At 45.3% G+C, this 57,671-nt stretch carries 50 protein-coding genes (1 of these 50 running past the window's edge); 17 read left to right on the top strand and 33 right to left on the bottom strand.

The genetic code is table 11. The features are described from left to right. Window positions 1–227: 227 nt before the first annotated feature. Entirely contained in the window at window positions 228–491 is a 264-nt protein-coding gene (locus C9I89_RS10815) for an Lpp/OprI family alanine-zipper lipoprotein (RefSeq protein ID WP_107283382.1), read from the top strand. Between the two features lie 86 nt (window positions 492–577). Here the strand turns inward: C9I89_RS10815 and C9I89_RS10810 are convergent, their stop codons facing one another. The 3 genes from C9I89_RS10810 to C9I89_RS10800 all read right to left on the bottom strand — a co-directional run bounded on the left by C9I89_RS10810 (window position 578) and on the right by C9I89_RS10800 (window position 2,750). Next, on the bottom strand, window positions 578–1,486 hold the full coding sequence (locus tag C9I89_RS10810; protein ID WP_107283357.1) for a L,D-transpeptidase family protein: 909 nt from the start codon (window positions 1,484–1,486) through the stop codon (window positions 578–580). Between the two features lie 296 nt (window positions 1,487–1,782). After that, window positions 1,783–2,253 (bottom strand): hypothetical protein, encoded by a 471-nt coding sequence (locus C9I89_RS10805; RefSeq protein WP_107283356.1) that lies wholly within the window; start codon window positions 2,251–2,253, stop codon window positions 1,783–1,785. Between the two features lie 80 nt (window positions 2,254–2,333). After that, the gene (locus C9I89_RS10800; protein WP_107283355.1) at window positions 2,334–2,750 is read right to left on the bottom strand and encodes a hypothetical protein; all 417 of its coding nucleotides are present in this window, start codon (window positions 2,748–2,750) and stop codon (window positions 2,334–2,336) included. A 526-nt stretch (window positions 2,751–3,276) separates the two neighbouring features. On the opposite strand from C9I89_RS10800, the gene msrP reads away from it, so the two are divergent. From msrP to C9I89_RS10780, 4 genes are all read left to right on the top strand, one after another. Further along, entirely contained in the window at window positions 3,277–4,296 is a 1,020-nt protein-coding gene (gene msrP, locus C9I89_RS10795; RefSeq protein WP_107283354.1) for a protein-methionine-sulfoxide reductase catalytic subunit MsrP, read from the top strand. Continuing rightward, on the top strand, window positions 4,296–4,925 hold the full coding sequence (msrQ, locus tag C9I89_RS10790) for a protein-methionine-sulfoxide reductase heme-binding subunit MsrQ (protein WP_107283353.1): 630 nt from the start codon (window positions 4,296–4,298) through the stop codon (window positions 4,923–4,925). Before msrP ends, msrQ begins: the two co-directional genes overlap by 1 nt. A 275-nt stretch (window positions 4,926–5,200) precedes the next feature. After that, on the top strand, window positions 5,201–5,824 hold the full coding sequence (locus C9I89_RS10785; protein WP_107283352.1) for a hypothetical protein: 624 nt from the start codon (window positions 5,201–5,203) through the stop codon (window positions 5,822–5,824). Window positions 5,825–5,902: 78 nt separating this feature from the next. Continuing rightward, window positions 5,903–7,234, top strand: coding sequence for an MATE family efflux transporter (locus C9I89_RS10780; protein ID WP_107283351.1), 1,332 nt, complete (start codon window positions 5,903–5,905; stop codon window positions 7,232–7,234). 124 nt (window positions 7,235–7,358) lie between these two features. Here the strand turns inward: C9I89_RS10780 and C9I89_RS10775 are convergent, their stop codons facing one another. Then, on the bottom strand, window positions 7,359–7,661 hold the full coding sequence (locus tag C9I89_RS10775) for a hypothetical protein (protein WP_107283350.1): 303 nt from the start codon (window positions 7,659–7,661) through the stop codon (window positions 7,359–7,361). Window positions 7,662–7,895: 234 nt separating this feature from the next. On the opposite strand from C9I89_RS10775, the gene ltaE reads away from it, so the two are divergent. Next, complete coding sequence (gene ltaE / locus C9I89_RS10770; RefSeq protein WP_107283349.1) at window positions 7,896–8,903, top strand: low-specificity L-threonine aldolase; 1,008 nt, start codon at window positions 7,896–7,898, stop codon at window positions 8,901–8,903. A gap of 53 nt (window positions 8,904–8,956) precedes the next feature. Here ltaE and C9I89_RS10765 read toward each other — a convergent pair whose 3' ends face one another. The 8 genes from C9I89_RS10765 to C9I89_RS10730 all read right to left on the bottom strand — a co-directional run bounded on the left by C9I89_RS10765 (window position 8,957) and on the right by C9I89_RS10730 (window position 17,827). Beyond that, window positions 8,957–9,616, bottom strand: a complete 660-nt coding sequence (locus C9I89_RS10765) for a hypothetical protein (RefSeq protein ID WP_107283348.1) — start codon at window positions 9,614–9,616, stop codon at window positions 8,957–8,959. 117 nt (window positions 9,617–9,733) lie between these two features. Continuing rightward, window positions 9,734–11,167, bottom strand: a complete 1,434-nt coding sequence (gene nhaD, locus C9I89_RS10760; protein ID WP_107283347.1) for a sodium:proton antiporter NhaD — start codon at window positions 11,165–11,167, stop codon at window positions 9,734–9,736. A 234-nt stretch (window positions 11,168–11,401) separates the two neighbouring features. Next, the gene (sgrR, locus tag C9I89_RS10755; protein ID WP_107283346.1) at window positions 11,402–13,102 is read right to left on the bottom strand and encodes an HTH-type transcriptional regulator SgrR; all 1,701 of its coding nucleotides are present in this window, start codon (window positions 13,100–13,102) and stop codon (window positions 11,402–11,404) included. Between the two features lie 387 nt (window positions 13,103–13,489). Beyond that, a complete protein-coding gene (locus C9I89_RS10750) occupies window positions 13,490–14,191 on the bottom strand; it encodes a hypothetical protein (protein WP_107283345.1) in 702 nt (233 codons plus the stop codon). A gap of 194 nt (window positions 14,192–14,385) precedes the next feature. Further along, entirely contained in the window at window positions 14,386–15,018 is a 633-nt protein-coding gene (locus C9I89_RS10745; protein WP_107283344.1) for an FtsX-like permease family protein, read from the bottom strand. Then, window positions 15,006–15,728, bottom strand: coding sequence for an ABC transporter ATP-binding protein (locus C9I89_RS10740; RefSeq protein ID WP_107283343.1), 723 nt, complete (start codon window positions 15,726–15,728; stop codon window positions 15,006–15,008). Before C9I89_RS10740 ends, C9I89_RS10745 begins: the two co-directional genes overlap by 13 nt. Before the next feature lie 273 nt (window positions 15,729–16,001). Continuing rightward, window positions 16,002–16,796 carry a LytR/AlgR family response regulator transcription factor gene (locus tag C9I89_RS10735; protein WP_107283342.1) on the bottom strand — a complete coding sequence of 265 codons (795 nt, stop codon included), beginning with the start codon at window positions 16,794–16,796 and terminating at the stop codon, window positions 16,002–16,004. A gap of 2 nt (window positions 16,797–16,798) precedes the next feature. Then, a complete protein-coding gene (locus C9I89_RS10730) occupies window positions 16,799–17,827 on the bottom strand; it encodes a sensor histidine kinase (protein WP_107283341.1) in 1,029 nt (342 codons plus the stop codon). Window positions 17,828–18,264: 437 nt separating this feature from the next. On the opposite strand from C9I89_RS10730, the gene C9I89_RS10720 reads away from it, so the two are divergent. Further along, window positions 18,265–18,786 carry a hypothetical protein gene (locus C9I89_RS10720; RefSeq protein WP_211315240.1) on the top strand — a complete coding sequence of 174 codons (522 nt, stop codon included), beginning with the start codon at window positions 18,265–18,267 and terminating at the stop codon, window positions 18,784–18,786. 98 nt (window positions 18,787–18,884) lie between these two features. Here the strand turns inward: C9I89_RS10720 and C9I89_RS10715 are convergent, their stop codons facing one another. Further along, window positions 18,885–20,066 carry an amino acid aminotransferase gene (locus C9I89_RS10715; protein ID WP_107283340.1) on the bottom strand — a complete coding sequence of 394 codons (1,182 nt, stop codon included), beginning with the start codon at window positions 20,064–20,066 and terminating at the stop codon, window positions 18,885–18,887. 246 nt (window positions 20,067–20,312) lie between these two features. Between C9I89_RS10715 and C9I89_RS10710 the strand changes: the two genes are divergently transcribed. Further along, window positions 20,313–20,624, top strand: a complete 312-nt coding sequence (locus C9I89_RS10710; protein ID WP_107283339.1) for a DUF3081 family protein — start codon at window positions 20,313–20,315, stop codon at window positions 20,622–20,624. Window positions 20,625–20,845: 221 nt separating this feature from the next. Here the strand turns inward: C9I89_RS10710 and C9I89_RS10705 are convergent, their stop codons facing one another. The 9 genes from C9I89_RS10705 to C9I89_RS10665 all read right to left on the bottom strand — a co-directional run bounded on the left by C9I89_RS10705 (window position 20,846) and on the right by C9I89_RS10665 (window position 30,886). After that, window positions 20,846–21,634, bottom strand: a complete 789-nt coding sequence (locus tag C9I89_RS10705) for a LytR/AlgR family response regulator transcription factor (protein WP_107283338.1) — start codon at window positions 21,632–21,634, stop codon at window positions 20,846–20,848. Between the two features lie 57 nt (window positions 21,635–21,691). Further along, window positions 21,692–22,747, bottom strand: coding sequence for a sensor histidine kinase (locus C9I89_RS10700; RefSeq protein WP_107283337.1), 1,056 nt, complete (start codon window positions 22,745–22,747; stop codon window positions 21,692–21,694). After that, entirely contained in the window at window positions 22,748–23,905 is a 1,158-nt protein-coding gene (locus C9I89_RS10695) for a hypothetical protein (protein WP_146155065.1), read from the bottom strand. A 30-nt stretch (window positions 23,906–23,935) separates the two neighbouring features. Beyond that, window positions 23,936–24,736: an outer membrane lipoprotein-sorting protein gene (locus C9I89_RS10690; protein ID WP_107283335.1), complete on the bottom strand. Its 801-nt coding sequence runs from the start codon at window positions 24,734–24,736 to the stop codon at window positions 23,936–23,938. Further along, window positions 24,729–25,946 carry an ABC transporter permease gene (locus tag C9I89_RS10685; RefSeq protein ID WP_107283334.1) on the bottom strand — a complete coding sequence of 406 codons (1,218 nt, stop codon included), beginning with the start codon at window positions 25,944–25,946 and terminating at the stop codon, window positions 24,729–24,731. Before C9I89_RS10685 ends, C9I89_RS10690 begins: the two co-directional genes overlap by 8 nt. Beyond that, window positions 25,934–26,629 (bottom strand): ABC transporter ATP-binding protein, encoded by a 696-nt coding sequence (locus tag C9I89_RS10680; protein ID WP_107283333.1) that lies wholly within the window; start codon window positions 26,627–26,629, stop codon window positions 25,934–25,936. Before C9I89_RS10680 ends, C9I89_RS10685 begins: the two co-directional genes overlap by 13 nt. Before the next feature lie 74 nt (window positions 26,630–26,703). Next, window positions 26,704–27,378: a tetratricopeptide repeat protein gene (locus C9I89_RS10675; protein WP_107283332.1), complete on the bottom strand. Its 675-nt coding sequence runs from the start codon at window positions 27,376–27,378 to the stop codon at window positions 26,704–26,706. 242 nt (window positions 27,379–27,620) lie between these two features. Then, on the bottom strand, window positions 27,621–28,124 hold the full coding sequence (locus tag C9I89_RS10670) for an asparaginase domain-containing protein (protein ID WP_107283331.1): 504 nt from the start codon (window positions 28,122–28,124) through the stop codon (window positions 27,621–27,623). A 53-nt stretch (window positions 28,125–28,177) separates the two neighbouring features. After that, a complete protein-coding gene (locus tag C9I89_RS10665; protein ID WP_107283330.1) occupies window positions 28,178–30,886 on the bottom strand; it encodes a cation-translocating P-type ATPase in 2,709 nt (902 codons plus the stop codon). A gap of 335 nt (window positions 30,887–31,221) precedes the next feature. Between C9I89_RS10665 and C9I89_RS22520 the strand changes: the two genes are divergently transcribed. Further along, complete coding sequence (locus tag C9I89_RS22520; protein ID WP_170107683.1) at window positions 31,222–31,389, top strand: hypothetical protein; 168 nt, start codon at window positions 31,222–31,224, stop codon at window positions 31,387–31,389. A gap of 73 nt (window positions 31,390–31,462) precedes the next feature. Here C9I89_RS22520 and C9I89_RS10660 read toward each other — a convergent pair whose 3' ends face one another. The 8 genes from C9I89_RS10660 to ygeW all read right to left on the bottom strand — a co-directional run bounded on the left by C9I89_RS10660 (window position 31,463) and on the right by ygeW (window position 45,554). Further along, a complete protein-coding gene (locus C9I89_RS10660) occupies window positions 31,463–33,178 on the bottom strand; it encodes an NAD-dependent malic enzyme (protein WP_107283329.1) in 1,716 nt (571 codons plus the stop codon). A 314-nt stretch (window positions 33,179–33,492) separates the two neighbouring features. Continuing rightward, window positions 33,493–37,137 carry a pyruvate:ferredoxin (flavodoxin) oxidoreductase gene (nifJ, locus tag C9I89_RS10655; RefSeq protein WP_107283328.1) on the bottom strand — a complete coding sequence of 1,215 codons (3,645 nt, stop codon included), beginning with the start codon at window positions 37,135–37,137 and terminating at the stop codon, window positions 33,493–33,495. Window positions 37,138–37,146: 9 nt separating this feature from the next. Further along, window positions 37,147–38,778, bottom strand: coding sequence for an NAD(P)-binding protein (locus C9I89_RS10650; protein ID WP_107283327.1), 1,632 nt, complete (start codon window positions 38,776–38,778; stop codon window positions 37,147–37,149). A gap of 280 nt (window positions 38,779–39,058) precedes the next feature. Then, a complete protein-coding gene (locus C9I89_RS10645; protein WP_107283326.1) occupies window positions 39,059–39,961 on the bottom strand; it encodes a carbamate kinase in 903 nt (300 codons plus the stop codon). Between the two features lie 38 nt (window positions 39,962–39,999). After that, the gene (gene hydA, locus C9I89_RS10640) at window positions 40,000–41,445 is read right to left on the bottom strand and encodes a dihydropyrimidinase (RefSeq protein ID WP_245905469.1); all 1,446 of its coding nucleotides are present in this window, start codon (window positions 41,443–41,445) and stop codon (window positions 40,000–40,002) included. Window positions 41,446–41,710: 265 nt separating this feature from the next. Continuing rightward, window positions 41,711–42,931 carry a YgeY family selenium metabolism-linked hydrolase gene (locus C9I89_RS10635; protein WP_107283325.1) on the bottom strand — a complete coding sequence of 407 codons (1,221 nt, stop codon included), beginning with the start codon at window positions 42,929–42,931 and terminating at the stop codon, window positions 41,711–41,713. Between the two features lie 127 nt (window positions 42,932–43,058). Then, window positions 43,059–44,264 carry a diaminopropionate ammonia-lyase gene (gene dpaL, locus C9I89_RS10630; protein WP_107283324.1) on the bottom strand — a complete coding sequence of 402 codons (1,206 nt, stop codon included), beginning with the start codon at window positions 44,262–44,264 and terminating at the stop codon, window positions 43,059–43,061. A gap of 102 nt (window positions 44,265–44,366) precedes the next feature. Further along, entirely contained in the window at window positions 44,367–45,554 is a 1,188-nt protein-coding gene (ygeW, locus tag C9I89_RS10625) for a knotted carbamoyltransferase YgeW (RefSeq protein ID WP_107283323.1), read from the bottom strand. 456 nt (window positions 45,555–46,010) lie between these two features. On the opposite strand from ygeW, the gene C9I89_RS10620 reads away from it, so the two are divergent. Beyond that, window positions 46,011–47,765 carry a sigma 54-interacting transcriptional regulator gene (locus tag C9I89_RS10620; RefSeq protein WP_107283322.1) on the top strand — a complete coding sequence of 585 codons (1,755 nt, stop codon included), beginning with the start codon at window positions 46,011–46,013 and terminating at the stop codon, window positions 47,763–47,765. 77 nt (window positions 47,766–47,842) lie between these two features. Here the strand turns inward: C9I89_RS10620 and C9I89_RS10615 are convergent, their stop codons facing one another. Both C9I89_RS10615 and C9I89_RS10610 read right to left on the bottom strand, forming a co-directional pair. After that, the gene (locus C9I89_RS10615) at window positions 47,843–48,799 is read right to left on the bottom strand and encodes a DUF4382 domain-containing protein (protein WP_107283321.1); all 957 of its coding nucleotides are present in this window, start codon (window positions 48,797–48,799) and stop codon (window positions 47,843–47,845) included. A 236-nt stretch (window positions 48,800–49,035) separates the two neighbouring features. Continuing rightward, the gene (locus C9I89_RS10610; RefSeq protein ID WP_107283320.1) at window positions 49,036–49,392 is read right to left on the bottom strand and encodes a DsrE/DsrF/TusD sulfur relay family protein; all 357 of its coding nucleotides are present in this window, start codon (window positions 49,390–49,392) and stop codon (window positions 49,036–49,038) included. A gap of 128 nt (window positions 49,393–49,520) precedes the next feature. Here C9I89_RS10610 and C9I89_RS10605 point away from each other — a divergent pair, with 128 nt between their 5' ends. The 7 genes from C9I89_RS10605 to C9I89_RS10575 all read left to right on the top strand — a co-directional run bounded on the left by C9I89_RS10605 (window position 49,521) and on the right by C9I89_RS10575 (window position 56,949). Next, the gene (locus C9I89_RS10605; protein ID WP_107283319.1) at window positions 49,521–50,312 is read left to right on the top strand and encodes a TOBE domain-containing protein; all 792 of its coding nucleotides are present in this window, start codon (window positions 49,521–49,523) and stop codon (window positions 50,310–50,312) included. Window positions 50,313–50,658: 346 nt separating this feature from the next. Beyond that, window positions 50,659–51,078, top strand: coding sequence for a D-ribose pyranase (gene rbsD / locus C9I89_RS10600; RefSeq protein ID WP_107283318.1), 420 nt, complete (start codon window positions 50,659–50,661; stop codon window positions 51,076–51,078). Window positions 51,079–51,114: 36 nt separating this feature from the next. After that, on the top strand, window positions 51,115–52,620 hold the full coding sequence (rbsA, locus tag C9I89_RS10595) for a ribose ABC transporter ATP-binding protein RbsA (RefSeq protein ID WP_107283317.1): 1,506 nt from the start codon (window positions 51,115–51,117) through the stop codon (window positions 52,618–52,620). Continuing rightward, a complete protein-coding gene (gene rbsC, locus C9I89_RS10590) occupies window positions 52,617–53,618 on the top strand; it encodes a ribose ABC transporter permease (RefSeq protein WP_107283316.1) in 1,002 nt (333 codons plus the stop codon). The genes rbsA and rbsC overlap by 4 nt, the downstream gene beginning before the upstream one ends. Window positions 53,619–53,703: 85 nt before the next feature. After that, entirely contained in the window at window positions 53,704–54,582 is an 879-nt protein-coding gene (gene rbsB / locus C9I89_RS10585) for a ribose ABC transporter substrate-binding protein RbsB (RefSeq protein ID WP_107283315.1), read from the top strand. A gap of 369 nt (window positions 54,583–54,951) precedes the next feature. Beyond that, a complete protein-coding gene (gene rbsK / locus C9I89_RS10580) occupies window positions 54,952–55,872 on the top strand; it encodes a ribokinase (protein WP_107283314.1) in 921 nt (306 codons plus the stop codon). Between the two features lie 72 nt (window positions 55,873–55,944). After that, a complete protein-coding gene (locus C9I89_RS10575) occupies window positions 55,945–56,949 on the top strand; it encodes a substrate-binding domain-containing protein (RefSeq protein WP_107283313.1) in 1,005 nt (334 codons plus the stop codon). Window positions 56,950–57,125: 176 nt separating this feature from the next. Here the strand turns inward: C9I89_RS10575 and C9I89_RS10570 are convergent, their stop codons facing one another. Continuing rightward, window positions 57,126–57,671 carry the final stretch of a DEAD/DEAH box helicase gene (locus C9I89_RS10570; RefSeq protein ID WP_107283312.1) on the bottom strand. Its footprint extends 1,344 nt past the window's final position, so the window shows 546 of its 1,890 coding nt (coding positions 1,345–1,890); its start codon lies off the right edge, out of view; it ends in the stop codon at window positions 57,126–57,128.

Below are 57,671 nucleotides of genomic sequence, written 5' to 3'. Positions count from 1 at the left end.
GTGATTACGCCCGAGAGCATGCTTCATGGGGATACCCGTGACCATTCCCGCCCCCTTAAATGCCTGTCATATACGCTTTCCAACAAGTTTTCTCGACTTTGAGAGAAATTTTTTTGCAAATTCAGGGCATTTAATGAGCAGTTTTAGCAAGTTATGCCATAATGAATTTGCCGACCGATACTTTTAACACTCGGTTTGTAGTGGCAAATAAAGGAGAAGAAAGAAAAATGAAACGTTCCCTATCTATCCTTGCAGGTCTGATCCTGAGTGCGAGCTTAATTGGTTGTTCAAGCTCAGATGAAGTCGACCAAATGCAACAGCTGACTAATAAAGTAGACATGCTTTCTGATCAAGTCAGTGCTCTACAAAGTCAACAAGATCAAATGGCAGGCGCAGTAAATGATTCGCGAGCAGCTTCAGACGCGGCCTACCAAGAAGCAATGCGTGCGAATCAGCGTATCGATAACATCGCTAGTTCGTACAGTAAGTAGAGCTGTTATTTACTAATTGTAAGTGGCGTACATACGCCACTTATTCTTTTTTTGAATTTTGCTCCCAGCCTAGTCTCTTTCCCCTATTATTTTGTTATTTCTACGGGAATACCCATCTGCAGGTTAAGTGCTGCACTCAATCTGGATGCCGCAACACGGTCATTTTCCACTGCCGATTTTAACAACGAATTCGCTTTTACCTTTTTAGGCTGTCCGACTTGTTCCTCTGTTTTCGATAAAGGCTGATGCACTTCGACATATAGCGTCCCATCCGGCTCTATCGTCTGCTTTAATGGCTGGTTTATGACCTGAACTGGTGTTGCTTCTGGCACTTGGGGAAATAGCCATTCGATATCCCACGGATTCATCCGAATGCAGCCGGAACTGACGCGCATGCCGATGCCAAAATCTTTATTGGTACCGTGTATTAAATATTGCCCATTACCGTGCCCAAGCCGCATTGCATAATCACCCAACGGGTTTTCAGGCCCCGCAGGAACGACGGCTGGTAATTCGATATCTCTTTTTTCTCGGTACTCTTTTCGAATATTCGCGGTAGGAGTCCAGGTGGGGTTTTCTATTTTCTGACTGATCCGCGTCACCATTGGCGGTGTCTCACGTCCGATACGTCCGATACCGATCGGAAACACATGAACGATTGAATCGTCATCGACTGGAAAATAATATAGTCTCAGCTCTGCCAGGTTAATAATGATCCCCTGTCGTTTCACATCAGGTAAAATCAACTGAGTAGGCACCGCTAACAAAGTTCCTATCGCGGGCAAGAACGGGTCAACCCCTTTATTGGCTTCTATCAACGCTAAAAAGCCCACATCGTACCTATTCGCGATATCAGCCAGGCTGTCGCCCTTACTAACCTGATAATACTCCATCGTGCCGATGATATTACTGTTGTCAGCAGGCAACGGGTATTCAATTGCATTTACTGCCGTTGAAACCAAACAAGTTAACGAGAAAAGTAATGAGCGATACACGGAAACGCCTCCAATAGTATTCTGATAATTATGGCAAAGTTTTGTTTTAACTGTCGTAGTTGACAAAAAATTCTTAACTTTAAGACGTTTATACCTAACCATATCTGTAAAGAGACCAACTAACTCATGCAACTTTCATTATCAGCATTATAGGTATTCTACTCTAATTCGGTTTTTTCGCGAAAAAAGATCACAAAGGCGGAGCCTTTCCTGACACACTGCTATGTGATGTTCTGGATAGCTTTGGCTGTCGCTCTGGTTTTCTCGCCGTGCCGTATACAGAAGGAGGGGGCCTGTTAGTTAAAACAGATATTGACGGCATTAAACCGCGAGTATGGATCCTGATATTCATCCGTATCTTGCTGATAAAAATCGGCTGGCATACGTTCTGACAAACCCGCTTTTTTCAAAGTCAGGTGTTCTTCGCGGGTAATGATGACGTAATGCAAATGCTTATCTAACATGCATTGTATCTGGTCTATACTGGCCTCATCATCTCGTACCAGCGTTTTTAGCATCCCTGTAATGACGGATAATGGCAGCATCATCTCTCTAACCAGCCGCTTGCGATTACTCACTTTACTGGCAGCAAGTGATCGGGTGCCATGATCGAAAATCGCTTCCCAATCGGCTTTCCCCTGATTTGTTACCAGATCATACTGATAGCAATAATAAGCTTCAAGAAAATAACGCAAGTAATGAAAGCGTTCGGCGTACACTTCCAGATAGATATGCTGCAGTTCCAGGTTGGCATGAAATTGATTCATAACTGATATTGTCCAGTAATATCTTCAGACACAATAACGCGGTATATACCGCGTTACGTTACCAGTGATACGAATTAGCATTACAGGTTGAAACGCACACCAAATGCGCCTTCTACTTCAAAGCCTGAGTCCTTTTCAAGATACCATGTTGTTCCCGCTTCAGCATAAAGGTGGAATGTGCGATATGGGATCTCTAATCCCAGACCAATGCGTGGTCCCCACTGCTGTTCACTATCATCAACCCACTGTATGCCAGCGAAAGAATACAACGATGAATTTTCCATACGTCCTGATAACTGGCCCAGGTTCCACATAGCATCTGCAGAAACGCTGAATGTGTCTAAACCGACAGCAAACTTGAAATCATCCTGGTACTTAACGGTAATACCTGACGTTGGCGATCCCAGAAAAATACCGGTGCTAAGCGGCGTCGTCATCGCCGATGTGTATGAAGGTAGCAACAACAGCGAAGAAACTAATACTACTTTTTTAAACATTCCTAATCCCTAAACGGTCCTGACCAGCATATCTCTGGCGCTTTAATTTACTCATGGGGCTTATACCCAAACGACCTCAAGAGGCGAGATTCAGAGCGTCCTCTGGGAACTCAATTCGAACGAAATATGTGTAGAAATGGCAATCCCTTTCAAACACATTTTGTGAAGAAGTGATTTTCCAGAGGAGCTCCCAAGGGCGAGTTTCATTGCCTTTTATTCTGCGTTACCCATTCTCTAAATAGAACCACTATTTGCTCAAATGGCTGCCTTGACTAAAAGGCAATGAATTCTCGCTGAACTCTGCATCTTGAGGTCATTTGGGTATATATCCTTTCTTCGACAGGAAAAGTACCTGCTTTATTTTTGAATTCATAGAAAAAAATGTTGCTGTTTGAAATTATTTTGTAGCTTTACAGGTCTTATCAGAAAGTGAAGTTCAATTACACTGCCCTTGTAGCTTGTCATTAATCGGCATTTAACAACGCGATAACATAGCGAAACAGCACGGAACAGGTAGAGGTAAATTATGCTCATTAGAAAACCTAGCCGCTGGACATTAAATGAAAACGAAGCGACCCCGGAGTCTGTCTACCAGCACCGTCGGGATATATTGAAAAAGTTAGGTATTGCCTTAGTGGGAATGCCTATTGCCACTAGCGCCCAGGCAGGCGTTTTTGATCTGTTTTCCGGTAACAAAATGACTGACAGCATTACAGATTTACGTCGCTCTTTAACCGCACCAGAGTCATCAAGATACCACCCGGATTTATCCTTGACCCCTGAGAGTAAAATTCTTCAATACAATAACTTTTATGAATTTGGTACTGATAAATCGGATCCCGCGGTTCGGGCTGCAAATTTTAAAACGGATCCCTGGTCAGTAAAAATAGATGGTTTAGTCAACAAGCCAATCATTCTAGGTTACGACGATATCTTTAAGAAATTCCCTCTTGAAGAGCGTATCTATCGCTTACGCTGTGTTGAAGCCTGGTCAATGAACATTCCGTGGATTGGTTTTTCACTGGCCGATTTGATCAAACACGCAGATCCTCAAAGCAATGCCAAATATGTCGCGTTTGAAACCCTGTATGATCCTAAGCAGATGCCAGGGCAAGCATCGACTCGTATTGGCGGAGGAATCGATTATCCTTATGTAGAAGGCCTGCGTTTAGATGAAGCGATGCACCCGCTAGCGTTAATCTCTGTCGGCTTATACGGACGAACTCTCGCGCCTCAGAATGGCGCCCCACTTCGTTTGGTTGTGCCATGGAAATACGGATTTAAAAGTATCAAATCTATTGTACGCATCACGTTGACAGATAAAGAGCCGCCAACAACCTGGAATCGCCTGGCACCACAGGAATACGGCTTCTATGCCAACGTTAACCCTAAGGTCGATCACCCTCGCTGGAGTCAGGCCAGTGAGCGTTTTATTGGTGAAGGCAATCTGTTCAGCAGTCGCCGCCAGCCCAGTTTAAGCTTCAACGGCTATGAGAAAGATGTTGCCCATTTATATAAAGGCATGGATCTAAGGAAACAATTCTGATGAAAATAACACCGCGACAGATATTCTGGCTAAAAGTGTTCATTCATACGGTGTCACTGGGTTTCCTGCTGCTATTGTTCGGACAAACCTTAACAGGGAATTTAGGCGCAGATCCCATTGAAGGGATCAGCCACTTCACCGGCAAGGCGGCATTGAACACTTTGCTGTTAACTTTATTGATCTCCCCTGTCGCACGATATTTCAAACAAGGATCATTGGTCAAAATACGCCGGTTGGTGGGGATTTACAGTTTCTTCTGGGCTGTTTTGCATCTGGCAGGCTATCTGATTTTAGATCTGGGCTTAAATTGGCAATTACTCGGTAGCGAAATCATCTCTCGCCCTTACCTCACGTTAGGCGCAATCAGCTGGATTATTCTCGGTGCGTTAGCGGCAACATCCTCCCAAGGGATGCAACGACGCTTGGGACGCCAATGGCAAAAGCTTCATAATTGGGTCTATCTGGCATTGATCTTATCACCGATTCATTATTACTGGTCGGTGAAATCCGGCGTCATTGAACCGGGATTATATTTGATCGTAGCGACCGTATTGCTCGCTTGCCGCTGGAAAACATTTAAACACTGGCTTCCAACGACGCCTTCTCACCTAGAGTCTCATCGCCATTAAACCAATTGATAGATATCATTCTTTACTAGGTCTCAATCTGGCAGATCAGTCAGATTGGACCTTGTTTTTTACCTCGCTCACGCTTCTAGATACTAATTGCTCGAATCACCTGTAATTCATTGAATTGATGCAAGACAATCGTTTTTTTTCTGTTACGATACCGAATTATCCACGATAATATTCGGGTTATACTGATCTGGACAACATGATCGATATAACTATCTGTTTAATAAGCTCTTTGAGTTATGTCGTTGCTTTTTTGGGGTTAGCTATTCTTGGTCTGTGATCTACTTGCTGTCAGCATTCAACAATTTCAGGATGACTGCTTACAATTGTGCGAGCAACATTATCCAACAGTGCATAACCGCGGTATGCGCGAAAACCATCTGGGTAAAGCACTTTGCCGCCGGATAGTTGCGACCTTCCAGCAGGCAGGGCTCAATGTTGATTTGCAACAGACCGGCGATGACAATGACTTGCCACAACCGATATTCAGCATCAGCTCCGACGACTTTACAATTTGGATCATTGCTCATCATCTGTTAAGTGCCAACCTTGCCCGTCGAGAAGCACTTGTTGAGACAATCGACACCGTAATGAAAAAATACCAACCAAATAAAAGCAATCACTTATTACTTGTCGCTGACCATTGGTTCGACCGTAGTAAAGCCAGTAAAGAAATTCCCGCATGGTGGCTGGGACAAGTACCTGAGAACCTCGATGACTACCGTCTTGATGGCATTCGTTTACTCGACACAACACGTACACTACCTGACAGCATTTCTGAACGTTACTCTTTCGTTGAAGGGCAATTACAGCTTCATCACCCACTCAAACGCAGTGGGGATAAAAAAGTTGTGCACAAATACATTGTACTGACGGCATACTACCCGATATAAGTGGCAAGCCGCGCGAGATTACAACCTCGCCGCCGATCTTATTTTTCACACCTCAAACCTGATTTAAGATGATTCACTATGCCAGCATCCAGCTCTTCCCAATTTTTATCATTACGTGATGATTCTATCTTCCGCCTGTTCTGGCGTTATACCTTGCCAACTATCGCCGCAATGTTAGTCACCGGGGTATATGTCGCGATTGATGGTATGTTCGTTGGCCATGTCATTGGCGAAAAAGGACTAGCCGGTATCATCCTTGGCTACCCTATCGGTTCAATTTTATACGCCATTGGTGCCATGTTAGGCATGGGCGCTTCGGCGTTAGTCTCTATCAAACTAGGCGAACAGAAAACCGATCAGGCTAGACAAATAGTCGGAAATGCACTGACATTATGCCTGATCGCCTCCGTGTTTTTTTGCAGTGCCGGTATCTTATTCGGCCACGATATCTTGCTATGGATTGGCGCAGAAGGCGAAATTTTGGAAATGGCCTCCGATTACCTTTTCTGGTATTTCTTATTAGGTGCTTTTCCGATCATCTCTATGGCCTTTTCATCTCTGCTTCGAAATGATGGTCAGCCAAATCGCGTGACCCTTATCATGATTTTTGGCGGGATCCTTAACATCGTTCTCGATTGGTTACTGATTGTAGTCTTCCCTTATGAACTGACAGGGGCAGCCATCGCCACCATGCTTTCTCAGGCTGCGACATGCCTGCTCTGCCTGCAGCATTTCTTTAGCGATAAAAGCAGCCTGCGGTTTAGCATGGACAGCCTGAAATTAAAGTGGGACATCGTTACTCAGATTTTACGCCTCGGCATCTCAAGCCTGCTCATGTATCTGTATCTGTCTGTGGTACTCATTCTGCATAACAAAGCCTTCCTCTGGGTAGGCAGTGCAATTCACGTCGCGGCATACAGTATTGTCAGTTATACCGAAGCCTTCTTTTATCTGGTTTTCGAGGGTATTGCGCTAGGTATTCAGCCGATCACCAGTTACAACACAGGTGCAGGACTGAAAGATCGCGTTATCAAAGTACGTAACATTGCATTTGCGACCACACTAATCGTAGCCGCTTTTGGCCTGTTTATTCTGTATGGCTTCCCTGAATGGGTCGTTTATCTGTTTGCCGGTGATAATCAGGCACTTCAACCCGAAACTATTAACGGTATGCAACGCTATTTTTGGGGACTACCAATGGAAGGTATGCTGCTAGTTGGCGCAACGTATTTCCAATCAGTTAACCAGGCTAAAGAGGCATCGATTCTAACCGGTGGCAAACTGATCTTTATCACTCTGTTCATTTTTGTATTGGCAAAATTATTCGGCGTCAATGGCGTTTGGATTGCTTTGCCGTTATGCAGTGCCATTTTGACAACCTGGATGCTTTGGACTTTGCGAAAGGCTTGATATTAATCGGTTAAGAAAATTGACCTACCGTCGGCCTAATTGCTTTTACATTAACGCCACAAAAATAAGCCCTACATATTAAGTAGGGCTTATATCATCTGCCGTTTGCCAACCGACACGTATTTCACAAATCACGCATCAGTATTTCAAACTCTTCTTCGGCTGACTCGATCAGCTTCGCCAGCTCTCTGGCATCTTCGTTCGCTAAATCTATATGCCAACGAACCTTATCCTGACCAGCATGCTCTTTGCATATCAATTCCGTGTTCCTTCCGCATGAATAGAAGCACAACTCATCAAAATCAGCGTGCAACTCATCATGTTTTTCCTTAATAAACACTTCCAACTCACCGGTCGGGATCACTTTAACGCTAGCATGGAGATGAGCTTTTCCGGGTAAAGTAAATTTCCGATATTCAGCTAACATGATCTGTCCCTCCGAATTCACATCCCTTACTAATAGTTTAGTCAATAATGCCTTACTCAATAGTAGTAAAAGCTCTTAAAAAACGATTTTCTTTAAAATGTGACAGATTTTATTTTTGTCAAAAACATTACCTCTGCCCCTCTCCTTGGGTTGAAAACATGCGGTTCCGCGTATGAGGGCGTGATGATATAGTGAGCTAAGCTAATACTTTCAGATAAATAGGAAGCTAAAAAAATGATAGATTTTCGCTCTGATACCGTTACCCGCCCGACTCCGTCGATGCAGCAAGCGATGGCTACTGCTCCTGTCGGGGATGATGTGTATGGAGATGACCCAACCGTCAATGAATTAGAACGGTGGTCTGCTGAACGTCATGGATTTGAAGCGGCAATTTTTTGTAGCTCTGGTACACAGGCAAACTTACTCGCACTAATGTCGCATTGTGAGCGTGGTGATGAATACCTTTGTGGTCAGCAAGCACACAACTATAAATTTGAAGGTGGTGGTGCCGCTGTACTCGGCTCTATTCAGCCTCAGCCTATCGACAATGAAAAAGATGGCTCACTGTCGTTTGATAAACTCGAAGCCGTTATCAAACCAATCGACCCCCACTTTGCACGTACGACTCTGCTCAGTTTAGAAAATACAATTAATGGCAAAGTACTTCCTCTTTCATACCTGCGACAAGCTCGTCAATTTACGGAACAGCATGGCTTAAAACTTCACTTAGATGGTGCGCGCGTGTATAACGCAGCAGTTGCTTTAAATGTTGATATCACCGAAATCGCAATGCATTTCGACTCAATGACCATCTGTTTGTCCAAAGGCCTAGGGGCACCTATTGGCTCTTTATTGCTTGGTAGCAACGAGTTAATTGCTAAAGCCCGCCGCTGGCGTAAGGTTTTAGGCGGAGGTATGCGCCAGGCTGGTATTCTCGCCGCGGCAGGCAAACAGGCATTAACAGAGAATGTAACCAGATTGGCTGATGATCATGCCAATGCACATTACCTTGCTGAACAATTGGCAGACATTCAGGGTTTCACGGTTAAACCAGAACTTGTCCAGACTAATATGGTTTTTGCTAGAGTAGATCCGACCATAGATCAAAACCGTCTTGTTTCTCGGCTAAAAGAACAAGATATTTTACTCAGTGCGGGCAACCCAATGCGACTGGTCACTCATCTGGATATCACTCGCAAAGACATTGATACCTTCTTAACCGCTATAAAGCAGGCGCTTTAGCTAAACAAGAAACAAAGGCGCGATAACCGCGCCTGTTAACCTCGATAGATTTTTTAAAAGCGATAAGCAAGGCTTACTGATGATAATGCGTGCCTTGCATCCGCATCGTCATCGTCATCATTTATTCGAGTCGGGACGACCAGTCTTAAGCCCAGTTCCCATTGGCGATAATTCACAACAGCACCAATGTGTGAATTGAAACCAAAGCCAACACTCGAAAACGCAATCTTTTTTCCATCAAATTGCTGTAATTTCCCGTCAGAATTCAAGTAATGCATCCCTACTCCCGCTTCAACTCGCCAACTGCGGCAGTTGGTACATAGCTTTTTATGACCCCACTGGTAAAACAATATAGGAGTAATGTCAGTGGTATAACCTTTAAGTTCACCATCTTGATAACGCGCATCATCGTTATCATAATCAAGCTTAAAGTACTTAATATTCAACTCGGTATGGTATCCCCAACGACTATCTTCGCCGAAATATACTGGTGGTTGTATCAGTGTGACAACAGGCGATAAAGAGTTACTTGATTTAAACGGAACGTCAGAAAATGATTTACTATCAGACACTTCTACAGTACCAGCACTACCTGCCATACCAAGCTTGAACGCAGGCATGCGAAAAATGGTTGCTAAATCCATTGCTGTCGCCGTTTGTAACGGGTTAAGCAACAACAAAGCACTCAAGCATAGCAATCCAACTTTACTCATATGCCTATCCCTTTGACATTTATCACCTTTAGCTTAGCTTGATTACTAAAACATGACATAGGAAAAAGCAGAAATATTGCCGAATTCAGCGCGAATTCAACGGCTTTTAGGTGCCGATTAAACATTAAACATCGATCCATTTATAAACAGATGGATTGCAATACTGGAGGCATATCCTAATGCAATGACTGGCATCCATTTTAAATGACCAAAGAAGGTGTATTTACCATGTGCAGCCCCCATTAGTGCCACACCAGCTGCAGATCCAATAGAGAGTAAACTGCCCCCGACGCCTGCAGTCAGTGTCACCAATAACCAGTTACCAACAGACATCTCAGGGTTCATCGTTAACACTGCGAACATCACCGGAATATTATCCACGATTGCCGATAAGATACCCACCATAACATTGGCCCACATCGGGTTCCATTGGGTATACATGACTTCAGAAACCAGGCCTAAATAGCCGAGTAAACTCAGGCCTCCCACACACATTACTACGCCATAAAAGAACAGTAAGGTGTCCCACTCGGCATGAGATACTCGTTTAAACACATCAAAAGGAACAACTGAACCTAAACGTTTCAATGCCGCATCATCACGGTTGGCTAGGGCTATCGCTTTCTTTTTCGCCAAAGAACCCGGTAATGTTCTGCGCAAGAAATAACCGAAAAATTGTAAATATGCCAACCCCATCATCATGCCAACCACCGGAGGTAAATGAACAAAACCATGGAAACCAACCGCCGTTGAAATAGTCAGCAGAAATAATAATACAATACGTCGAGCACCACGTTTTAACTCGACATATTCACTGATTGTATCGGGCTGAGTTGTTGGTACAAATCGCGACATGATAAAAGCCGGAAGTAAATAATTAACTAAAGAAGGTATAAATAAGGATAAGAAGCTACTAAAAGAAACTAGCCCAGCCTGCCAGACCATCAGCGTCGTAATATCACCAAACGGACTAAATGCCCCACCGGCATTGGCGGCGATGACAATATTGATGCAAGCTAAATTAATAAACTTGGCGTTATTCCCCCCTACTTTCATAACTACAGCACACATCAATAACGCCGTTGTCAAGTTATCGGCAATTGGTGAAATCAAGAAAGATAAAATACCGGTTAACCAAAATAAAGTTCGGAAGTTAAAACCTTTACTGACCATCCAGGCCTGTAGAGCATCGAACAGACGGCGCTCTTCCATAGCATTGATATACGTCATCGCAACGAGTAGAAATAAAAGTAGCTCAGCATATTCCAGTAAATTATGATCTAAAGCCCGCTTGGCGACTTCTATTTGACCTTGCTGCTGAAAGAAATACCCTATCATTAACCAAATCAAACCTGCCGCAAGCAATACCGGCTTGGATTTACGAAGATTTAAAAATTCTTCGGCCATCACCAGACAATAAGCCAGCCCGAATAGTATTAATGAGACGTAACCTATCGTCGATTGAGTCAAATCCAGTGTGGTATCAGAGGCGAATACCGGGAAAGCAGTAAAAAAACCTAAACTGGCATATATAACCTGTTGTATTTTCATACTTATCCTCAGCTCCTTGAGATATTATCACTGATGAAAGAATACACATTCCTGATATAAATTTACGTGAAGCAAACCCATTATGCGTAAAATAACATCAACATTATCCTAACAAAAATCAATATTATTCAAAGTGAAAATGTACAATATTGGTTGCCTTAGTGGCAGGACAAAACAACCTGAAGCTTGCCTGTCCTCGATAACGCTGTTTTAACATCAATGAGTGCTGATAGCCTAGGTCTTCAGCTCTGGCTTCATCCATACCGACTTAAAGTCAAACCAGCCCATTGCATTCGAAGCCATCCCTTCAATTGATCCAGAACTGTCTACACCTAACCAATTATGGAACAAGGGTAATATCTGCCCGCTTTGTACCAGGTTAGCGCCTATTTCATCAGCCGGGAAAAGCGCTTCAATATCAGCACGCCAAGTCATGACCTGTCGCTCCAGATCAGCAAACTCTTCCTTTGGCATCACTCTGAACAACTGATCAAAACTATAGAACCAAGGCAAAATAGCATCGCTACGATAATTGCTTAAGCTCATACCTCCAAGCCAGATATCAATCTTATCAACTTGCTTTCCAAGCAAAATATCTGATGACGATAGTTCTATAACTTTAAGACGCAACCCATCTTCTGCCAATATTTCGCTTAGCGTTGCTGCGACATGCGGATAAACCGGATGCTCCTGTTGGTAAGCCAATGTAACGGTTCGTTTTGCGGGTGCCGAATCAACCGCCCGAGCTGGCAAAATGTGCGCCCAACCAGGTAGTAATCCGTAAGCATTTGTTAAGCGGAAGTCACCTATTTTAGTATGATCAAGTAATCGCAAAATATTTAGCGGAGTTAGCCTCGCATGAAAATACGCCAGCCACTCTTCATTATTTGCCAGGCCCGTGACACGGTTAAACAGTAAATAGTTACAACCTTCATCAAGTTTGAGTCTGGTCGATACATTGATCGGATCCAGTTTATTAATATCAGTCGTCGGCTTCAGATAACAAGCAGTAAAGCCAGCTAAAATCCAGATATCAACCATATCGATCAGCGCGCGAAAACCAAAATATTGATCAAACGCTTCAAGCTTGAGTCGCTGCTTATCATTTAACGCGACTTTATAAGGCCCGGTACCAATCGGATACATGTCAATATCTTTGCGACTGAGTGCATCTGCAGGCTGAATCATCGCCAATATATTTGCCATCAAATCAGGTAAGCGCACATCATCCCGACATAAATAAATATCAATGGTATTGGGAAACGGTGATTGAATACTTTTGAGGTGCTTGAACAAACGGTGCTTCTTCACCAGCTCTAACGTCGCAACAACATCACGGCTTTCCATTAATTTCCCGTCATGGAATCGGACAGCCGGACGCAAGTAAAAACGCCAATGACGAGGAGTAATTGATTCCCAGTGGTGAGCAAGATCCCCTTCGACTTCCTCTTTTTCCTCATTTATACGAGTGAGGCCACTGAAAATCTGTCGAACTAAATGCTGTTCTGAACGCCGTAAAGGACGCAAAGGGTTCATATTGGTGAAAGGTCGGTAGTAAGGTATACGAACAATTTGCCTACCTTTCAGGGTGGTTACACCAAGCTGCTCCTGAATCAATTGGGCCAGCTTATCGCCATTGTTATCGAGTGCAGCCAAAGCGGGTTCCAGTTTTCCTTCCGTCACCAGCTTTCTAGCATGCATATACTGTAACTCACTGTCTGTACTATGGAAAATCAATCGAGATTGTTTTCCTCGCCCAACAGCCGGTTGCCAGTCGATCCACCCCTTTTCAACCATTTTATTTATAACCATTCGCACATTTCGTCGCGTACAAAACAGAACTTCGGAAATATCATGTAAGTTCGTTTCGCTTTCAGCACCAGAGAAGTGATCATACAGACGCTGAAACTGAAGCTTTAGTCGTTGACCCGTCATAAAAGGGGAACCTTATTAATTCATTTGTTCTGTTTTTATTTTCCTATTTTAACTTAAAAATAGACTCATATGGAAAAACAAATTTTCCATGAGAAAACGTCAACCGATGGTCGCCAAGTTAGCTTATAATCACTTTCCCCCAAAAGTGATTGCTTCTGAGTGACATCACTTGCAGGCCAGTTCATAGCACCTGGCCTTCTTTCTTTTCCAGCTAACCAAGGCATATACCAAACCACTTCAAGATGCAGTGTTCAGCGAGAATTCAGTGGCTTTTAGGCAAGACTGCCATATGAGCGAATAGCGGTTCGATTTGGAATATGGCTAAAAAAAGAAAGCGCCCTGTGAGCAAGGCGCTTTTAAAAAGGATAGAAAAAATTATTGTTTTAATTAATTCGATAACTGCTTTAACTGTTGTTGCAACACTTCCACATGCTGATGTAAACCGTCTTTCTCGGCTATTAATTCCTCTTGCTGCACCTGTAACAATTCAACCTGCTTTTTTTGCTGTTCAAGCTCACTAACAAGTAGGGCTGTTTTTTTAGTCTTTTTATCTAAATCCGCTTTTTGCTTCCGCACACTTCGTTGCGCTGCTTGCTTCTCTTTAATGGCCTTATCACATACTGAATTTTGGATCGCCAATCGTTTCTCATTCTCTCTCGCTGCTGCTTCTAACGCTGCAATTTTATCTGAATAAAAAGCATCATTAGCATGCTGTTTTTGTATCTCGGCATCTAAACGTTCTACAAGATCTTCCTCAGCTTTTGTACCAATCCCCATCATGACTCGCCAGGTATCAAAAAGCGTATTATTTGTCCGATTGATGACATCAAATGGAAAGACCAGTTCACTGCCTTCATGATCATTGTTTTTTTGTCGATAGCTCAAACGTATAACACGATCAACCTCTTCAAATGCGATTAAAGCATGCTTATAACTGCCACTAATCGCTTGCTGTAATTGAGTAGTAGATAACATTTCTAATGTTTTTCCGGCCCCGACCCAGGTTTGGATATGATCCAGATACAATTGCGGATCAAGAGATAATGGAAACTGTACAAGTTGTGAATCTGTCTTTAAATCGACACCCATTTAACGCTCCCTTAAAATGTATGTTAGGCTTCACCAACAAATAGTCTATAAAAATGACATCAACACAGATTTTATTAAAATAGCGAGCGATCTCTCTTTTTTGCCTTCATCGTTTTTTGACACATAACATTCTGTGGTATCAATTGGGAGAAAACTAATGATGCTTAATATAACAACATACGTTTGTCGGCCTTTTATAGTCGTTGACAATTCAGAGCTATTGACCGTGATTTTTTAACTCCCATTTTTACTGCTATTAATGCCGCCAGAATTGAAATACTGGTAATCGAAATTGAAACACTTAATACCAGCAACAAAGAATATGATATATCAACAGTAACGAGGTAATGAGACTCAAGCAGTTGAGAAAGCAGAACGAATACGTCAAGATAGATAGCACTACACCATAACGCTGCCCCTCCTCCCAGTAACAAGCCCCCTATAACAATCAGGCTTACTTCACAAAGAAACCCACCAATAATCTCTAGGGGTGAAGCCCCTAAAATAATGAACAGTTCTATTTCTCTTTGCCGTCTGGCAATATTCTTGATCATGATATATTGCAGTAGAACATACATTGTTACTGTAATTATGATAACTAAATTACTTATAACTAAAAAAACGTTATATTCGAGAAAATCCAGATGACGACCTTTGTCCCAAGCGGTCGATTCTCCTACTTCATCCAGTGCATTCAGCCCGTAGCCTCCTAAAACCAGAAGTAGAAACCCTGAGATTGCAATAATTGACACAGTAGTCAGAGACTGCCCAGCATTATGCATTATGTGCTTTTTGGCCAACTGCAGTAAAAAGATCAGACTCCCCACGGGAGTGCCTCCGCCGTTTTCCGGTATTTAAAAAGAACAGCGGGAACATGCTCGACAATACAGCCATCCAGCATATGAATTGTTCGATGACACATTTTTGCAATTGAAGCGTCACTGGTTGCTACTAGAATCGCAGTGTCCAGCTCATGACCCAACTTGAGCATAAGTGCTATGACTTCAGCGGTCGAATCATTATCGAGGCTAGCAGTAGGCTCATCAGCAATCACTGCTACCGGATTGTGGATAAACGCCCTTGCTATCGCAACACACTGCTTTTGTTTTCCCGTTAATTTTTCAGGCTTGAAATGAACAAACTCATTCAACCCCACCTTATCGATCATTTCTAATACCCGTTGAGTACGTTCTACTTTAGAGATGCGATTAAGTATCAATGGAAACTCGATATTCTCAAAAACTGTCTGTACCGAAACCAAATTAAATTTAGGAAAAATGAACCCCATTTGTTTACGACGAACACCGACAGAAAATGCCGATGTTTTGATTATAGGCTCACCGCCAATAATGACTCGACCCTGATAATTTTCATCCAGTAAACTACACACATTAAGTAATGAACTCTTTCCTGAACCTGAAGGTCCATAGAGTGCAACCATTTCTCCTGAGGCAATTTTTCCATCGACCCCCTGCAGTGCGTTATAAATGTGGCCATCAAATATGTATGTTTTCTTGATCCTCTGAAACTCAATCATATAACCTCCTTGATAACGAGGCTCCTATGGCTTCAAAACCATAGATGCGAGCCAAGATACCAAGTTTTTTTTGCCAACTAACATTATTTATTTTTATAGTGTCTATATGGGGAAGTATTCGTAATGGTTCGTACCTTATTCTTTAGCTTCCTCATTAATGTAGCTTTAGACTAATGCTATCGGAGAGGAATTATTGAACAATGAGATAAATGGTGCATAGCAAGGATAAGTGGAAAATAGCCGGATAAAGCGCTGGAAGCCGATGATATCTAATCACATTTGCTTGAATAATCCTTGTGCATTACGGCTAACCGTCAGTTTTTCACCCGTATCTTGTAAATAAACAACCATCCGCCCTGTAAAATCCCGTTTTACTTTTTCTATTGCATCAACCCGCACAATCGTAGAACGGTGTATTTGCCAGAAAACATCCGGGTCAAGCTGCTTAATGAGCTCTTTTAGCGGGGTACGAATAAGATACTCATCATCATGGGTATAAACGCTGACATATTTAGCTTCCGCATGCAGATAATTCACTTCATCAACTGATATCAAACAAATATCATCACCTTTACTGGCCTTTATCCAACGTAAGTACTGATTGGCCGGACTCTTAATTGTGGCAACTAAACTCTTTAATACATCAATTGACAATTTATTCCCTTCTTGTGTCTCAGAATAACGATTTTTTAAATAATGCTGAATACGCTCGCAGGTTTGCAACAAGCGAGTTTCGTTAAATGGCTTAAGTAAATAATCTATTGCCTGCTCATCAAATGCCTTTATCGCATATTCGTCATACGCAGTAACAAAAACGATCAATGGTACCTTATCGATCGACTTCAACGCTTTAGCGACTGAAATTCCGTCAAGCCCTGGCATTCTAATATCAAGAAAAGCAATATCGGGTTGATATTGCTTGATACTTGCTAAAACTGATTTACCGTCTTGATCACTTGCGACAACTTCGAGTTGCGGCCATACCTCTGCAAGTGTTTGGTTTAAATGATAACGCAGAAGCGGCTCATCATCTGCGATAACAGCAGTAGCAGATAACCTTTCCCTCATGTTTAATGCCCTCCAGGCAATAGCTCCATTTTAGCTGTAACCCCTCCACTTTCATGGGCAGAGATGAATAATCTAGCTTGCTCACCATAGAGCCCTTTCAGGCGCTGGCGAATATTATCTAAACTAACACCATGCCCGAGATGCATCGACGGATAATTAAACCCTACACCGTTGTCTTTAACTTCAACAATCAGCTTGTTATTTTCACAACAAAGACACACTTCAATTTCACCACCGTCTTCACTGGGCTCAATGCCATGGTAAATTGCATTTTCTACCAGTGGCTGAATCATATGGGGGGGGATATCCCATTGCATATCCACGTCATCATTGATAACAAACCGATAATTGAGTCTGTCACCTAAACGCATCGATTGAATCCCTAAGTAAGCATCGAGTAAGTCAATTTCATCAGCAAGCATGATCCACTGCCGACGACTCTTCTTTAAACTAATTCGTAATAACTCTGTAAGTCTTTCTAGCAATTTTTTTGCTTTTCTGGGATCGGTGTCAATAAGGACTTGTAAATTGGCAAGAGTATTAAAAAGAAAATGCGGTTCAATCTGACTTTGTAAGACTTGCAGCTGACTGACGACTAATGCCCGCTCCTGCTCTGCCTGTGTAAGTTTAATTTGCTTTAACTCATTTTCAATCAACAGCGCCTTTTCTCGATTATAGAAAAAATAATAAATAATCGACGAGAATAAAACAGCAAAACCAACAGTAGAAAAAAAATTTTTATAATCAATATGAGTGGCAAACCCTCCAGACCAGAGCCAAGCATTTAATGTTCCGAAGACTAAGGTTCCGCCAACCACAACCAAAAAACCAATTAAGGTCGTCCAATACAAACGCTTAGCTTGAATGAAAAATAAAAGTGCATAACCAATACCGCCATATCCAAATGAAATAATTAACTGCAGGCTAAATGTCCCCCCTTTAATCACATTGACAATACAGGCAATACCAAAGCAAAATAAAATGCTTATAACTACATCCCTTACTACCTGATTTGCCCTATTAGTATTCACGACTTACATCCATTATCTGTTTTATATCTGATGAGGAGATATACTAAAGGTGATAACAATATGCAACCGATCACGCCTGCGCATGCATGAACTCACTGCTTTTCATTCCGTTTTATGATGCTAAATGCGTAAACTCGCTATTATCGTACAATCCTTTATGACGGAAATTCGAGCTGAAGGTTATGACAAGTGCCCGACCCGATGGAAGGCTTAGACTCCAAACATACTAAACTTTCACTTGGCTTACGTAAGCAAGCTGAAATCACAATAATCATCAGTTGTGGTAAGCGAAGTGAAGAAGGGATTTATGGTGAAAGACATCGTGTCAGTAACCAGAAGGTTATAATTAGCCATTAATTAAGCTTTTAGCACCTACCCCATACCTTATCGCATTATTTTCCGGTATGGTATGGGGCTCAAACAAAAGAATAGATGATATGCAGTTAATGATTGAACAGCTCAACCAATTAAAAAATGCCTGGATGGCAAGCCACGTCACCGACGCTGAATTTCCGACACCACTCAGCGAAAAGGGATTGGCCTTGTATCAAGCAAAACAACTGCAGCTTTCATCTCAACTGATATCCTCTATTCCAGATTGTGCTACATCTTCTCTTTCTTTCTATCCTGTCGATTGTCACCCGCTGACCATCAGGTATTCATTAGTACTTGCCAGCCAATGGGCAAACGAAGCCGACAAAGATGCGCTCATTGAATATTTAACTCAAATTATGTTTGAACAAGATGCACCGGCTCAGCTCTACGTTGGCTTTTATAAAGGAAAGCCTGCCGCCTGCGGTATGATTTATCATCACCAGTCAGATAAGGGAAGCTGCGCGCTCATTGCAGATGTTCACGCATTGCCACTCGCCAACCAACAAACGCTACAGCAAGAAATGGAAAACTACCTTCTCAACAAAGCAAAAGAAGACCACGACATTCTTGTTTTAACTAAATAATTAAAGCGATACCTTCTTTTGACAAAGGGGGATATTGCTGCCAGAAATGGGGGGGTAAATACCCCCCACTCCAGATGAATCCAACAGCTAAATACTATTTACTGTGACACGGTTAATAGCGCATTTGCCAAGTAATCAATTTGCTGTTCTTGAAGACCGGCAATATTTACACGACCGTCACCAACCGCATAAATCGCGAATTCTTTACGCAGGCGTTCGATTTGCTCAGGGCTTAACCCTGTAACTGAAAACATACCTTTGTGTTTCTCGATAAAATCAAATGAATCAGATCCCTGAGCACGAATGGCCTTCGTCAGGCCAGCACGTAAGCTCAACAATCGACCATGCATTTCAACCAACTCTTGTTTCCAGACAGCCGTTAAATCATCATCGGTCAGAATCGTCGCAACAACTGCAGCACCGTGATCTGGCGGCATCGTATAGGTAGAACGCGCTAACTGCAGAATCCGCCCTTTCGCCTTTTGTGCTTCCTGCAAGCTATCACTGATAACAATCGCAGCACCGGTACGTTCACGATACAAACCAAAATTCTTTGAACAAGAGGTCGCGACAATCATCTCTTCGATATTATCCGCCATATATTTCAGGCCAGCGGCATCTTGCTCTAAACCATCACCGAAACCTTGATAAGCGATATCGACAAATGGAAGGAAACCATTTTTATTCGCGAGTGCTGTTACCGCTTGCCAGTCAGCAAAAGAAATGTCGGCACCGGTTGGGTTATGGCAGCAACCGTGTAGCAATACCACATCTTTTGGCCCGGCTTTTGCCAGCTCTGCCAACATGGCATCACTGTTCACTTGCTTGGTCGCATAATCAAAATATGGATAATATTTCACAGTCAGCCCAGCAGCTTCCATGACAGGTTTATGATTGACATAACTGGGATTTGTTAACCATACCGTGGTATCTGGCTGGGCAAGGCACATTAAATCCGCCAACATACGAAGCGCGCCACTTGCGCCGGGCGTTTGGACTGCGGCCGCTCGGCTATGTGCAGACGTGCCTGATAGCAATAAATTCATCATCGACTGATTAAATACTTCATTACCCGCCAGACCGACATAAGCCTTGGTTGTTTGCGTAGCAAGTAAGTATTGTTGCGCTTGCTGAACTGCCTGCATGATAGGTGTTTCACCTTGACTGTTCCGGTATACACCAATCCCCAAATCCATTTTGTCTGCCCGGCGATCTTCACGGTAGGCGATTGAAAGAGACAAAATAGGATCGAGTTGTGCCTGTGTAAGCTGCTTAAACATCAGATAAAATCCGTTTTTACTGTTAATCACTTCAAATTATCATTTCCGATTCAAAACGTCACGATGAAACCGTCCTCTTTTTACTGGCATCCCACACCTGCATTTAGAGGGATAGACAAAATAGTGATCCAGATTAATATAATCCTAACCGCTCTTGCATCCTCACAATGACGGCCTAGATTTATATAATAAATAGAAGGAATTTACGTCTTCATCTACATTATCAACCTGAATTTGGGGGTAATTATGAAAAACAGTGTTGATGTTCGTACCCTGCTAAGTGTGTATGAAAAAGTAAAAACGCAGGGCCAGCGTAAGGACAACCAATGTAAGCTAGAAGATATCACCTGCACCGAGAGTCTGGATGGTTACAGTGTGAGTCTGGCAGACGACAATGTCAGCCTGGATATCAACTTTCACAATACGTACCACTTCCATACTGATAATGACAACCCAGAAACCACCATCAATCAAACCACAGCAGATATACATAATAATAATGAGGCCCAGGTTCAGGCTTTTCTAAAAAAACTGATGGAGTTAGACGAACGCTACTAGTACTTCATCACAAATGTTTTGACGAATTCAGACACCAAACTTCGTCATTCCGTAAAGTGAGGAACAAACTTAGAGCACGCAGTTAGAACTGGATCCCGGATATCTCGTTCCTCTATTCCGGGATAACATGTTTAGGAGCTTCAACTATTCATAATTTATGTGAAAGAGTACTAGCATTGAATGCTCACTCTTCTGGGCGTTCACCTTCTCAGTACAAAGACTTACATCTGTTTGAATAGGTGATGGAAGTTACGACTTACCGGCAGTTTTTTCGCCTTAGTTTTAAGGTAAACATACATTCTTCCGGTAAAATCACGCTCGATTTTGTCGATACACGCAGAGTTCACCAGCGTGCCTCGGTGTATTTGCCAGAAAACCTTCTTGTCTATTTGGTTATTTAACTCTTTAATTGAAGTACGTATAACAAACTCACCATCAGCGGTCACCACAGTGGTATATTTATCTTCAGCCAGAAAGTAATGTATGTCGTAAACCGATAACAGATGAATGCTGTCTTGGCGGCTGGCTTTGATCCACTCCAATGACTGGGGGGCTTGTTGTACTTGCAAGCGATTAACCAGATCTGCCAGCAAATCCATCGAAGGCATCACACATTCTTGATTAATAGTACGGTTACTTAACCTTCGTTTGGCCCTATCTAATGCTATTTCCAGCCGTTTGGTTTCAATCGGTTTAAGTAAATAATCAACTGCTTCCTGTTCAAAAGCATCGATCGCGTATTGATCGTAGGCGGTGGTAAAAATAATTAACGGGCAGGGAGAGCGGCTTGATAACTTTTTTGCCAGCGTTAAGCCATCCATCTCTGGCATACGGATATCCAAGAAAATAAGATCCGGATTATATTGTTCGACTTGTTTTAGAGCTTCTGCACCATTACCCGCCTTACCTTTAATCTCCAATGTAGGCCAAAGCTCTGCAAGGTAGAGATCTAGGTGACGGCGTAATAAAGGTTCATCATCAATAATCAGTGCGCTGTAGCTGCTATCCATATTAGAAAGTCTCCTTAAGCCTCATATACCGAATTTTGTTGGCTTGGTATTCATTAATCACATTTCTGCGGGGATATTCAGCAACACAGAAACGCCCCCCATCCTATTTCCCATAATGCTTAACTGAGAATCATCACCGTAGAAACTTTGCAAGCGATTACGGACATTTTTTAAGCCGACACCATTGCCTTTATGGGAGCAATTCCCTAAACCGACTCCGTCATCTTCAATCATGATTTCCAGAACATCAGCCTCTGTTTTTTGTACCTCGATCGTCAGAGCACAGCGACCAGGTGCGGGCTCTATACCATGCAAAATAGCATTTTCCACTATTGGCTGAAGCAGTAAGGGTAAAAAAGGCTGTTGTTGATTAACGTTAGCTGACACATTGATGTTTACGCTGATCCGATCGTCCAACCTTATCTGCTGAATAGCAATATAAGACTCGCAAAATTTTAGTTCATCTTTAAGGGTGATCGTTTCTTTCTCGCTTTGCTTTAAGCTTTGTCTAAGCAAGGCAGTCAGGTTATCCAGCAATACCGTTGCACGCGATGGTTCAAGTATGATCAATGCTTTCAAATTGGCTAGCGTATTAAATAAGAAGTGTGGCTCAATCTGAGATTGCAACAGACGCAGCTGACTGTGCAGCAATTCCTTCTCTTTTGCGGCTTGTTGTAACTGAGCAACTTTTAGCTCTTCCTGTATGGTTATTTTTTGTTGTTGGTTATAAAAATAAAAAATAATAACCACATTCGCTAAAATTGAATACAGCAACCCTTGGTTAAGCCAGCTTAACAATTCATCGGTGCTCTTGTCATCGTACAAATAATACAGTATTAGCATTTGGAGCAGTGTTCCGAGAATAAAGCCAAGCACTGACGGTATACTGTAGCGGAACAGTAATGAACGTTCCGGAAAAAACCTATTCCAAATGTCGATGGAGAGGCAAACACAAACACCATAAGAGTATGAAACCATAAATACATACCAGATATTATAAGGAGTCCACTCTCCGCTAAGCGCGATAAACGTAATAGCAGCTACCGTACAGGCCAGCAACGTAACAAGCAGGCTAAAGATACTATCCTTAATAATTTTAGATTTACCATTCATTTAAAACGTTCCATCTATTTGTAAAAACAAAATCTGCTCATTAGGTAGTTGTTGATACACCGAGTCATTGGCACCGGTAAGCCAGCGCCCCCCCAATTCAAGCCAATGCCCTTCCCTCCACTGATACCTGATCCGAGCCGTCGCAATAAGCCCTTTATCCTGCGGAGATGTGAGTAAATCAAGTAGAGGTTTCCAACCGTCCCCATCATATCGCATATGCAATAGCAGGTTATGTTGTACTGTATTATGTGCTGAAAAGAACTGTCGCTCTGCACTCAATAATCCATGCAAATCGCCATGGGCTTTTTGCTGCCTTGCCGCGTCAATTAATAACTGCCACTGGCTGTGATCCGGGCTTCTTTCGTCGTACCAGTACTCTGCCAGAATGCTAACGTTATTTTCAAAGTTATAAGTAACTCCCGATAATAGCTGTAATGCTCCATTCTCTGCTTCTGAATAAATGGGATCACCAGGATAAAAATATTGCTGTACATCCAAGCGATGGCTTAATTGGGTATACTGACTTTGCCATAATGCAGAAACGTGAACAGATGCACTATCTCCCAATACTGTTACGGCACTGCCACCGACTGACAGTTTGCGAATATCATCAAAGTACATCAAGCCCTGAAAATCCCAATCATCGATTAAGGCATAATACCGGATCCCACCCCCTTTTTGTTGCGGTTTAGTCGTCTCTTGTTGCGTAGAGCTATCAGCCAGTATCAAGGTCAAAGAACCGGTAGCAGTATAATATTCGGCCGTCGCGAGCCATGCACCTTCTTCTATATAAACACCTGTCGGCTGTTGAACATAAGACTTGATGATGTCTAATGGTCGATAGGAATAACCTATCCCCCAGTCTAAACGTTTCTTGCCAAGGGTAAAATCCCAATCATAGATACTGCGATCAACAAATAACTCTGTCAAAATAATTTCGTCATTATGCTCGTTGCGTCGCCACTGTTTTCTGACCGTCGCAGCACCTCTGATACCCTTATGATCAACGCTAAAATCCAGCGCAACCTGGTGCAAGTAATCATCAGATTCAGAAAAGAACAGACTATTACTGGCAGACCATTGTTCAGTGGATCCCCTGTAGCCAAACTGCCAGTCAGACGCCATTGTTTTAACAGGACACACGAAAAGAGCAATCATGAATATTGATAAGCGTAACAACATAAAAACCTATAATTCACTTAAATTATTCCGTACCAGAAACGATGGATTAAATAGCTTTTCGGCGATCTCTACCGCTTGTGAACTTTTATACTCGATCACCGTTTTTTTATTAGGCTGTATATTATCTTTCAGTACCATCGCGGTAACACTCCGCAAGCCATTTTGCATGCCTGAAGTAAAATCTGCCGTTTTGGCCAGTTTGCCGGATTTCAAATACAGGTTGGCTTTTAATGGGAAGTTATCATCGGCATTAAGAAATAATTCAATTCGGTGATATGTCGCTCCCTTAACCTTGGCTTCCAACAAGAGTTCAATGGCGTTATGGCCATTAACCGGTATATTCATCTGGCTTATCGTTGCGCTGTATGACTCACTCCAACTTAATGATGAAATATCACCGACAGAGGCATCGCCTAACAGCTTTTGCATCGGTGTAATACGGATAGGACGCCGGCTCTTTGGCATAAACAACCAATAGTTATCGTCGACCATCAATACTTTCTGTCCGGCTTCCGCTGCTGACTTTGATAATACTAAAGAGCCTTTATCTGGTCTGTAATACACCGAATAAAGCTGGCTCTTTTTCAATGCTTCGTGGAAATATTGATACACCTCAGTCACCGTTTTAACAGAACCACTTTGTGTACGATAGCTATCAGCCTGCAAGAGGCGTGATTCGACAGCTTGTACCCCTGCCTCCTCAACTGGCTGCGCATGCAATACCGGAGAAACTAAAACTGTCGTGGCAAGCAGTCCTAAAAACCCAATAGCCGCCACAATTCTTTCAATTATCAATACTTTAAACATGAGACAACGCCCCCGTGATGGTTTTCCGTGCACCTTTCCGGGCAGCAAACCATCCCGCAGCGGCACAAATTACGGTTAATACAATAGCGGTAATCGCGGCCATCACTGGTGAGAAATTCACATATAAGGGATACCCCATTGTACTGCCCGGAGGGGGGGGCAACTCAATTTCTGCAATTAACAGCCCGCCACTGACCAATAGGGAGAACGACGTACCGAGCAAAGTGCCGGCTAGCCCCATCAGAAAGCCTTCAAGGATGAAGTTACGCACAATTTCATAGCGAAAAGAGCCCATAGCTGCCAGTGTGCCTATTTCGCGGGTCCGCTCGATAACAGACATGCTCATGGTATTTGAGATAGTCAGAAAAACCATCAGTACGATAATGCCACCCAGCAAGCTGAAGATATTGTTATAGAGATCTTTCACTTTGTGGTAGTAAAATGCGAGATCCCACCATGGGGTCGCCTCCAGATTTGGCTGCTGGCCTTGAACCAGCTTGAGCTTCGCCTTTGTTAAGCTGCTTTCATACAGAAGAATTGAAAGCGTACTGACCTTGTCACTCTCCAGCAGGCTTTGCGCTGACTCCAGGCTGGTATAAAGCTGGCGTTTGTCCAGCTCTGGAACGCCCGTTGAAAAAATCCCTTTAACCTGAAAGTCAATTGCATTTAGCGCCCCCTCTGTGGTGGTCGACATCAGGGTGACAATATCACCGACGCTCGCTTTCATGTTACGTGCCAGCCCTTCTGCTAGCATAATTTCAGGATCGGCGGCTGAAGAATGGCGATCCGATAAGGTATGCCCCTCTTTCATCAGCATGGTAGGCCCTTTTACCTGAAACTCCCCGGTTTCAACGCCCTGCCCAATAAAAATATTCGACTTATCATCGTTGGCAATTAAGCCAGAAAAATGAACTCTTGGCAGCACCGCTTTCACCTCATCGTCAATCAGGTATTGCTGCTGTAATTCGTGATAGCCTGACATGCCAAGCTGTAATGGAAAATCCTCTTCTGTGTCAAAGTAACCGCGCGTTGATAAGATCACGTTGCCCGTATCACGAATGGCCATCTCTTCCAGCGACTGATAAGTAAATAGACCAAACCCTCCGCTGACCTGCAAGGCTATGGTTGCAATTGCCGTCATTAGTATCGTCAGAATCGACCTACGACGGTTCCGTAACACGTTGTACCAAGCGAGTTTTATCCAGCGCATTGTTGGAACCCTCCGTTAATTTCGTCTATCAGCAGGCCATCTTGCAGGCGAATTATGCGATCACAATGTGACGTCATACGGTCATCATGAGTAGCAACCAGGAAAGTTGTTTGCATTTCTTTACCGAGACTGCGCATCAAATCAATCACCAGGTTAGCGGTTTGCGTATCAAGGTTCGCCGTCGGCTCATCTGCAATCACAAGCCTTGGGTATTTGACTAATGCACGTGCAATGGCGACTCGTTGCTGTTGCCCTCCTGACAGTTGATTCGGACGCTTATGGGCTTGATCGGCAATTCCGACTGCATCCAGAATATGCCGAGTCATGCGGCTGCGTTCCTTGCTTGATACATTATTTAGCAGCAGTGGGTATTCCACGTTTTCATACGCAGTCATCACCGGGATCAGGTTATAATTCTGAAAGATAAAGCCCAGCTTCTCGCGTCGTAACAATGTTGTCGTCATTGTGTCCTGAGCAACCCGCTGACCGTCTAAATAAAGTTCACCGTGGTAGTCGTTATCCAGTAACCCACAAATATTCAGCAGCGTACTTTTCCCGCTTCCCGATGGGCCGCACAGAGCAACAGTGTCACCTGTCTCAATGTTTGCGCTAACTCCTGATAATGCACAGGTCTCATTATCTCCCTGCTTATACGTTTTACAGATACCTTCAAACCAAATCATATTTGCTCCAGCCTTAGTGAGTAAGCTCCCTCTGTGCTTGTCAGAGAGGTGTCGCCCTGACAAGCCAGCAAGCATTACAGTTTTTTTTCATCGACAATTTCAGCCAGCAGTGCTTTTGCTTCGATCGCCTGCGGGCTGCCGGGCACATTCGCCAGCAAAGTGTTCAAATAACGCTGAGCGGCTTCTGGTTCACCTGCCAGGCTGGCAGCCTTTCCGGCACAAAAATAAGCATATGCTTTCATTGCAAAAGGCAAGGGTTTCACTTCTTCACTTTTAATCATGTTTTCTAATAGCTGGTATCCCGCATCGAGACGATGAAACATTTCCGGCATTTCGATAAAGGTGCATCCCACCGTTGTTTTCACCCACAGAGAGACGGGGGTGCCTTCAAAGGTCTCCTTGTGATCATCGGCTTGGAGTAATTTTACGGCTTTATCCATCCGAGAAAGACCTTTGTCAACATATTCCATTTTATTCCATGGCGTCCAGGCATCTCGCCCCATCATGGTTTCAGTACTGCCAAGAACGGTGTTGATCAAAGCGCTGCGAGGATGTTCTTTTTGCAACGCGGTCAGTAAATCAAAGGTTTTCTCAGTCGAAGACGTATCGCCTTGTATAGCTTGGGCATAAGACGCCATCACCTCAGCAGGAATTTGCGGTGCTGCCGCAGCCGCCTTCACCATTAAGGTGTTTGCAACAAGGCTTGCTGCGATCAAGGTGTAGATTGGTTTTATTATTGAAACAGTCATTACTACGCGCTCTCTGTTTTCGTTAACATCTGTTGAATTAACATCATGTTATCGACGCATATAGCAGAACATTGGACAGCGCGACTAAAAGCAAAAAACAGCTACAGGCGGTAAAAAATTAAGATAATTGGGAAATGATACAGCACTTGTTCGAGGGGATAAGTTAAGAGCGATATCAGATGAAGAGTTACATCTGACAATATGTGTTCTCAGCGTAATCAAAAAAATTTTTGCACTAAGACTTAGTGCAAGCCTTCCAGATCATTCGGCAAATATAACTTGCCGTTAAATGCTACATATACCCCTGGTTCGGCCAGGCGTGCCGCAATAAAAGCAGAGCCTAAGTTAAAGCCGGCATCATTGGGAGAAAAACCGACTAATGGCCACATTGCCCCGGTGAATACAATAACACGGCCATGATCGTCAGGCAGAAGTGCCATTAGCTTTCGTGCACTTTCGAACAGAGTGAAGGTGCCATGAGTAACGATATGATGAGCGCAGTTACTATTTATGATTGCATTACTGACTTCTTGAATCTCTTTGGTTCCGATATCTCGACTGTCTTTCATACACACCGGAAACAGTTCAAACTCGTCTTTGGAGATTTTGGCAAATTTCATCAGAAATTCAGGAATGGCGGTCTTTTTATGGCATACCGTCGTACATTGCTCGGTATCATAAAACGAATCAATAGTGCCTCCTGTAATGACAATCTGTATTTTTTGCTCATCATTGATAACGCTCATGCGGGTCTCCAACAATTGAAGAAGCTAATAAACGTGCGCACGTGTCTTATCATTTACGGTGAGGCTCTCAAATGCCGGCGACGCCACCATTTGTGGAGCTCTTCAACCACAAATAAGCTCGAAGCGATCAGCAACAGTTGGCCCCACTGGGCTACAGAAATCGGTTGAATGGCCAATACGTCACTGATCCCCGGCATGTACATGGCTGCTATATGCACCAGCTGGGCGATAGGAACCGCTAACATCAAAAAAGGATTAGCAAAGAATGAAAGCGAAAATAATGACAATGTTTCAGAGCGGCTATTTAGTGCATGAATATTGCCAAACAATACCATTAACATCAGGGTCAGATTTCTCGCCTGCTCCACAGGCTGACCAGCCTCAAGCGCGAGGTAGTAATTAACAAATGCCAGCCCCCCCATCACAGTCCCGCTAATAAGAATATGCTCAATAATTAATCTTTCAAAAATCGGTTCACTGGGCTTTCTTGGCTTAAAGCTAAGCTCATTGCCTTCTTTAGGTTCAAACGCCAGGGCGACGTCCTGTAACCCATTAGCGACTAAGTTCAGCCATAACAGTTGAACAGCAATCATTGGCATCGGCAAGCCGGCAATAACAGAGAGGAAAAACAGCCAAAGAGCAGAAAACCCGGTTGCCACCAGTAGGGCGATAACCTTGCGTATATTGTTGTATACCACGCGTCCCTGCTCGATACCGGACACGATAGAGGCAAAATTATCATCGGTAATAATGAGATCCGCGGTTTCTTTGGCGACATCGGTACCGCGTTTGCCCATTGCAATACCGGTATTCGCCTGACGCATAGCCGGCGCATCGTTCACGCCATCTCCGGTAACTGCAACAAAATGTTCCTGGCGCATAAAACTATCGACAATCTGCTCTTTTTGCTGCGGTTCAATACGGGCAAAAACGCGAACCGGCCTGATTAAGTCGTCCGCAAACTTTTGTCCTTTAGCGTTCGCCAGGTGGATCATACTGCCCGTGACAACAGGGGCATCTTGCTCACACAAACCGAGCTCTATGGCAATCGACTTTGCCGTGGCCGGGTGATCACCGGTGATCATTGCCACTTCAATACCACCGTCTTGGCAACGGGTTATCGCATCAAAAGCTTCTTTGCGTACCGGATCAATCATGGCCACCATACCTAAAAAGCTCATCTGCTCTAATCGCCTATGGCTTTTTTCAATCACTTCCCGCTTTGCCAGGGCAATTATCCGGTAACCTTGTTTCGCCAGCGATTCAAATTGCTCTTCAATCAAGGCCCTGTCAATGTCAACCGGACCCGATAACGTTTCCATTTGGCTGCACATGCCGAGCATTTTTTCAGGGCTGCCTTTGGCATATAACCAAGCCCTGTCACCATCAAGATTCACGCTGCCGCTATAGGCTTTTTCTGGTTCGTAAGGAATGAGTTCCAACTGGGTTTGCTGTTGCCGCAGTTGAGTGATCGACATGCCCAGCTTTTTAGCTAACACCAGAAATGCGACGTCGACGATATCACCGTCCGAAACCCATTCTCCCCCGGCATAACTGAGGTGGCTTTCATTGGCCAAAACACCTGCAATGCACAACTGCTGCAGGTGCTGTTGTTCAGTATTGCCGCAGATTTCGCCCCCGGGAGCGATCCCTTCTCCCGTAACCTGAAAGACCTTGTTGTCAGGCAGTACTACCTGACGGATCGTCAACTCATTTACGGTCAATGTACCCGTTTTATCAGAACAGATAAAAGTGCACGAGCCTAGCGATTCCACGGCGATCAGTTTGCGGATAATGACATTGTTTTTGGCCATTCGCCTCATACCGATTGCCAAAGCGACAGTCAGCGCTGCTGGCAACCCCTCAGGTATCACCGAGACGGCCAGGCCAATAGTCATTAAGATAATGGCCTCGGTGGTATAGCTCCCTTTCAGCAACATCATGATCGTAAGCATGAAGATTGCGATAAAAATACCGCCAGCGACCTGGTAGGTAAAAGCCCGAATGCGGATCATCAATGGTGGTTCGGAAACACGCTCTTTAGTGACATGGCGAGCAATACGCCCAATCTCGGTATGGGTCGCCGTTGCGGTTACGATGGCCTGTGCACGCCCGTGGGTAATAATACTACCCGCAAAACATTGATTAACCCTTTCCGATAGCGGCGCGTCCTCAGCAACCTTGGCCCAGGGATTTTTACTCACAGCCAGAGACTCACCAGTTAGCATTGATTCATCAACGGCCAAATTGTGACAGTTAATAAGGAGCACATCTGCAGGTACCTTGTCGCCGGAAGAAAGCAGTAGCAAATCTCCCGGTACGATTTCTTCAACATCAATAGTACGAGCGATACTGTCACGGATAACATGGGTTACCCCTTTGACCATATTCCGTAATGCTGCCGCAGAGCGTTGGGCAGAATACTCCTGAACGGTGCCTATAATGGCGTTAAGGATCAGCACCACAATAATAAAGATACCACTAGGGTTTTGCCCCAGAATGAATGAGACAATTGCGGCAATTACCAGAATATAAATAAACGGGCTTAAAAACTGTCGGGCAAATATTTGAACCGAGCCGGGCATCGGAGGCTCGGGCAGTCGATTGATACCATATTTTTCCAGTCTCTCTTCAGCTTTCTTTTGAGTTAAACCTGCAACAGCACTTTGATCAGCGGAACTTGGCTCAGCATAGCCAGATGACTCTGGGTTTTGACCAGCAGATCCTGGTTTTATTCCTTCTTTCAGCGAATTAAACGTCATGTGCTAATTCCCGCTATAAATAATAACCCAACCAGTTGTAACGTCCTTATTCCCGCACTTTCGAATAAACAACTTATCACCCAGCTGAATAGTCCGATTAAAATAGATTCGTGTCAGGTTTAATACTGATAAGGATAGACTGAAAAATATATAAAGTGGGGTATATGCAGCTTAAAAACCAGTTAATTTATATTCCTAGCCGATGATCAATGTTTGTTCAGATTCAATTCAAGATCGCTGGTTTATTGTTTATAGGTATATTCTAGCAACTTCAATATAAGAGATTCAGAGCTTCCTCTGGGAACTCAATTCGAGCGAAATGAGAGGGAAACGAAATGAACACCCAAAAACTGAGCCCAAAAGAACAAGAAGTCGTACTTGCCGCTTTACATGAATGCTACCGCCGACTTAAAGCCGCAGATATCACTCCAAGAGAAATATCACAAGATGGCTTTAACCTGATGTTTAAATCCGCTTATCAGGGCGTAACAAAAAAACACTAATGGGTGATACGGTAGTGCCGGACCAATAAAAAACCCAGCTTTCACTGGGCTTAATTTATTCCATTAAAGATCTCTAGACCCTTCTATAAGGCAGGTAAACAGGTTCCCACATTTGTTGGGCAAGCTCTTGTTGAATATCTTTGCCCCGAAGCAGGCTATTTGGTTCAGTGGCTTGCATATTTTCAAGAATACTGGTTGCCACCACAACAGAGACTTCCTTCAGTTTACTGATCCTCGGGTATACACATCCTGCGGCGAGATCTTCATCTGAAACACACTCAGCCAAGGCGTAGGAGGCCATGGTGAACATCTCGAGGGTGACTTTCTGGGTTTGCGAGACAATGGATGCCAAGCCCACACCAGGGAAGATAAAGACGTTATTACCCTGGCCGATCCGGTACTCATGGCCGTTGTAGTTCACGTTATCAAATGGGCTGCCGGTGGCGACGATAGCCTGACCATCACTCCATTTGTAAATATCTTCTGGTATCGCTTCACAGTTAGCTGTGGGGTTCGATAGCGGGAATATCATTGGTCGAGCGGTGTATTCCAGCATCTTTTGAACGTGTTCTTCTTTAAATGCGCCGCCAATACCACTGGTTCCCAATAGCACCGTTACCGGATGGTTGTTGATAAGCTCGGTCAGAGAAACCTTGCCGAGTACTTCAGTGTGCCAGCCTTCAGCCAGTGCGCGAGGTTTGGCATAGCGTTTCTTGTATTCATCCAGACCATCCCGATCATCAAACACTAATCCTTGCGAATCGAGTACAAAGATTTTTTCCCGGGCCGCAACATGCGAGCAACCTTCTTTGAGTAGGCCCGCGTAAATCTGATCGGCGACCCCTACTCCACCAGCACCAGCCCCGTAAACCACATAGGTTTGATCGGCCAATTTTTCGTTTTTAATTTTCACTGCACCAAGTATACCCGCCAGCACAACGGAGCCTGTGCCTTGAATATCATCGTTAAATGACGGCAAATCATCTTCGTAATCACTCAGGTTATCGAATGCATTGGATTTGCTGAAATCTTCCCACTGCAATACCGCTTTCGGGAAGTGGCGCTTCACCTGCTTCACAAACTTACGGATGAAAGCCTTATATTCTTCGCCGCGCATGCGTTTACGAGGCATACCTAGATACATAGGATCATCAAGCAAATCCTGGTTGTCGGTACCAACGTCCAATGCTATTGGCAGGCAATGTGCCGGATGAATACCTGCCCCCAAGGTATAAAGGGAAAGTTTACCAATTGGGATCCCCATTCCGCCGACACCCTGGTCACCTAAACCAAGAATGCCCTGGCTGTCGGTAACAACGATAATTTTGATGTCTTTGCCGATAAAGTGACGAGCCATCTCTCCCATTTCGTCAACACTATCTTCGGTAATGTACAGACCACGCGCTTTTTGGTAACGGTGGCTAAATTCCTGGCATGCCTTACCGACGGTTGGGGTGTAGATAATCGGTGTCATTTCTTCTACATGACGGGATAACAACGCATAGAATAAGGTTTCGTTTCTATCTTGAAGAGCACGCAAGAAAAGGTATTTTTCAATATCTGTTGAGGCGTTTCTGAAGCCATCATATACACGGTTTAATTGATCATCGAAGGTTTGTACCCTTGGTGGAAGCAAGCCGCTCAACTGAAATGCTTCACGTTCTTCATAACTAAAGGCAGTACTTTTGTTCAGGGTACGATCGTTGAGCAACTCGGTACCGGTTAATGAAACAGGTCGGAATTCATTGCCTTCTTCATCTTTCCACCTTAGGTATTTTCCTGTTGTCATGGTATCCCTCCACTATAAAAACAAATAATTATCAGTCCTCCAATGTCATCTATCAGAAACGGCATGCGGTTTTATGCGAGGGCTGATTGGTTATCCCGTGATACTTAATAAATCAGTTGGTATCAGGATATGGCGAGTAATTGTATGCTTTTTGAGACATTAAAAATGTGAAGTAAAAGTGCCTGTCACAAGATGTCAGGCACTTTTATTCATTTCGATGAGATTAGGCCTGTTTATCTTCCGTCTTGTTAGCTGGAAGCAGTCTCCAGCAGCAATGATGTTGAAAGACAAGCAGGCCTTTGGGTTGTAACTAACTATTTACCCTCCAACTCAACATGTGGCGCAATGGCGCCTTGTGGACGGGTGGCTAACTCTTCATATAAGCGCCATTTACGTTCGGCCACGGTCTGCGCCTGAGCGGTAATATCGGCGGCAAGTTCAGGGTGACTACGGCGTAAGCTCTGATAGCGCCCTTCGTTGTAACGATACGCTTCCAGCGGGATCGTCGGACGTAACGTATCGAGCGAGAACGGATTCTCACCCACATCACGCAGTGCCGGGTTATAGCGGAATAATGGCCAGTGACCGGATTTAACCGCAAGCTGCTGCTGGTGCAGGCCATCTTCCATATTAATGCCGTGAGCAATACAGTGGCTGTAGGCAATAATGATTGATGGTCCGCGATATGCCTCAGCTTCCCGCATCGCTAATAGCACCTGTTGCGGATCAGCCCCCAGCGCGACACGAGCAACATAGACGTTATTGTAAGAAATGGCCTGCATCGCTACGTCTTTCTTAATCGCTTTTTTACCCGCTGAAGCGAATTTCGCTACTGCGCCTAACGGGGTCGACTTCGACATCTGACCGCCAGTATTGGAATACACTTCGGTATCCATCACCAGCACGTTAACATCGGCACCACTGGCCAACACATGATCCAAGCCGCTTGAACCAATATCGTACGCCCAGCCGTCACCACCAACAATCCAGATTGAGCGGCGGATCAGCTGATCGGCAACAGATATCAGATTCAAGGCGGATTCTGTCCCGAATGCTTTAAGCTCTGTTTTAAGACTATTAACCCGCTTGATCTGTGCCTGAATTTCCGTTTCGGTATTTTGATCAGCATTCAGCAGTTGATCAACCAATAACGGATCGAGCCGATCGCGGTTTTCCACCACTAACTGCTTCGCCATTTCATGTTGCTTCACTGCCGCCAGACGGAAACCAAAACCGAACTCGGCATTATCTTCGAACAATGAGTTCGCCCAGGCAGGCCCCCGCCCTTCGGCATTTTTCGACCATGGTGTGGTCGGTAAGTTACCGCCATAAATTGACGAACAACCCGTAGCATTGGCCACCATCATCCGATCGCCAAATAGCTGTGACATCAGTTTCAGGTAAGGGGTTTCACCGCACCCTGCGCATGCGCCAGAGAACTCAAACAGTGGCTGCAGGAACTGCGCCCCACGGACATTCGAGAAATCGATACGGGCACGTTCGTTGTAGGCCAGTGTCTCAAAGAAGGTCAGGTTCTGCTTCTCTTGCTCCAGATAAGGTGCTTTCAGCTCCATATTGATCGCTTTGCGCTCGGGCAACGTTTCTGTCGCTTCTTGCACGACCATCGGGCAGGCATCGACACACAAGCTGCAACCGGTACAATCTTCGGCGTAAACCTGTAATGTGTAGCGAGTATCCGGGAAGCCTCGGGCGGTAATGCCCGCAGATTTGAACCCTTGTGGTGCATCATCCAATTTCGACTTGTCGTAGAACTTGGCCCGAATCGCCGCATGAGGACAGACAATGCTACAGTTACCACACTGGATACACTCATCTTGCTCCCAGACTGGAATTTTCTGGGCAATATTGCGTTTTTCCCACTGCGTCGTGCCTGACGGATAGGTGCCGTCGACCGGCAGCATCGAGACAGGAATAAGATCGCCCTTGCCCCCCATCATCGCCGCAGTAACTTCCTGGACAAACTTCGGCGCGAGCTCGGAAACCGTTGGTTTTGACACCCCCGTCGCCGTGACCTTATCTTGTACCTCCACCTGATAAAGGTGAGACAGGGTATGGTCAACCGCGGCAAAGTTTTTCTTCACCACTTCGGGGCCTTTACGGGCATACGTTTTCTCTATCGCTGTTTTGATTTTAGCAATGGCAACGTCTTTTTCTAACACCCCGGAAAGGGCAAAGAAGCACGTCTGCATTATAGTGTTAATGCGATTGCCCATGCCGGTATCACGCGCCACTTTATAGGCGTCAATCACATACAGAGTCATACTGTGGTCAATCAGCTGCTGCTGCATTCTTGCAGGCAGGCTGTCCCAGACCTTATCCGCAGGTTCAGTCGTATTTAGCAAGAATGTCGCGTTATCCGCCGCTTTCGCCAGCATGTCGGTATTTTCAACAAAGGTCGACTGGTGACAGGCAATGAAGTTAGCGGACTGGATCAGATACGGGCTGTTGATAGGATGATGGCCGAAACGCAGGTGCGATTCGGTCTGCGAACCCGATTTTTTTGAATCGTAGACAAAGTAGCCCTGGGCAAAGTAGTCAGGATCATCCCCGATGATCTTGATGGTATTCTTATTCGCACCTACCGTACCGTCAGCCCCCAGGCCATAGAACATGGCGCGCACCACTTCGGCAGATTCAATATCAAAATCAGCATCGTAAGCGAGATGCGAGTTCATCACATCATCAATAATACCGACGGTGAAATGGTGCTTAGGCTGTTCTTTCGCGAGATTATCAAAGACGGCCTTGACCATTGCTGGCGTAAACTCTTTGCTCGACAATCCGTAACGACCAGCCACTAGGCGTGGCATCTGCGCAAGGCGATCCGGCCTGTCGCTATTATAAGAATCCATCAATGCGGTCAGCACATCCTGATAGAGCGGATCGGCATTGGCACCCGGCTCTTTGGTGCGATCTAATATCGCCAGTTTTTTCGTTGCCTTTGGCAGTGCCGCCAGCAGATGCTCTGCCGAAAGAGGCCGGTACAACCGCACTTGCAGCACACCGACTTTCTCGCCCTGTGCAACTAAATATTCGACGGTCTCTTTGATGGTTTCGACACCCGATCCCATTGCAATCACTACCCGCTCGGCATCTGGCGCACCGTGGAACTCAATCAGCTTATAATGGCGACCCGTTAGCTTGCCCAGTTTATCCATGCAGCCCTGAACAATGTCCGGGGTACTGGCATAAAACGGATTAACCGTTTCGCGGCCCTGAAAATATACATCCGGGTTTTGCGCCGTGCCACGAATGAACGGCGTATCGGGACTAAGGCCACGGTCACGGTGCGCACGTACCAGTTCGTCTGAAATCATCTCCCGGATATGGGCATCAGAAATCAAACTGATTTTGTTCACTTCATGGGAGGTTCTGAAACCATCAAAGAAGTGAATAAACGGAATACGTGCATCGAGTGTTGCGGCATGGGCCACCAGCGCCATATCGTGCGCCTCCTGCACCGAGGAAGCGGCGAGTAACGCAAAGCCAGTACCGCGTGCAGCCATAATATCCTGATGATCACCAAAGATAGAGAGCCCCTGAGCCGCTAGTGATCGCGCGGCGACGTGGAATACCGCGGATGTCAGCTCGCCAGCAATTTTGTACATGTTGGGCAGCATCAACATCAAGCCTTGCGAGGCAGTAAATGTTGTTGTCAGTGCGCCACTTTGCAGCGAGCCATGAACGGTACCTGCGGCGCCGCCTTCACTTTGCATTTCCGCGATCAGCGGGATATTGCCCCAAATATTTCGTTTGTCTTCTGCCGCCCACTGATCCGCAAATTCGGCCATGGTTGAAGAAGGTGTAATTGGATATATCGCACACACTTCACTGACGCGGTATGCAATGTGCGCCGCGGCTTCGTTACCGTCACAGGTGTGCATGACTGGCTTCGATGCAAGAACTGCTTCCGACGAATGAATCGTTTTATCTGTCATGATCTGCTCCTAGTCCGTTTCAGCGGCTACCATTTCGATGGCATGACAAGGGCACTGCAAATAACAAGCTTCACAGCCGGTGCACTTATCGTAATCAACCTTGTATCCCTTACCTTTTCCTAAGCGGGTGATTGCACCCTGCGGACAGGCACCAAAACAGCCATCACATTCAAAACAGTTACCACAGGAGTAACAACGCCGGGCTTCAAACAGCGCTTCTTGTTCAGTTAAACCACCAAAGACTTCGTCAAACGACGTCGCACGTTGTACGACAGGAATCGCCGGCTGCTCGCTCTTGTCTGCATCGGTTTTGTACCAGAGGTGCAACTTGTCGTAGCGGATCAGCGGTTGTTTGGAAATTTTGCTGAAGATACGTTTATTCAGAAAAGCATCAATGTGCGCGGCGGCTTTCTTACCGTGACCGACGGCGATTGTAACCGTGCGATCACTTGGCACCATATCACCACCGGCAAATAGCCCGTGATAGCCGGTCATCATCTGTTCATTAACGATAACGGTTCCGTCTTTTTTGTGCTCAACGCCCGGAATCGACTTGGTTAGTTTAGTATCGATATTCTGACCTAGAGCCAGGATCAGGGAGTCTGCCTCGACGGTTTCAAACTCACCCGTTGGCTGCGGACGGCCGTTATCGTCTATTGCCATTTTCTCAAGGGTAAAGGTCGTACCATCAATTTGGTTAATCGTGCGCTGCCAGTGGAATACCACCCCTTCTTCCATCGCTTCAACGCATTCAAAGTCATGGGCTGGCATGTGAGCACGGTCGCGACGGTAAATCACCATCACATCGGCCCCCTGACGCCTGGCCGTTCGAGCGGCATCCATCGCGGTATTACCACCACCATACACGGCAACACGTTTACCCAATACTGGCGCAGTATTCATTTCTGTTGCTCGCAAATAAGAGACGGCATCGTTCACTTTGCCGGGATCATCGTTCGGAATATCCAGCCCCCGCCCGACATGCGCCCCTATGGCGAGAAAGACGGCGTCAAACTGCCCTCTCACTTTTTCTGCCAACAGATCCTCAACGGTATGGTTGAGTACAATTTTGATGCCCATTGCTTCAATACGGGCGATTTCACTTTCCAGAATATCGCGGGGTAAGCGGTAGGCGGGAATACCGAAATGCATCATGCCGCCAGCCATCGGCGCAGCATCGCGGATCTCGACATCGTGCCCTTTACGTTTCAGGTGATACGCCGTTGCTAAGCCACTCGGACCGGCCCCGATAATCAATATCCGCTTGCCGGTCGGTTGCGCATCAACACGCACTTGCCAGCCTTTTTCTATCGCCTGATCGCCCAGAAAACGCTCAACCGCATGAATGCTGACAGCCTGATCAACATCGGCACGGTTACAGGCAGATTCACACGGATGATAACAGACGCGGCCATGGATCGCCGGCATAGGGTTGTTTTTGATCAAAGCCTGAAACGCTTCTTCGTATTGCTCTTCCTGCGCTAACGACAGCCATTCCTGAATATTACTGCCGGTAGGGCAAGCATGGTTACAGGGCGGCAGGGAGTTAGAATAGATTGGAAATTTTGTTCTGACTGGTCCCGATCCCTTTTTGAGAGTGAGATCCGGTGGAAGGGTCATATCCTTTGGACAATTGCTCATAATGCTCTACCTTTCTCTAAGTGCCAAGAGGCACAATAAAGAGCAAGCCACTCATTCCATTGTTATGAGAAGCTTGCTGTTTCACATCGCTTTTTGTCTGTTCTTCTGCTTTGTCGGTACATCGGACTAGCTTTTGGGTGTGGATTTCTTAGTGCTGCTTTGTAGCGTAGATGTCGACAATTTAAACGATGAATATTTTTTCCATAAAAAGTGTAGCTGTTCAAGTCTAAGGTGTTTCATTAAACCGCAACGAGATGAATAGCCACATTTCACACAAAACTTAAACCGCTACACAGGTTCCTGCTTTTTCAGCCAGCACATCGAGGCCTTGTTCTAACGCGCCGATATACGCTCGACCGCCAAACTGGGCAAATTCAGCGGCGGCCTCAACTTTCGGCCCCATCGAGCCGGCAGGGAATTCATATTCGCTAAGCTCAGCCGGTGTCGCTGAACGCAGCGCACGTTGCTGATCTGTTCCCCAATCAAGATAAACAGCATCCGCATCGGTCAGGATCAGCAGCTTGTCGGCATTTAACTGTTTCGCCAGTAACGTCGCGGACAGATCTTTATCAATCACTCCTTCTACGCCCTGATAACCGAAGTCTGAGCGACATACAGGGATCCCCCCGCCGCCACAGCAAATAACCATTTGTCCGGCATCGAGCAGGGTATCAATAGACGTTTTGTCGAGAATATTCATTGGTTTCGGCGATGGCACAACGCGGCGTAAAAACTCACCATCACGCTTCATGACCCAATTATTGGCTTCAGCTAAAATACCGGCTTCGTCTTCGTTATAAACAGGGCCGACAAATTTGGTGGGATCGAGCATGCTCGGATCATCAGCATCGACTTCGATACGCGTTAACAAACTCGCGACCTGAGTCTCCGGCATCAGGTTTTGCAGCTCTTGGGCCAGCATATACCCGATCATGCCTTCACTTTCCGCCCCAAGGACATCTAACGGATATGGCGCTACTTTATCGTAAGCAAGATTCTGTAATGCTAACAATCCTACTTGCGGGCCATTTCCATGCACAATAGCAACACGGTATTCTCGCGCAATTTCGGCTATGGCTTTGGCGGCAATTTTGATATTAGCCAATTGGTTTTCAAAGCTCGGCGCATCACCGCGACGTAAAAGTGCATTTCCGCCTAACGCAACGACAGCTGTCGGTTTCATGTTGACTCCTTTATTTATAAGTTTATGTATCCGGCTCTTTAGCCTTCCAGCTTCTGCCGAAGAAAAGGATCACGGCGAATAAAGCGGCCATTCCCGGCTTTCCCCATAAATTCGCCATTGCACGACACCACCTCGCCACAGCTGATGGTCATTACTGGCCAGCCATGGCTTTGCATTGCTTCATACGGGGTATAATCGGTATTGTCGTGCAATAAATCGTGGCTGACGGTGACTTGCTGTTTCGGATCAAACAGCACTAAATCAGCATCAGAACCGGCTGCCAGACACCCTTTTTGCGGATAGATACCAAAGAGTCTGGCTGGCATATAACTGGTTAGTTCAACAAAACGGCTTGGGCTGATACGCCCTTTCATTACGCCTTCAGAAAACAACAGCGGCATTCGGGTTTCGACTCCCGGCATTCCATTCGGGCAAGCGGTAAAATTATCTTTACCACGCTGTTTCTGGGTCTGGTAAGTGAACGAGCAATGATCGGTTGCGACCGTATCAATGCTGCCATCGATTAATCCCGCCCACAGTTTTTCCAACTCTTCTTTCGGGCGTAATGGCGGGCTGAGGATAAATTTCAGCGCATCTTCCTGCTCATAGCAGCTATCATCAAGCAGCAGATATTGCGGGCAGGTTTCAGCCCAGACAGGTTGGCCGTTACGCTGAGCTAGACGAATGTAATCCAGACCTAAGCCGTTAGATAAGTGAACGATGTAAAGCGGTGCGTCATCAGCCAGCCGGGCCAGATTGATCATTCTGCCAATGGCTTCTGCTTCGCATTCTAAAGGGCGGCTGATGGCATGGTATTTCGGGGCGGTTTTACCGGCTTCAAGCAGCTGTGTACGCCGAAGTGCTATCGCAGCATCATTTTCCGGGTGAACCGTGGTTAAGGCGTTTACCTGATTCAATCGGGTCAGCGCCCGCAGTGCTGATTCGTCATCCAGCTTGTAACCATAGGTGAGATAGAGCTTAAAGCTGGAGATCCCTTCCTGTTCAACCATGGAGGCCATTTCTTCCAGGATCTCGTCATTAACGTGCTGGATGACGCCATGAAAGCTGTAGTCAATAACCGCTTTATCTTTGGCACTCTCTTTATAGACATTGAGTTGGTGGTGAAGGTTACAGCCCTTTGGCCCAAACCCCATATGATCGATGATCATGGTAGTGCCACCACATGCAGCTGAACGGGTGCCAGTATAAAAATCATCGCAACTGCGAGCGAAGCCCACATCAATATTAAAGTGGGTATGGACATCAATACCACCTGGCATGACGTACATACCAGAAGCATCAATAATCTTCGTCTCAGCAGGATAGTCACTTATTGACGGTGCAATTTGAGCAATCTTGCCATCGACAATAAGAATTTCCTGGTTGGTTTCGCTATGCGCATCAACCACGATGCCATGCTTAATTAAGGTAGCGCTGGCCTTAGTATTACCAGTATCCATCGGGGAATGATCACTCTGCACCATAACGCTATCCTTCGCTTTATCTATACTTGAAAATCAAATCACATATGTCGCGGTTTAATCGCAACTATTTCGTTTAATAACAAATAGGAAAGTGTGCTGTTGGCTGGCCAAATTCCAACTCGGTTATTAAACGGAATAGCAAAGATATTGCGGTTAAAACAAAAGCCATCCCGAGGGGGATATGTGGCCAGCTCTCAGGCAGAGCGAGCTGGCACCCTCGGGACGGAAGTCGGTATCAATGTCGGCTACTCACCAACAATGCTGATTACTTTTCATCTAATTGCTTCAGGTACATCTGCGGGATCACAGCGTACATAGCAGCACATGTCACCAAGTGGTCTTTCCATGTTTTCTCGTTTGGCGCGTGTGCTTCTGGCTCTTTACCCGGACCGAAGCCAATCACTGGAATGCCGTAGCGGCCCATGATAGAAACGCCGTTCGTTGAGAACGTCCACTTATCAACTGTTGGTTTCTTGTCGAACAGAAGCTCATAAGATGCTTCCAGCGTTTTAGTCGCCACATGCTCTTCATCAATTAACCAAGTCGGGAAGTAGCACTCAGTTGGGTATACCAATCCGGTGTAAGCAGGACGGTTATATTCGTACATAGAAACAACTGCGTTAGCTTCTTTTACCGCTGGTAACGCACGAATTTCGTCTAATGCACCTTCCCATGTTTCGCCCCAAGTTAAGCGACGGTCAATAGACACTGCACAGCTGTCTGCCACTGCACAACGGCTTGGTGAGGTGAAGAAAATTTCAGACACGGTTAGTGTGCCTTTACCCAGGAATTCGTCATCTTTAAGGTTATGAGAAAGCCCTTCAAGTTGGTTAAGAATTGGACCCATCTTAAAGATAGCGTTATCACCACGCTCTGGTGCAGAGCCGTGACAGCTCACGCCGGCAACATCAACACGAATTTCCATACGGCCACGCTGACCACGATAGATTTGGCAATCTGTCGGCTCTGTTGATACCACGAACTCAGGACGGATTTTGCTTTCTTCAATGATGTACTGCCAACAAAGACCATCGCAGTCTTCTTCCTGAACCGTACCTGTTACCAGTAAGGTATATTCGTCTTCAAGACCCAGATCTTTGATGATCTTACCGGCGTAGACCATAGATGCCATGCCGCCTTCCTGATCTGACGCACCACGACCACCGATGATTTCATCGTCTTCCATGCCCTGATACGGGTCAAATTCCCAGTTATCCATGTTGCCGACACCGACGGTATCGATGTGTGCATCCATCGCAATAAGATGCGGACCATGACCGATCCAGCCCAATACGTTACCCATTGGGTCGATTTCTACTTTGTCGAAACCCACTTTTTCCATTTCTTCTTTAATGCGCAGTACTACTTTTTCTTCGTCACAGCTTTCGCTTGGAATCGCAATCATATCGCGCAGAAAACGGCTCATATCCGCTTTATATTCTTGGGCTTTTTCTAGGACAGTGTTGAAAGGGATGTTCATTGTCATTTTAATTCTCCTTAGGTCGGATGGTGGTCATCACACCCGACATGATATTTTTGTCTTTAAGACCTGAAGCCCTGTTTACACGATGACAAAACCGAGCTCGCAAATTGTTATTGGATTCTGCTAGTAACTAAGCTGTTGTTGGGTGCTTACCTTCCCACACAACTTCACGGTAATGGACTGGATCGGTGTCGCCTTCGGTGTTGATCAGCAGCACAACGGAGTCTTTTGTCAGCCCCATTTTTGCCATCAGTTCTTCGCGCTGCGGATGGTAATATATAGCAGCTAGCAAGCCTGCTCCCACCGCGCCGGATTCACCGGATACAACACGAGGGTCAGAACCTAACGGATTGCCGAGAACACGCATACCAAGCGCAGCTACGTTATCCTGGCAGGAGACAAACTGGGTACTACAGTCGCGTAGTACTGGCCAGCCGAGCGGATTTGGTTCGCCACACGCTAAACCAACCATGATGGTGGCAAGATCGCCGTCAACGTTGACCATGCCGCCGTCTGCGCTGATACCAGAACGGTAAATACAGTCAGCCTGATCCGGTTCAACCACGACAGAATGCAGGTTGTCCGCCCCAAACTTGTCGCAGAGATAACCCAGTACCCCACCCGCCATGGCACCGACACCGGCTTGCAAGAAGACATGAGTAGGCTGGTTAATGCCTTGGCTTTGCATTTGATCTACCGCTTCTGCCGCCATGGTGGTGTAACCTTGCATGATCCAAGTTGGGATCTTGGTATAACCTTCCCAAGCGGTATCCTGCACCACTTTCCAACCGCACTCTTCTGCCGTTTTAATGGCTAAACGTACAGTGTCGTCGTAGTTCATATCAGTAACGATGCATTTTGCACCCAGTGCGCGAATATTATTTACTCGCTCATCCGCCGCGCCTTTAGGCATATAAACCACAGCGTTCTGACCTAATTTATTAGCCGCCCAGGCGACACCGCGACCGTGGTTACCATCGGTTGCTGTTGCAAAGGTCATTTTTTCTGTGATGTCGTTTTTCAGTTTGTCAAAATCAAACGTGTTGATATCAAGCTGGTATTCATCACAAAGCAGACGGGCAATGGCATACGCGCCACCCAGCATCTTAAATGCGCAGAGATCGAAGCGGTATGCTTCATCTTTAACGAGAATTTTTCCAACACCAATTTCTTTGGCTAAGCAGTCAAGTGATTGCAACGGTGTTGGTTGGTAGCCTTCAACTTTTTGATGGAAGGCGCGGGCTTTTTCCGCTTCATCAATGGTGAACAGAGAAGATTGCTGACCGTTATAATGGCGGTTATCGGCTATCTCCATTTTTAGAGAGAATGTAGACACGACCAGACCTCATTGATGTGAATAGAAAGAAAATGCGGGGATAACTGGGATCTGTTACCCCGCGAAAGGGTTAGCTGTTATAGGTGCTGTAGCGAATTACAGTTATTTAACGCGCTTTTCGTACTCATCAAGCAGCTGTTGCAGTACGGCACCTGGTTCCTGGTACTTGCGGTTCATGATCATGGCCGCAATCACATATGGCTTCCAGCTGGCTTCTTTGTAAGTCGCGATGCGGTATTTTTCGAATACAGATTCTTCGACTTCTCCTTCTTTACAAGAAACACCTGTGATATCAGCAGGTAAGCAGTGCATGTACAACGCTTCACCATCTTTGGTGTGCTTCATCATTTCTTCAGTGCAGTGCCAGTCTTTGTGGTTGGCATTCTGAGCCAGACATTCTTGCTCAAGCGCTTTCAGGCCGTCATGGTCATTGGCACGAAGTAGCTCGGTACGACGCTCCATAACCTGATAAGGTGCCCATGATTTTGGATAAACAATATCAGCATCTTTAAATGCTTCTTCCATTGAAGCAACCTGAGTAAAGCTACCACCAGATGCTTCTGCATTTTGGCGTGCTTGTTCGACAACTTCAGGAATAAGATCATAGCCTTCAGGGTGCGCAAGCGTCACGTCCATACCAAAGCGAGTCATCAGCCCGATAATGCCTTGTGGCACAGAAAGTGGTTTGCCGTAGCTTGGCGAGTAGGCCCAAGTCATCGCAATTTTCTTGCCCTTCAACTTCTTGAGGTCACCAAAATGCTCTTCCAACCAGGCGAGATCAGCCATGGACTGTGTTGGGTGGTCAATATCGCACTGAAGGTTAACCAATGCCGGACGATTAGGCAGTACGCCCTCTTTCACACCTTCATCTAACGCTTCACCGACTTCACGCATGTAAGCATTACCGGCACCTAAATACATATCATCACGGATACCAATGGCATCGGCACAGAATGAAATCATGTTTGCTGTTTCACGCACGGTTTCGCCGTGAGCGATTTGTGATTTACCTTCGTCAAGATCTTGCTGAGCGAGGCCCAGCATATTAATTGCCGAAGCGTAAGAGAAACGAGTACGGGTTGAATTATCGCGGAATAGCGAAATACCTAGACCATTTTTGAAGACGTTGGTTGCGATATTTTCCTGGCGCATTGCTTTTAAAACCTGCGCTGTTTTTAATACACGCTCCAATTCTTCAGGGCTCTGTTCCCAGGTTAATAGGAAATCTTTATTATGAAGTTCTGACTTTAGTTCATTGATTTCCTTGATTAGTTCATTGATGCTTTTCATTTTTATTCTTCCCAGTTATTAATTCGATAGCCAGTTATTAGTCTGTTATCAGGTTAGAAATTCGTTATTAAGCCCGTGGCTGGAAAAGTCTGTAGGGTCATAACAGACGTCTGATTCTCTTAATCCAATAACTATGCCAATTACAGAAGTAAAAATGGAAAAAATATTTTTTCACTATAAAACAAGCACTTGAAGTGTTCAGTGTTTTTATCTGCGTATTCTTTATCTCAATCATTACTATCATTGACTATCAGAGATAGCGACCAAAATGATAGCGACTCGACGTCGGTTTATCATATTGATATCTGGGTGTGATCTACCTATCAATTCCTATCGCACATCTCAATTCCACCATAAAATCCTGATGCACATCAAACTGATGACTATTAATGTTGATGTAAGTATTAATGTTGATTAAGTTAGTACGGTCTTTTCATTTAGAAATAGATTTATACTATGTTGAATACACTTCACCAGTCTGAATTAATGCAGTTACAGCCAACGATACTGCGATTCACGCAAATGCTTTCAGCTGTCTTACAGTTAGACGCCGAAGTGGTTGATGCTGATCTAGTTCGTATCGCTGGTACCGGCCCTTACAGTAAGTTTTTTGGAAAAAAACTGAATACCACCTCAAGAATATTCCGCTATATCCTTGAAACCCATCAGGAAAAAGTTGTAGTCAAGTCGCGGACCGATCCTATATGTGATGGCTGCTCCAATAAAGAAAGTTGCCGTGAAACCGCCTTTTTAGGCGTGCCTATTATGCTCGAAGACCGATGCATCGGTGTGATTAGTCTGGTAGCGTTTACTGAAGAGTCACGAGAAAAGATTAAAGAAAACGTCCAGTTATTCTCTGACTATATCCGGCATATTTCTCAAATTTTCGTCTCTAAAGTGCTGGAGTCAGGAGACACCGATAATGGGCTGAGTAAAGTATTTACCAGCCTGATTGAAAATATGGATCAGGGCGTACTGGTACTTGATGACAATAGCCGAGTGAAATACGGCAACGATCCGGCTTTGAATAACCTGAACATTTCCCGCGACGAATTAGCTCAGATCTCGGTCAATATTCAGCCATTGTCTTTCCATAACAATGAACTAAAAGGCCATCAGCAACATATTATTTCATTAGGCGAACGTCAGGAGCTGGTTGTCGGCCAATTCCATGATATTCACGGTCACCAGCTATTTTTAATGGCTTTCTACCAGCCCAATACGTCTTTTGAAATTGGCAAACCGTCACAACAATTGCGCAGCGTCATTGGCGAATGCAAGCAAATGCAGACACTAAAAACATTGATCAGTCGTATTGCCACAAGCCCTTCAAGTGTATTAATTAACGGTGAAAGCGGGACAGGTAAAGAAGTCATCGCCCACGCGGTGCATAATCTGAGTGATCGCAACGATAAACCCTTTGTTGCTATCAACTGCGCCGCAATTCCAGATCAGCTGCTTGAAAGTGAACTGTTCGGCTATGTTAGAGGTGCCTTTACCGGCGCATCCAATAAAGGTAAGACCGGCCTGATCCAGGCAGCGAATAAAGGCACTCTGTTCTTAGATGAAATTGGCGACATGTCGATGACGTTGCAGGCCAAACTGCTGCGTGTTCTTGAAGAACGCGAAGTCATGCCGATTGGTTCCAACATTGCCGTTCCCGTCGACATTCGGGTAATTTCAGCGACGAACCGTGATTTTTCTGAAATGATCGCGACCAACAAGTTCCGTGAAGATCTATATTATCGACTGAATGTCATTCCAATTCATCTTCCGCCACTTAAAGATCGTCAGGGAGATGTCGACATACTGGTGCATTACTTCCTTGATATCCACACCCGGAAAATTGGTGTTGGTTATCCGGGTATCACACCCAATGTCATGACCCGGCTAAATAGCTATAACTGGCCGGGTAATGTACGGGAGCTCAGCAACTTAATCGAGTACCTGGTGAATGTTGTACCTGCCGGAGATATGATCGATGTAGATTTACTGCCACCTTATTTTGAACGTACAGCTTGTGAGAAACGCAGCGAACAGCACAATATTGATGACAGTATTATGAGCCTCGAAGAGATGGAAAAAATTCGCATCGAAGAGGCGATTAATCGCTTAGGTAATCGTAAGTTAGTCGCCGAAGAGTTAGGAATAGGCATTGCTACGTTGTACCGCAAGATCAAGAAGTTCGAGTTAAGCTCTCAACATGCTTAATTCACATTTCATTTATCACTAATAACAAAACCCGCTGAATGCGGGTTTTGTTTATTAAAGCTGTCAGTACCCGAAAATCAGAACGCTACTGTGACGCCTTCAATGGGTAGTACAAGATCTGCAATGATTGGATCAACAATACTGAGCGGATCGCCGCCTAGTTCTGAATCATCTTCGCTACCATTACAAACTAACGCTAAGTCGTAAGAACCTAACGGGACATAACCCACTTCAAATTGACCTTCGCCGGAGGTGGTATCAACCTCAACCACTGCCGATGTAAAGGGTTCAAAGTCAGAACCTAAATCACCATACTCTTGCGTTGATGCCGGATAGATATAAACAAACGCATCATTAAGGTTGCCGAGGCACGCTTCACTGCCCACGGTGCCATCAATGTAGGCAACACCTTCGTTGTTCACCAGCCGTACACCTCGAGGTTTCAGTTGATAGCCATTGGCGTTTTCAACCATGCTCTTACGAAGATCAAACTCCAGGGTATAAGCTTGAGTTGCATCAGCAGTAACATCAAAGCCATCCAGCTTTAATTCACCACTGGGAACCTTAATTCCCTCAACATTATCAGTGTCTGTCACCACATGAGAATACGGTGTGCCGTCGCTGTAAGTCCCCTTTTCCAGTACCGATAATCGCATCTGGGTATATTTGCCGGCTTCCATCACTTCACCGCTGAGTACCTGCAGTGAATCACTCCCCTGATAAGCCATCAGGTTAATCACCATAAATTCAGGACTGTCAGCCTCAGCACCAGGTATTGACATACCCGCAGGAATACACTCAGGGGAGCTTTGTTCTGCAGCAAAAGAGGTGGTACCCCAGCTAAATTCGCCACCATTGGTATGGTGTACCGTTATTTTATCAAAAGCGACACAAACCTGCTTAAGACCATCTACAGTGGCATCTGAAAAGGCCAATGAAAATTTACCGGTTCCGTCCCCCCCATCAGAAGAACCACCGCCGTTACATCCAGCCAGCATTAAACCAACAACCACTGCGACTACTGCTTTTTTCATTGCTGAAACCTCAAAAATAATTATATTTCAAAGAATAGCGTGCTTTAGTTCCTTATTGTAGTTCATGGCTCAAAGCAAGGGATATTCTGACAATCAATTGACATTGCAGGTGCAACTTATTGGGCACTTCCGTGAATGTTTAATCAATCATATATTTCGGCGTAATACAGAAAGCGAGAACCGAGAGTCTAGGACCTAGAAACGAGATTCTAGACTTAATAAACTTCGGAACTGCTCTAAAAACTCAATACTTTATCGGCATTCAGTGTCCACAATGAGAGATCGTCCAATGTGCCAATTTCAGCACCTTCAATCAGAGGTAACATAGACAAACCGCGCGCATCCGCACAGGTCTTACACAGTTTTACTTCCGCTCCCTGAGCCAGCAGGATTTCCAGCATTTGCTGAATGTTATGACCCTCAGCTGGCGTCTGCTTCACCAACGCACAGCTAATCGAATCTGACATCAAAAATAGCTGCAACCGGGTTTCTTGATGTTCTTGTTCGTTCAAATTGATTGCCAGCCGTAACGCATTGAATGAACGTTCAGAGCCGTAGGGTGCCTCATTTAAGATAAAAAGAATATTTTGCATAGTTATCGCTCGTCTGAAGGCTGAAAAAAGTAATTTCTTTACGTTTGCTGAGATATACTTTACGGCAGAACAGCCGTTATATTTCTGATTTAGCTCTATTTTTATGAAATTAAGGTACAAACCCTGTAATGATGAACTTTGATGCGCTCTTAACCCTTTCTGAAAATGGCAAAGTGTTTGCCAACCCTCGACGCGTGGCACTGCTAAAAGCGGTTCAGGTGACGGGGTCGATAAGTCAGGGAGCCAAGCAGGCAGGGATCAGTTATAAAGCCGCCTATGATGCGATCAAAGATATGAATTGCCGCTCCAAGGAACCTTTAGTCACCAGCGAAAAAGGGGGAAAAGGCGGAGGCGGTGCATCGCTCACCCATTTCGGTGAGCGCATTATACAAATGTATGATTTGCTGGATAAGATCCAGGATATGGGGCTGAAAGCGTTAAACGATGATAACGCGCCGTTACATAGCCTGCTTGGTGTGATGAGCAAATTTTCATTACAAACCAGTGCCCGCAATCAGTTATTTGGCACCATTAGTCATATTGAGCGCCATGAACTCCATGATCTTATTGTTATAGCGTTAAACGACAACCAGCAAATTTCAGCGACAATTACTCATAGCAGTACCTTAAGGCTGCAGCTTGAAATAGGCAAAGATGTCGTCGCGCTGATCAAAGGGCCATCCGTTGTAGTCGTAAATGAAATGTCCTCTGAATTACCGTACGACAACCAGCTAAAAGGCAAAATCAAAGCCATCAGTCGTGATAAGACTTCAACAGAAGTCACCGTCGCCCTTAACGAGGTTGATGAACTGTGTGCGTTAGTCGATAACGCATCTCTGGCAGATACCAATTTGGCTATTGGTGAAACAATCCATGCCTGCTTTCATTCCACACAGGTCATTATTGCAACAATGTGCTAGCGATTTCAAACGAGAACCCTTCTCTCTATCGCTATCCTTGAACTTCACTCCCAGTGGTGTTCTGAATGATCAGAATAGTAGTGAGATTGGTATGACTACCGTCTCACGCTGATTTTATATTGTGATCCACCCCTCCATTTATTCGGCCCAGGCATATTCAGGGCCGATCTCAATCACACTTTGCGATAATCCAGAGTGCAATACATCACTTTTCAAACTACATTTTAGCCATCGAAACGTTTGCGTAAACGATTCGATGGCATGAAACAGCCAATTCAGAGATTAATAACGACAATTGGCTACACTCATAAAGCATCACCACCATGAATTATTATAGGTGCTACCCATGAAGAAAAACGCCCTCATCAACGCCGAGCTGTCCTATGTTATCGCGACTCTGGGTCATACCGATGAAGTCACCATTTGCGATGCTGGATTGCCGATCCCTGATGAGACACAACGTATCGATCTCGCATTAATCCCTGGCGTTCCTACTTTTATCGATACCGTCAAAGCTGTTTTAGGTGAAATGCAAATTGAAGGCGTTGTACTTGCAGAAGAGTTTGCACAAGTCAGCCCGGAATTACACCAAGCGCTGATTGCACTGATCCGCGAAGAAGAGACGTTATGCAATAAGAAAATCGCCGTTTCTTACGTCAGCCACGAGGCATTTAAAGTACACACGCAAGACAGTAAAGCAGTAATTCGCACAGGTGAATGCACGCCCTATGCGAACGTAATTTTCCAGTCAGGCGTTGTTTTTTAACCCCCTCGACTTTCGGAATAATCGCAAGGAGCTGACATGAACCAGCCAATTTTAGAACTTAAAGGCATCGAAAAAGCATTCCCTGGCGTTAAAGCGTTAGACAACGCTTGCTTGAATGTTTACCCGGGTAAGGTCATGGCCTTGCTGGGTGAGAATGGTGCCGGTAAGTCCACCCTGATGAAATCGTTAACGGGTATCTATGCCATGGATGCCGGTGAAATCCGCTATCAGGGTAAGCGTGTAAATTTCAATGGCCCGCGACACTCTCAGGAAGCAGGGATCAGTATTATTCACCAGGAATTAAACCTGATCCCTGAACTGACTATTGCTGAAAATATTTTCCTCGGCCGTGAAAAAACCAATGCGTTTGGTGGCATCAAATGGTCTGAGATGTATCGTGAAGCCGATGCGCTTCTGCAGCGCCTGAATGTGAGCCACCACTCACGCCAGTTACTGGGTGAACTGAGCCTTGGCGAACAGCAGATGGTTGAAATTGCCAAAGCCCTATCGTTCAAGTCACAGGTCATCATCATGGATGAGCCGACAGATGCTCTGACAGACACTGAAACCGAATCACTGTTCAAAGTGATCAACGAGCTGCGCGATGAAGGCTGCGGCATCGTTTATATCTCTCATCGTCTGAAAGAAATCTTTGAAATCTGCGATGACATCACTGTGCTTCGAGATGGTAAGTTCATTGGTGAATGCCGGGTTGCTGACATTGATGAGGACGGGCTGATTGAAATGATGGTAGGCCGCCGCTTAGAGGAACAATACCCTCGTATAGACGTCACACATGGCACAACCTGCCTGGAAGTAAAAAACCTGTCAGGCTCAGGTGTTCACAATGTGAGCTTCAAGCTTGATCGCGGCGAGATCCTCGGTGTATCCGGCCTGATGGGGGCTGGCCGAACAGAGTTGATGAAAATTATTTATGGAGCACTTCACCGTGATTCTGGCGATATCATATTAAATGGCAAAGTCGTTAATCCGATAAGCCCGCACGATGGACTGGCCAACGGTATTGCCTATATTTCTGAAGACCGTAAAGGTGATGGGCTTGTCTTAGGGCTATCTGTGAAAGAAAACATGTCACTTTGTGCGTTAGAACAGCTGTCAAAAGGCATACAGATTAAACACTATGATGAAGTTACTGCAGTTGAAGACTTTATCCGTCTATTCAATATCAAGACACCTACCCGCGATCAAATCATTGGCAACTTGTCTGGCGGTAATCAACAGAAAGTCGCCATCGCCAAAGGCCTGATGACCAGACCCAAAGTACTTATTCTTGATGAACCGACACGCGGTGTCGATGTCGGGGCGAAGAAAGAAATTTACCAGCTGATCAACCAGTTCAAAGCCGATGGCATGAGCATCATTTTAGTGTCATCTGAAATGCCTGAAGTACTGGGGATGAGTGATCGCATTATGGTGATGCACGAAGGCCATATCAGTGGCGAATTTATGGCAGCCGATGCCGATCAGGAAAAGCTAATGGCTTGTGCTGTTGGTAAAAAAATCAATGAGGTAGCAGCATGAGTGACAACGCTATGACCAAGAATAAGCAATCTGCTGAAAAGCATCTTCCACACGCCAATAAGCTTTTCACTAAAGAATGGTTAATTGAACAAAAATCACTAATCGCTTTGCTCCTGCTGATCGTAGTGGTCTCTTTTCTTAACCCTAACTTCTTCACTCTCGACAACCTTTTGAATATTCTCCGTCAGACGTCGGTGAATGCGATTATCGCAGTGGGTATGACGCTGGTTATCTTAACCGCGGGCATTGATTTGAGTGTAGGCTCAGTACTGGCTCTCTGCGGTGCCTTTGCAGCCACCATGATTGGACTGGAAATCCCGGTAATAGTCGCAGTACCAACGGCCCTGCTTGCTGGTGCGGCTTTAGGTGCAATCAGTGGGGTGATCATCGCAAAGGGTAAAGTTCAAGCGTTTATTGCAACGCTGGTAACCATGACCTTATTACGCGGTGTGACCATGGTTTACACCGACGGTCGTCCTATTTCAACGGGCTTTACAGACGTAGCAGATGGCTTCGCTTGGTTCGGTACAGGCTACGCGATGGGTATCCCTGTTCCAATCTGGCTGATGGTAATCGTGTTCGCATCTGTATGGTACCTGCTCAATCATACCCGCTTCGGTCGTTACATCTACGCACTGGGCGGAAACGAATCGGCAACTCGCTTATCAGGCATCAACGTAGATCGCGTCAAGATTGGCGTCTACGCAATCTGCGGTCTGTTAGCAGCCCTTGCTGGCATCATAGTAACCTCTCGCCTTTCATCCGCTCAGCCTACTGCAGGTATGGGATACGAATTGGATGCGATTGCTGCTGTCGTGCTTGGTGGTACCAGCCTTGCCGGGGGCAAAGGTCGAATCATGGGTACTTTAATCGGTGCTCTGATCATCGGCTTCCTTAACAACGCACTAAACCTGTTAGATGTGTCTTCTTACTTCCAGATGATTGCAAAAGCAGTAGTCATTTTGCTGGCAGTACTGGTAGAGACTAAAAAGAAGTAAACCCTAACCCTCTGTGTACCGGGCATCAACACAATCCCGTATTGAATGCCCGGATATCTGACCCGAAATAGATAAGGAATATAGAATGAAAAAGTTAGCAACCCTAATCTCTGCTGCTGTTCTTTCGGCTTCTTTCAGCACGACTGCTTCTGCACAAGACACGATGGCAATGGTTGTTTCTACGTTGAATAACCCATTCTTCGTTACCATGAAAGAAGGCGCTGAAGCGAAAGCAAAAGAGCTGGGCTACAACCTGATTGTTCTGGATTCTCAAAACGACCCGAGCAAAGAGCTTTCTAACGTAGAAGATCTGACTGTTCGCGGCGTTAAGGCAATTCTGATTAACCCTACCGATTCAGATGCGGTATCTAATGCTATTCGTATGGCAAACCGCTCGAACATTCCGGTACTGACTCTTGACCGTGGCGCAAACCGTGGTGAAGTGATAAGCCACATTGCTTCTGATAACGTTGCAGGTGGTGAAATGGCCGGTAAGTTCATCATGGAGAAAGTGGGCGAAAAAGCCCGTGTTATCCAGCTAGAAGGAATTGCCGGTACGTCTGCAGCTCGTGAGCGTGGCAAAGGCTTCATGAACGCCGTTGAAAGCAGCGGTATGGAACTGCTTGCTAGCCAACCTGCTGATTTCGACCGAACTAAAGGTCTGAACGTAATGGAAAACATGCTGGCTGCCAACCCAGACGTTCAGGCTGTATTCGCTCAGAACGATGAAATGGCACTGGGTGCACTTCGCGCTGTTCAGGCTTCTGGTAAAGACGTATTAATCGTTGGCTTTGACGGAACTGAAGACGGTATCGCAGCCGTTAAACGCGGTATTCTGGGCGCAACTATCGCACAGCAGCCAGATCTTATTGGTGCGCTGGGGGTGGAAACTGCTGACAAAGTGCTGAAAGGCGAATCAGTAGAGAAATACATCCCGGTACAGCTTAAAGTAATAACGAAGTAAGAAACTCCGTGGTGAGTGTCGAGAAACTAGTATCTAGTACCGAGTTTCGAGTTTCGAGAAACTAGTATCGAGTACCGTTTCACACAAGTTTTGAGTCGTTGAAGCACGTCATCCCGGAATCGAGGTACGAGATATCCGGGATCCAGTTCTAACCGTGTGCGCCTTAGATTCCGTATAAGTTCGTTCCTCTCTTTACGGAATGACGATGGTTGGTGACTGAACTGGTCAAAACTTCTGTGATTAAGTTCGAGTATCTAGACACTCGATACTCGCCTCTCTTACCTGAGTCAGAATATATCGTTTATCACTGTACTCGCAGTACTAACCAATACATTTTGACCAACATTCATAATTAAAAAAGGTTCGTTTATGAATAAGTTAGTTGTTCTAGGTAGCGTTAACGCCGACCACGTTCTTCAGGTTGCTTCTTTCCCTCGCCCGGGCGAAACGTTACACGGTCACAGTTATTGTGTTATTCCTGGTGGCAAAGGTGCCAATCAGGCGGTTGCGGCGGCACGTTTAGGAGCGGATATTGCCTTTATCGCCAGCGTTGGTGACGACAGCTTTGGCCGCACCATGCTTGAAACATTTGCCAACGAAGGCATCAATACCGAAGCGGTGATGGTTGAAGAAAACATGCCGACCGGCATTGCGATGATTCAGGTAGCTGCAACCGGTGAAAACAGCATCTGTATTTCTGCCGAAGCTAATGGCTGCTTAACTCCTGCACGCATTGAACCGCATCACAAACTGATCGCTGATGCAGATACCTTGCTAATGCAGTTGGAAACGCCGATTGAAACAATCGAAGCAGCTGCGAAAGTTGCCAAGTCAGCAGATACACGGGTTGTGCTTAATCCTGCCCCTGCGCAGCCATTATCAGATGACTTATTACAACTTGTTGATATGATAACGCCAAATGAAACGGAAGCAGAACTGCTAACCGGCATCAAAGTAACGGATATGGCATCAGCTCAACTAGCAGCAGATGCACTGCATGCTAAAGGAATCGAACTTGTTATGATCACTCTGGGAAGCCAGGGTGTATGGGTCAGCCAGAATGGTAATGGCCGGCAGGTAGAAGGCTTCCGGGTTGAAGCAACAGATACCACCGCTGCGGGTGATACATTCAACGGTGCTTTACTGACAGGCCTCCAGGAAGGCCGTAAGCTGGACGAAGCTATTCGCTTTGCTCATGCCGCTGCTGCAATTTCAGTCACACGTATGGGGGCTCAAACCTCTATTCCATATCGTAGTGAAGTAAAACGCTTTCTCATTGAGCATAGCTAATATAATCTGATTCGCAGTTTACCTGCATGGATCATGTAAACTGCAAACAGAAAATGAATCAGGGAGAAATTGATGGCGACTATCAAAGACGTTGCAAAACATGCTGGAGTTTCTACCTCTACTGTCAGCCACGTGCTCAACAAAACGCGTTTTGTGAGTGAGGAGATTTCACAGCGCGTTCTGGCTGCGGTCGAAACGCTTAATTACGCCCCTTCAGCCCTTGCTCGAAGTTTAAAAGTAAACCACACCCGTACCTTTGGCATGCTGGTTACCACGTCAACCAATCCATTCTTTGGCGAAGTTGTCAAAGGTGTTGAACGTCGTTGCTATGAGCAGGGTTATAACTTGATCCTGTGCAACACCGAAGGCGATCTGGAACGGATGCATTCCAACCTTGATACCTTGCTGCAAAAGCGTGTCGATGGCCTGTTATTGATGTGTAGCGAAGTAGAAGGCCAGGCTTTTGATCTCTTTTCTCGTCACCAGCCCGTTCCGACCGTAGTCATGGATTGGGGGCCGATGGACTTTCCAAGCGATAAAATTCAGGACAATTCCCACCACGGCGGCTATCTGGCTACCCGTCATTTAATCGCTAAAGGTCATAAAAAAATTGGCTGCCTGACAGGCCCGCTAGACAAACTCTCTGCGCAGCAACGTTTATCCGGTTTTATTCAGGCAATGGAAGAGTCTGGCCTGACGATTAACAAAAACTGGATCATATCAGGAAAATTCGAATGTGAAGGCGGTGAAAAAGCGTTTGAAGAGCTTTACTCAAAAGGGCCACTCCCGTCTGCGCTATTTGTTTGTAATGACATGATGGCAATGGGAGTTATTAATACTGCCAGCAAAAAAGGCATATCGGTACCAGATGATATTTCTATTGTCGGATATGACGATATCAAACTGGCGCAGTATATTACGCCTTCACTAACCACGATCCACCAGCCAAAACATCGTTTAGGTCAACAAGCGGTAGATACGTTGCTAGATAAAATTAAAACCAAGCGTGTATCAAATCAGGTAATTCAACTTGAACCCACCTTGGTTGAACGTGACAGTGTGAAGGCTGTCAGCTGAAATAATCAACTCATAAATAGTAGAAAGCCCGCGTTGCGGGCTTTTTTACACTTGTTCTCAAACAACTCAACTGCCAAATCTCTGGTTGGGTCAGATTATTAAGGCCTGTTCTCATTCATCAGATTACAGGTATAAAAAAGCCGGGCATTAAGCCCGGCTTTTCAGATAACAAGTGATTATGCGTTACTGCTACGCTCACCGCCGGTACGGCGAGGACGGTCGCTGTTACCGTGATTGCGTTCACCACGATGGCTACCACGGCTATCTCCGCCACGGTTGCGATCGAAACGACGACCACCAGTACCACCTTCACGATTACCTTCGCGGTTACCACGGTAACCACCTCGATTGCCGTCACGGTTGCCGCCACGAGGATTATGCTCGCGCAGAACTTCGCCTTCAACAACAACAGCCTTCGCTTCGTTTTGACGAATACGTAGTTTCTTAAGCTGAGTAGCAACTTCTGCCGTCATTTTCTTAGGAAGCTGAACATAAGTGTGGCTAGGTGCAAGTTTGATAGCACCGATGAATTCTTTAGTCAGACCAAGTTCGTTTGCGATAGCGCCAACGATATCTTTAACCTGAACACCTTGCTCACGGCCAACTTGCAGCTGGTAGGTATCCCAGTCAGCATTGTTGTATGAACGACGTTCACCGCGTTCGCCACCACGACTACCGCGATCATCATTGCCACGACGCTCACGACGCTGTTGTTCACGCTC

Origin of the sequence: Photobacterium lipolyticum (assembly GCF_003026475.1) — a bacterium.
GTDB lineage: Bacteria > Pseudomonadota > Gammaproteobacteria > Enterobacterales > Vibrionaceae > Photobacterium > Photobacterium lipolyticum.
Note: the sequence above shows the minus strand (reverse complement) of the source record. Positions and strands in the feature narration are given on the sequence as shown.

Bases quoted from the DNA above. Each gene is read 5' to 3' on its own strand.
- rbsB (WP_107283315.1), top strand. From the start codon at position 53,704: ATGAAAAAGTTAGCAACCCTAATCTCTGCTGCTGTTCTTTCGGCTTCT.
- hydA (WP_245905469.1), bottom strand. From the start codon at position 41,445: ATGGTGCAGAGTGATCATTCCCCGATGGATACTGGTAATACTAAGGCC.
- C9I89_RS10575 (WP_107283313.1), top strand. From the start codon at position 55,945: ATGGCGACTATCAAAGACGTTGCAAAACATGCTGGAGTTTCTACCTCT.
- C9I89_RS10645 (WP_107283326.1), bottom strand. From the start codon at position 39,961: ATGAAACCGACAGCTGTCGTTGCGTTAGGCGGAAATGCACTTTTACGT.
- msrQ (WP_107283353.1), top strand. From the start codon at position 4,296: ATGAAAATAACACCGCGACAGATATTCTGGCTAAAAGTGTTCATTCAT.
- C9I89_RS10705 (WP_107283338.1), bottom strand. From the start codon at position 21,634: ATGGATAGCAGCTACAGCGCACTGATTATTGATGATGAACCTTTATTA.
- ltaE (WP_107283349.1), top strand. From the start codon at position 7,896: ATGATAGATTTTCGCTCTGATACCGTTACCCGCCCGACTCCGTCGATG.
- C9I89_RS10670 (WP_107283331.1), bottom strand. From the start codon at position 28,124: ATGAGCGTTATCAATGATGAGCAAAAAATACAGATTGTCATTACAGGA.
- nifJ (WP_107283328.1), bottom strand. From the start codon at position 37,137: ATGACAGATAAAACGATTCATTCGTCGGAAGCAGTTCTTGCATCGAAG.
- C9I89_RS10710 (WP_107283339.1), top strand. From the start codon at position 20,313: ATGAAAAACAGTGTTGATGTTCGTACCCTGCTAAGTGTGTATGAAAAA.
- C9I89_RS10735 (WP_107283342.1), bottom strand. From the start codon at position 16,796: ATGAGGGAAAGGTTATCTGCTACTGCTGTTATCGCAGATGATGAGCCG.
- C9I89_RS10615 (WP_107283321.1), bottom strand. From the start codon at position 48,799: ATGAAAAAAGCAGTAGTCGCAGTGGTTGTTGGTTTAATGCTGGCTGGA.
- C9I89_RS10715 (WP_107283340.1), bottom strand. From the start codon at position 20,066: ATGTTTAAGCAGCTTACACAGGCACAACTCGATCCTATTTTGTCTCTT.
- C9I89_RS10610 (WP_107283320.1), bottom strand. From the start codon at position 49,392: ATGCAAAATATTCTTTTTATCTTAAATGAGGCACCCTACGGCTCTGAA.
- rbsC (WP_107283316.1), top strand. From the start codon at position 52,617: ATGAGTGACAACGCTATGACCAAGAATAAGCAATCTGCTGAAAAGCAT.
- C9I89_RS10800 (WP_107283355.1), bottom strand. From the start codon at position 2,750: ATGTTTAAAAAAGTAGTATTAGTTTCTTCGCTGTTGTTGCTACCTTCA.
- C9I89_RS10620 (WP_107283322.1), top strand. From the start codon at position 46,011: ATGTTGAATACACTTCACCAGTCTGAATTAATGCAGTTACAGCCAACG.
- ygeW (WP_107283323.1), bottom strand. From the start codon at position 45,554: ATGAAAAGCATCAATGAACTAATCAAGGAAATCAATGAACTAAAGTCA.
- nhaD (WP_107283347.1), bottom strand. From the start codon at position 11,167: ATGAAAATACAACAGGTTATATATGCCAGTTTAGGTTTTTTTACTGCT.
- C9I89_RS10635 (WP_107283325.1), bottom strand. From the start codon at position 42,931: ATGACAATGAACATCCCTTTCAACACTGTCCTAGAAAAAGCCCAAGAA.
- rbsK (WP_107283314.1), top strand. From the start codon at position 54,952: ATGAATAAGTTAGTTGTTCTAGGTAGCGTTAACGCCGACCACGTTCTT.
- sgrR (WP_107283346.1), bottom strand. From the start codon at position 13,102: ATGACGGGTCAACGACTAAAGCTTCAGTTTCAGCGTCTGTATGATCAC.
- C9I89_RS10665 (WP_107283330.1), bottom strand. From the start codon at position 30,886: ATGACGTTTAATTCGCTGAAAGAAGGAATAAAACCAGGATCTGCTGGT.
- C9I89_RS10750 (WP_107283345.1), bottom strand. From the start codon at position 14,191: ATGGGTGTCGATTTAAAGACAGATTCACAACTTGTACAGTTTCCATTA.
- C9I89_RS10605 (WP_107283319.1), top strand. From the start codon at position 49,521: ATGATGAACTTTGATGCGCTCTTAACCCTTTCTGAAAATGGCAAAGTG.
- C9I89_RS10680 (WP_107283333.1), bottom strand. From the start codon at position 26,629: ATGATTTGGTTTGAAGGTATCTGTAAAACGTATAAGCAGGGAGATAAT.
- msrP (WP_107283354.1), top strand. From the start codon at position 3,277: ATGCTCATTAGAAAACCTAGCCGCTGGACATTAAATGAAAACGAAGCG.
- C9I89_RS10675 (WP_107283332.1), bottom strand. From the start codon at position 27,378: ATGACTGTTTCAATAATAAAACCAATCTACACCTTGATCGCAGCAAGC.
- C9I89_RS10720 (WP_211315240.1), top strand. From the start codon at position 18,265: ATGCAGTTAATGATTGAACAGCTCAACCAATTAAAAAATGCCTGGATG.
- C9I89_RS10805 (WP_107283356.1), bottom strand. From the start codon at position 2,253: ATGAATCAATTTCATGCCAACCTGGAACTGCAGCATATCTATCTGGAA.
- C9I89_RS10695 (WP_146155065.1), bottom strand. From the start codon at position 23,905: ATGATTGCTCTTTTCGTGTGTCCTGTTAAAACAATGGCGTCTGACTGG.
- C9I89_RS10660 (WP_107283329.1), bottom strand. From the start codon at position 33,178: ATGACAACAGGAAAATACCTAAGGTGGAAAGATGAAGAAGGCAATGAA.
- C9I89_RS10775 (WP_107283350.1), bottom strand. From the start codon at position 7,661: ATGTTAGCTGAATATCGGAAATTTACTTTACCCGGAAAAGCTCATCTC.
- C9I89_RS10740 (WP_107283343.1), bottom strand. From the start codon at position 15,728: ATGATTGAGTTTCAGAGGATCAAGAAAACATACATATTTGATGGCCAC.
- C9I89_RS10690 (WP_107283335.1), bottom strand. From the start codon at position 24,736: ATGTTTAAAGTATTGATAATTGAAAGAATTGTGGCGGCTATTGGGTTT.
- C9I89_RS22520 (WP_170107683.1), top strand. From the start codon at position 31,222: ATGAACACCCAAAAACTGAGCCCAAAAGAACAAGAAGTCGTACTTGCC.
- C9I89_RS10700 (WP_107283337.1), bottom strand. From the start codon at position 22,747: ATGAATGGTAAATCTAAAATTATTAAGGATAGTATCTTTAGCCTGCTT.
- C9I89_RS10815 (WP_107283382.1), top strand. From the start codon at position 228: ATGAAACGTTCCCTATCTATCCTTGCAGGTCTGATCCTGAGTGCGAGC.
- rbsD (WP_107283318.1), top strand. From the start codon at position 50,659: ATGAAGAAAAACGCCCTCATCAACGCCGAGCTGTCCTATGTTATCGCG.
- rbsA (WP_107283317.1), top strand. From the start codon at position 51,115: ATGAACCAGCCAATTTTAGAACTTAAAGGCATCGAAAAAGCATTCCCT.
- C9I89_RS10685 (WP_107283334.1), bottom strand. From the start codon at position 25,946: ATGCGCTGGATAAAACTCGCTTGGTACAACGTGTTACGGAACCGTCGT.
- C9I89_RS10780 (WP_107283351.1), top strand. From the start codon at position 5,903: ATGCCAGCATCCAGCTCTTCCCAATTTTTATCATTACGTGATGATTCT.
- C9I89_RS10650 (WP_107283327.1), bottom strand. From the start codon at position 38,778: ATGAGCAATTGTCCAAAGGATATGACCCTTCCACCGGATCTCACTCTC.
- C9I89_RS10765 (WP_107283348.1), bottom strand. From the start codon at position 9,616: ATGAGTAAAGTTGGATTGCTATGCTTGAGTGCTTTGTTGTTGCTTAAC.